The organism is Parapedobacter pyrenivorans (genome assembly GCF_014636865.1).
In the GTDB taxonomy this organism is placed as follows: domain Bacteria; phylum Bacteroidota; class Bacteroidia; order Sphingobacteriales; family Sphingobacteriaceae; genus Parapedobacter; species Parapedobacter pyrenivorans.
This window is the reverse complement of the sequence record NZ_BMER01000001.1, coordinates 356389-414059: the sequence shown is the minus strand read 5'-3', so window position 1 is coordinate 414059 and position 57671 is coordinate 356389. Positions and strand designations below refer to the sequence as shown.

General features: G+C 49.7%; 50 protein-coding genes and 1 pseudogene. 26 read left to right on the top strand and 25 right to left on the bottom strand.

Going from position 1 to position 57671, the window contains the following annotated elements; all coding sequences use genetic code 11:
• Window positions 1–52 precede the first annotated feature (52 nt).
• The 14 genes and pseudogenes from IEV98_RS01610 (at window position 53) to IEV98_RS01540 (ending at window position 14602) form a co-directional block, all read left to right on the top strand.
• Window positions 53–1231, top strand: a complete 1179-nt coding sequence (locus tag IEV98_RS01610) for a molybdopterin molybdotransferase MoeA (RefSeq protein WP_188504190.1) — start codon at window positions 53–55, stop codon at window positions 1229–1231.
• 47 nt (window positions 1232–1278) lie between these two features.
• Window positions 1279–1719: a molybdenum cofactor biosynthesis protein MoaE gene (locus IEV98_RS01605; protein WP_188504189.1), complete on the top strand. Its 441-nt coding sequence runs from the start codon at window positions 1279–1281 to the stop codon at window positions 1717–1719.
• A gap of 5 nt (window positions 1720–1724) precedes the next feature.
• Window positions 1725–2642 (top strand): bifunctional molybdenum cofactor biosynthesis protein MoaC/MoaB, encoded by a 918-nt coding sequence (gene moaCB / locus IEV98_RS01600; protein ID WP_188504188.1) that lies wholly within the window; start codon window positions 1725–1727, stop codon window positions 2640–2642.
• A complete protein-coding gene (locus IEV98_RS01595) occupies window positions 2635–3228 on the top strand; it encodes a molybdenum cofactor guanylyltransferase (protein WP_188504187.1) in 594 nt (197 codons plus the stop codon). The genes moaCB and IEV98_RS01595 overlap by 8 nt, the downstream gene beginning before the upstream one ends.
• A gap of 11 nt (window positions 3229–3239) precedes the next feature.
• Window positions 3240–5087 carry a sensor histidine kinase gene (locus IEV98_RS01590; RefSeq protein WP_188504186.1) on the top strand — a complete coding sequence of 616 codons (1848 nt, stop codon included), beginning with the start codon at window positions 3240–3242 and terminating at the stop codon, window positions 5085–5087.
• 1 nt (window position 5088) lies between these two features.
• Window positions 5089–5748 carry a response regulator transcription factor gene (locus IEV98_RS01585; protein ID WP_188504185.1) on the top strand — a complete coding sequence of 220 codons (660 nt, stop codon included), beginning with the start codon at window positions 5089–5091 and terminating at the stop codon, window positions 5746–5748.
• A gap of 36 nt (window positions 5749–5784) precedes the next feature.
• The gene (moaA, locus tag IEV98_RS01580; RefSeq protein ID WP_188504184.1) at window positions 5785–6774 is read left to right on the top strand and encodes a GTP 3',8-cyclase MoaA; all 990 of its coding nucleotides are present in this window, start codon (window positions 5785–5787) and stop codon (window positions 6772–6774) included.
• Between the two features lie 423 nt (window positions 6775–7197).
• Window positions 7198–9003 (top strand): annotated as a pseudogene (locus tag IEV98_RS01575) (TonB-dependent receptor plug domain-containing protein).
• 3 nt (window positions 9004–9006) lie between these two features.
• Entirely contained in the window at window positions 9007–9735 is a 729-nt protein-coding gene (locus IEV98_RS01565; RefSeq protein ID WP_188504181.1) for a sulfite exporter TauE/SafE family protein, read from the top strand.
• A 6-nt stretch (window positions 9736–9741) separates the two neighbouring features.
• Window positions 9742–10245 carry a molybdopterin-binding protein gene (locus IEV98_RS01560; protein WP_188504180.1) on the top strand — a complete coding sequence of 168 codons (504 nt, stop codon included), beginning with the start codon at window positions 9742–9744 and terminating at the stop codon, window positions 10243–10245.
• Window positions 10242–10469, top strand: coding sequence for a MoaD/ThiS family protein (locus IEV98_RS01555; RefSeq protein WP_188504179.1), 228 nt, complete (start codon window positions 10242–10244; stop codon window positions 10467–10469). The genes IEV98_RS01560 and IEV98_RS01555 overlap by 4 nt, the downstream gene beginning before the upstream one ends.
• A gap of 3 nt (window positions 10470–10472) precedes the next feature.
• Window positions 10473–11582: a HesA/MoeB/ThiF family protein gene (locus tag IEV98_RS01550; RefSeq protein WP_188504178.1), complete on the top strand. Its 1110-nt coding sequence runs from the start codon at window positions 10473–10475 to the stop codon at window positions 11580–11582.
• Window positions 11583–12034: 452 nt separating this feature from the next.
• Entirely contained in the window at window positions 12035–13291 is a 1257-nt protein-coding gene (locus IEV98_RS01545; RefSeq protein WP_188504177.1) for an alginate export family protein, read from the top strand.
• A 57-nt stretch (window positions 13292–13348) separates the two neighbouring features.
• Window positions 13349–14602: a ferredoxin-like domain-containing protein gene (locus IEV98_RS01540; RefSeq protein ID WP_188504176.1), complete on the top strand. Its 1254-nt coding sequence runs from the start codon at window positions 13349–13351 to the stop codon at window positions 14600–14602.
• Here the strand turns inward: IEV98_RS01540 and IEV98_RS01535 are convergent.
• From IEV98_RS01535 to panC, 6 genes are all read right to left on the bottom strand, one after another.
• Entirely contained in the window at window positions 14575–15147 is a 573-nt protein-coding gene (locus IEV98_RS01535) for a CAP domain-containing protein (RefSeq protein ID WP_188504175.1), read from the bottom strand. The genes IEV98_RS01540 and IEV98_RS01535 overlap by 28 nt on opposite strands.
• An 85-nt stretch (window positions 15148–15232) precedes the next feature.
• Window positions 15233–15727: a thioredoxin family protein gene (locus tag IEV98_RS01530; RefSeq protein WP_188504174.1), complete on the bottom strand. Its 495-nt coding sequence runs from the start codon at window positions 15725–15727 to the stop codon at window positions 15233–15235.
• Window positions 15728–15749: 22 nt separating this feature from the next.
• Window positions 15750–18053, bottom strand: a complete 2304-nt coding sequence (locus IEV98_RS01525) for a TonB-dependent receptor (RefSeq protein WP_229738512.1) — start codon at window positions 18051–18053, stop codon at window positions 15750–15752.
• A 152-nt stretch (window positions 18054–18205) separates the two neighbouring features.
• Window positions 18206–18571 (bottom strand): DUF8478 family putative metalloprotein, encoded by a 366-nt coding sequence (locus tag IEV98_RS01520; protein WP_188504173.1) that lies wholly within the window; start codon window positions 18569–18571, stop codon window positions 18206–18208.
• Window positions 18572–18687: 116 nt separating this feature from the next.
• Window positions 18688–19038, bottom strand: a complete 351-nt coding sequence (gene panD, locus IEV98_RS01515; protein ID WP_188504172.1) for an aspartate 1-decarboxylase — start codon at window positions 19036–19038, stop codon at window positions 18688–18690.
• 98 nt (window positions 19039–19136) lie between these two features.
• Window positions 19137–19979 (bottom strand): pantoate--beta-alanine ligase, encoded by an 843-nt coding sequence (panC, locus tag IEV98_RS01510; protein ID WP_188504171.1) that lies wholly within the window; start codon window positions 19977–19979, stop codon window positions 19137–19139.
• Between the two features lie 151 nt (window positions 19980–20130).
• Between panC and IEV98_RS01505 the strand changes: the two genes are divergently transcribed.
• From IEV98_RS01505 to glmS, 3 genes are all read left to right on the top strand, one after another.
• The gene (locus IEV98_RS01505; protein ID WP_188504170.1) at window positions 20131–20964 is read left to right on the top strand and encodes a glycogen/starch synthase; all 834 of its coding nucleotides are present in this window, start codon (window positions 20131–20133) and stop codon (window positions 20962–20964) included.
• Window positions 20965–20988: 24 nt separating this feature from the next.
• Window positions 20989–22449 (top strand): DUF4270 family protein, encoded by a 1461-nt coding sequence (locus tag IEV98_RS01500; RefSeq protein ID WP_188504169.1) that lies wholly within the window; start codon window positions 20989–20991, stop codon window positions 22447–22449.
• A gap of 113 nt (window positions 22450–22562) precedes the next feature.
• The gene (gene glmS / locus IEV98_RS01495) at window positions 22563–24398 is read left to right on the top strand and encodes a glutamine--fructose-6-phosphate transaminase (isomerizing) (RefSeq protein ID WP_188504168.1); all 1836 of its coding nucleotides are present in this window, start codon (window positions 22563–22565) and stop codon (window positions 24396–24398) included.
• 85 nt (window positions 24399–24483) lie between these two features.
• On the opposite strand, the gene IEV98_RS01490 is transcribed toward glmS, so the two are convergent.
• Entirely contained in the window at window positions 24484–26049 is a 1566-nt protein-coding gene (locus tag IEV98_RS01490; protein ID WP_188504167.1) for an SUMF1/EgtB/PvdO family nonheme iron enzyme, read from the bottom strand.
• A 211-nt stretch (window positions 26050–26260) separates the two neighbouring features.
• On the opposite strand from IEV98_RS01490, the gene ispF reads away from it, so the two are divergent.
• A complete protein-coding gene (gene ispF / locus IEV98_RS01485; RefSeq protein ID WP_188504166.1) occupies window positions 26261–26740 on the top strand; it encodes a 2-C-methyl-D-erythritol 2,4-cyclodiphosphate synthase in 480 nt (159 codons plus the stop codon).
• 6 nt (window positions 26741–26746) lie between these two features.
• Here the strand turns inward: ispF and IEV98_RS01480 are convergent, their stop codons facing one another.
• The 11 genes from IEV98_RS01480 to IEV98_RS01430 all read right to left on the bottom strand — a co-directional run bounded on the left by IEV98_RS01480 (window position 26747) and on the right by IEV98_RS01430 (window position 38906).
• A complete protein-coding gene (locus IEV98_RS01480) occupies window positions 26747–27031 on the bottom strand; it encodes a DUF2218 domain-containing protein (protein ID WP_188504165.1) in 285 nt (94 codons plus the stop codon).
• A gap of 4 nt (window positions 27032–27035) precedes the next feature.
• On the bottom strand, window positions 27036–27815 hold the full coding sequence (locus IEV98_RS01475; protein WP_188504164.1) for an ABC transporter ATP-binding protein: 780 nt from the start codon (window positions 27813–27815) through the stop codon (window positions 27036–27038).
• Window positions 27816–27821: 6 nt separating this feature from the next.
• On the bottom strand, window positions 27822–28868 hold the full coding sequence (locus tag IEV98_RS01470; RefSeq protein WP_229738511.1) for a FecCD family ABC transporter permease: 1047 nt from the start codon (window positions 28866–28868) through the stop codon (window positions 27822–27824).
• 10 nt (window positions 28869–28878) lie between these two features.
• The gene (locus tag IEV98_RS01465; RefSeq protein ID WP_188504163.1) at window positions 28879–29994 is read right to left on the bottom strand and encodes an ABC transporter substrate-binding protein; all 1116 of its coding nucleotides are present in this window, start codon (window positions 29992–29994) and stop codon (window positions 28879–28881) included.
• A gap of 4 nt (window positions 29995–29998) precedes the next feature.
• Window positions 29999–31048 carry a YncE family protein gene (locus IEV98_RS01460; RefSeq protein WP_188504162.1) on the bottom strand — a complete coding sequence of 350 codons (1050 nt, stop codon included), beginning with the start codon at window positions 31046–31048 and terminating at the stop codon, window positions 29999–30001.
• Between the two features lie 13 nt (window positions 31049–31061).
• Window positions 31062–32111, bottom strand: a complete 1050-nt coding sequence (locus IEV98_RS01455) for a YncE family protein (protein ID WP_188504161.1) — start codon at window positions 32109–32111, stop codon at window positions 31062–31064.
• A gap of 28 nt (window positions 32112–32139) precedes the next feature.
• Window positions 32140–33342 carry an alpha/beta hydrolase gene (locus tag IEV98_RS01450; protein ID WP_188504160.1) on the bottom strand — a complete coding sequence of 401 codons (1203 nt, stop codon included), beginning with the start codon at window positions 33340–33342 and terminating at the stop codon, window positions 32140–32142.
• On the bottom strand, window positions 33342–34625 hold the full coding sequence (locus IEV98_RS01445) for a DUF4374 domain-containing protein (protein WP_188504159.1): 1284 nt from the start codon (window positions 34623–34625) through the stop codon (window positions 33342–33344). The genes IEV98_RS01450 and IEV98_RS01445 overlap by 1 nt, the downstream gene beginning before the upstream one ends.
• Before the next feature lie 4 nt (window positions 34626–34629).
• Complete coding sequence (locus IEV98_RS01440) at window positions 34630–37044, bottom strand: TonB-dependent receptor (RefSeq protein ID WP_188504158.1); 2415 nt, start codon at window positions 37042–37044, stop codon at window positions 34630–34632.
• Between the two features lie 117 nt (window positions 37045–37161).
• Window positions 37162–38304 (bottom strand): putative outer membrane beta-barrel protein, encoded by a 1143-nt coding sequence (locus tag IEV98_RS01435; RefSeq protein WP_229738510.1) that lies wholly within the window; start codon window positions 38302–38304, stop codon window positions 37162–37164.
• Between the two features lie 2 nt (window positions 38305–38306).
• Window positions 38307–38906 (bottom strand): RNA polymerase sigma factor, encoded by a 600-nt coding sequence (locus IEV98_RS01430; RefSeq protein ID WP_229738509.1) that lies wholly within the window; start codon window positions 38904–38906, stop codon window positions 38307–38309.
• Window positions 38907–39062: 156 nt separating this feature from the next.
• On the opposite strand from IEV98_RS01430, the gene IEV98_RS01425 reads away from it, so the two are divergent.
• From IEV98_RS01425 to IEV98_RS01405, 5 genes are read left to right on the top strand one after another with little or no spacing between them, the layout of a single operon-like run.
• Window positions 39063–39905 (top strand): hypothetical protein, encoded by an 843-nt coding sequence (locus tag IEV98_RS01425; protein WP_188504156.1) that lies wholly within the window; start codon window positions 39063–39065, stop codon window positions 39903–39905.
• 53 nt (window positions 39906–39958) lie between these two features.
• Window positions 39959–40324, top strand: coding sequence for a hypothetical protein (locus tag IEV98_RS01420; protein ID WP_188504155.1), 366 nt, complete (start codon window positions 39959–39961; stop codon window positions 40322–40324).
• The gene (locus IEV98_RS01415; protein WP_188504154.1) at window positions 40321–40863 is read left to right on the top strand and encodes a YceI family protein; all 543 of its coding nucleotides are present in this window, start codon (window positions 40321–40323) and stop codon (window positions 40861–40863) included. The genes IEV98_RS01420 and IEV98_RS01415 overlap by 4 nt, the downstream gene beginning before the upstream one ends.
• A 12-nt stretch (window positions 40864–40875) precedes the next feature.
• A complete protein-coding gene (locus tag IEV98_RS01410) occupies window positions 40876–41847 on the top strand; it encodes a DUF5777 family beta-barrel protein (protein ID WP_188504153.1) in 972 nt (323 codons plus the stop codon).
• 38 nt (window positions 41848–41885) lie between these two features.
• Entirely contained in the window at window positions 41886–42329 is a 444-nt protein-coding gene (locus IEV98_RS01405) for a DUF2784 domain-containing protein (protein WP_188504152.1), read from the top strand.
• Here IEV98_RS01405 and IEV98_RS01400 read toward each other — a convergent pair.
• From IEV98_RS01400 to IEV98_RS01390, 3 genes are read right to left on the bottom strand one after another with little or no spacing between them, the layout of a single operon-like run.
• Window positions 42258–42413, bottom strand: a complete 156-nt coding sequence (locus IEV98_RS01400) for an AtpZ/AtpI family protein (protein WP_229738704.1) — start codon at window positions 42411–42413, stop codon at window positions 42258–42260. The two genes, IEV98_RS01405 and IEV98_RS01400, sit on opposite strands and share 72 nt — an antisense overlap.
• A gap of 43 nt (window positions 42414–42456) precedes the next feature.
• Complete coding sequence (locus tag IEV98_RS01395) at window positions 42457–42888, bottom strand: bactofilin family protein (RefSeq protein WP_188504150.1); 432 nt, start codon at window positions 42886–42888, stop codon at window positions 42457–42459.
• Between the two features lie 30 nt (window positions 42889–42918).
• Window positions 42919–43803, bottom strand: coding sequence for a M23 family metallopeptidase (locus IEV98_RS01390; protein WP_188504149.1), 885 nt, complete (start codon window positions 43801–43803; stop codon window positions 42919–42921).
• A gap of 97 nt (window positions 43804–43900) precedes the next feature.
• Between IEV98_RS01390 and porW the strand changes: the two genes are divergently transcribed.
• The 3 genes from porW to uvrC are packed head-to-tail and all read left to right on the top strand — an operon-like array spanning window position 43901 to window position 50869.
• Window positions 43901–46753, top strand: coding sequence for a type IX secretion system periplasmic lipoprotein PorW/SprE (porW, locus tag IEV98_RS01385; RefSeq protein ID WP_188504148.1), 2853 nt, complete (start codon window positions 43901–43903; stop codon window positions 46751–46753).
• 53 nt (window positions 46754–46806) lie between these two features.
• Window positions 46807–49053 (top strand): transglycosylase domain-containing protein, encoded by a 2247-nt coding sequence (locus tag IEV98_RS01380; RefSeq protein ID WP_188504147.1) that lies wholly within the window; start codon window positions 46807–46809, stop codon window positions 49051–49053.
• Between the two features lie 7 nt (window positions 49054–49060).
• Window positions 49061–50869 (top strand): excinuclease ABC subunit UvrC, encoded by a 1809-nt coding sequence (gene uvrC / locus IEV98_RS01375; protein WP_188504146.1) that lies wholly within the window; start codon window positions 49061–49063, stop codon window positions 50867–50869.
• A 5-nt stretch (window positions 50870–50874) separates the two neighbouring features.
• On the opposite strand, the gene IEV98_RS01370 is transcribed toward uvrC, so the two are convergent.
• The 4 genes from IEV98_RS01370 to IEV98_RS01355 all read right to left on the bottom strand — a co-directional run bounded on the left by IEV98_RS01370 (window position 50875) and on the right by IEV98_RS01355 (window position 57601).
• Window positions 50875–51237, bottom strand: a complete 363-nt coding sequence (locus tag IEV98_RS01370; protein ID WP_188504145.1) for a DUF4260 domain-containing protein — start codon at window positions 51235–51237, stop codon at window positions 50875–50877.
• 36 nt (window positions 51238–51273) lie between these two features.
• Window positions 51274–52959 carry a RagB/SusD family nutrient uptake outer membrane protein gene (locus tag IEV98_RS01365; protein WP_188504144.1) on the bottom strand — a complete coding sequence of 562 codons (1686 nt, stop codon included), beginning with the start codon at window positions 52957–52959 and terminating at the stop codon, window positions 51274–51276.
• A gap of 23 nt (window positions 52960–52982) precedes the next feature.
• The gene (locus IEV98_RS01360; protein WP_229738508.1) at window positions 52983–56159 is read right to left on the bottom strand and encodes a SusC/RagA family TonB-linked outer membrane protein; all 3177 of its coding nucleotides are present in this window, start codon (window positions 56157–56159) and stop codon (window positions 52983–52985) included.
• 293 nt (window positions 56160–56452) lie between these two features.
• Window positions 56453–57601 carry a FecR family protein gene (locus IEV98_RS01355; RefSeq protein WP_188504143.1) on the bottom strand — a complete coding sequence of 383 codons (1149 nt, stop codon included), beginning with the start codon at window positions 57599–57601 and terminating at the stop codon, window positions 56453–56455.
• Window positions 57602–57671: the final 70 nt, after the last annotated feature.

The window sequence follows — 57671 nt, the reverse complement described above, 5'->3', positions numbered from 1 at the left end:
ACCTCCTGCTACCCTGTCCATCGGAGAATGGAAGCAAGTGTTGTATTAGTGTATGATTGGCGTACAAGAAGCGAAGGAAATTATCCGAGCACGGATTGAGCCGTTGGCGGCCCGCGAGGTAAGGCTGGACGACGCCTGGGGCTGTATGCTGGCGGAAGACTGCGCGGCGGATGGCGATTTTCCGCCATTTGACCAAGCGGCGGTGGACGGCTATGCGTTCCGGTTTGCTGACATTGCATCAGGCGCATTGCGCCTTGCCGGAGCGGTTGCAGCGGGCAGCCGCTTACCGCGGGTTTTGGAAGCGCAGACGGCTGTCCGGATTTTTACGGGTGCACCAATGCCGGCACAAGCAGATACGGTGGTCATGCAGGAGTTGGCAAAGGTTGCCGATGGGCAATTGGTAATCGACGATCGGCAATTGCAGCAAAGAGGTAATGTGCGGCCACAGGGATCCGATATCCAGGAAGGAACAGTTGCGATGCAGCAGGGCACGGTACTTAGCCCGGCAGCGATCGGCTTTTTGGCCGGCATCGGCCGGTCAGCGGTTGTTGCGGTGCCCCGTCCGAGGGTATGTATCATCGTTACCGGCAACGAACTGGCTAAACCCGGGCAACCCCTGCAGCATGGCCAGGTATACGAGTCTAACTCCTATGCGCTGCGTGCTGCGCTGCAGCAGTTGCAGGTTGCCGAAGTGGTCGTGAGGTACGTGGGCGACGATCTTTCACAAACCACCGAGCAGCTCGACGAGGCACTGCAATCGGCGGATGTCGTGTTGGTTTCCGGTGGCATCAGCGTAGGTGATTACGATTACGTAAACCGCGCGCTCAAGCAATGCGAAGTGGAAAAGCAGTTCTACAAAGTGCGCCAAAAACCGGGCAAGCCGCTGTATTTTGGTACGAAAGGGCAGAAGCCCGTCTTTGGCCTGCCCGGCAACCCCGCCTCTGTACTGGTGTGCTTTTACGAGTATGTAGTACCCGCGTTGGAACTACTCACCCAGCGGCGACTGATGCCGGAGCCGCTCCAGTTGGCCATTGCAAGCCAAGGGCAGAAAAAGCCTGGGCTAACCCATTTTCTCAAGGGGTATTTCAACGAAAATGACGTACAGGTACTATCTGCCCAGGAGTCGTACCGATTGCGTTCGTTCGCAGTATCGAACTGCTTGGTTTGCTTGCCCGAAGCAATGGAATCGTTTAATCAGGGTATGGTGGTGCAAGTACAGCCATTACCCTAAAAAAACACTTGAAAGAATGATGTGGACAACGTTAATAGCTTTAAGGAATGGAACACAAAATTAAGAATATTTTTGTGCATGAGCCCATCTCCCCGGTATTCATCGCTGATGGCATCGCCGCGCACAGCAGCAAGGTAGGTATCGGTGCACACGGCATTTTCCTGGGCCAGGTGCGAGCCGATACGGTTGGCGAACAAACCGTAGCTGCAATCGAGTATACCGCATACGAACGCATGGCTTGTCAACAGATGCATCGTATCCGCGAGGAGACTTTTGCCAAGTATCCACTCACATGCATGCACGTTTACCATAGCCTGGGGCGGGTAGCGGTAGGCGAGATTTGCCTTTTCGTATTCACCTCGGCGCCGCATCGGCGAGCTGCATTGGATGCCTGTGACGAGTTGGTGGAGCGCATCAAGGCAGAATTTCCCATTTGGGGTAGGGAGGTGTTCGAAGACGAGACCCACCAGTGGAAAACAAATAGCTAGCTGCCATGGTAGATATCACCCATAAAGTAACCAGTTTGCGCCAAGCGGTGGCCACGGCCACGGTAAGCGTGTCGACGCCGGAGACCATCGACGCGGTCAAGGACAGGCGTGTACCAAAAGGAGATGTCTTCGAGTTTTCGCGTGCTGCGGGGCTGTTGGCCATCAAGAAAACTAGCGATGTGATTCCCGATTGCCATCCGCTGCCCATAGAATTCGCTTCCATTACCTATGAAATTGCCGACATGACCATCACTGTCCGCGTGGAAGTGCATACCATCTACAAAACCGGTGTCGAAGTGGAGGCCATGCACGGGGCTTCGATAACTGCCCTTACGATGTATGATATGCTGAAGCCGATTGATCCTAATGTGGAGATTTCCGCTATCAAGCTGGAGCGCAAGTCCGGTGGCAAGTCTACCTACGTCCAGCATGTGTCCCCCCAACTGCGCTGTGCCGTGGTTGTCTGTTCAGATAGCGTAGCTGATGGAAAGAAGCAGGATACTGCCGGGAAAGCGGTGATCGAACAATTGCGTAGGTATCACCTGGATACCGCTTCGTATGTGATTATCCCGGATGATGTTGTGCTTATCCAGGAACATGCCCGTCGGCTGAGTGGGGAAGGGTATGACTTGTTGGTATTTACCGGCGGTACAGGATTGTCGCCGAGGGATGTCACGCCGGATGCTATTGCGCCGCTGCTCGATCGCGAAATACCAGGCGTAATGGAAGCCGCGCGGAGTTATGGACAAGAACGTACGCCCTACGCCATGCTCTCGCGGGGGGTGGCAGGCTTCATGGGAAATACGCTGGTGCTTACCCTGCCGGGATCTACCAGGGGCGCTGTGGAAACGATGGGAGCCCTTTTTCCATACATTACCCATGTTTTCAGGGTGGCAGGCGGGATGAGGCACGATCATGGATGATACCGCGATGGAAATGGTTGGCGTAGTGCTTTGCGGTGGACGGAGTGTGCGGATGGGCACCGATAAGGGTTTATTGCCAATCGGTGATAAAACTTGGGCGCAACACGTATACGAACGGTTGGGCGTGGTGGTACCTTCGGTTGTGCTATCTGTAAATGCGCAGCAAGCGGACAGCTACCGGGCGGTTCTCCCTTATGCGGAGTGTGTGGTAGACAATGACCAGTTACCTATCGGCGGTCCGTTGCATGGTTTGTTGAGTGTGCATTTGCGACATCCTTCGGCAAACTTATTGGTACTTGCCTGTGATATGGTGGCCATGCAGGAAATATTGCTGCAATACCTGGTGAAGTGTTTTGTCGATAAGCCATGCCCCGCCCTTGTCTACGAGTATGACGGTTATCCGCAGCCCTTATGTGGCCTCTATTCCCGGCTGGCCCTGGCAACGGTGACCGGATGGGCTGTCACAGAAGGTTTGGCGAACCACAGCATGATGCATATGCTCGATCTAGTAGAAGCCACCAGACTACCCCACGGTACGGACTATGACGACTGTTTCAGCAATTACAACCACCCCGATAATTTGTAGCTTTGACTTGGATGAATACCGAACAGGAAATACCCTCCGTGCCGCAGAGACATCAGTTTAGCCGATTGCGCCTATATTACCTGTTGGCTCTGAGCGCTATTGCGCTGAGCATTGTGCTGGGGCAATTTTTGGTGCAGCACCACCTGCATGAGCAGGAAAGCGATGCGCGTCTGATCAATGTGGCCGGTAGACAGCGTATGCTGGGGCAGCAACTGGCGAAAGTGGCCCTTGAGTTGCGTATATACCCGGATAGCGTCGGGCGGTTGGACGCCCTGCACCGCTTAGCAGCGGCGCGAGGGGAATGGGTAATGGCACAGGAGGCCCTCCTGCATGGTAGCGATACGTTGCTGCTACCACCCAATACTGATGTGTTGGTCGAACACCTGTTGGCTGAATGCCGCCCGCATTTTGTGGCGATGGTGGAAGCTAGCGGAATGCTGAGCAGCATGCTGCAAGCGGATTTGATGGCGAGCTTTACGGCACTCGAACCTTGGGTGGTAACGATACTGGAACACGAACGCCTCTTCCTGGCTGGAATGGAGCGCACCGTGTACCGGCTGGAGTCTGTGGCCGCCGAGAAGGTAGCGCGGTTGAAGTATACCGAATTCGGGTTGTTGGCCGTGGCATTGACCGTAATTTTGCTGGAAATCCTGCTGATATTCATGCCCACGACGAGACATATTAGCCAAACCTTAACCAAATTAATCAAGTCCGAGCAGGATGCACAACAGATGAGCAATGAAATTGGGGCGCTATACAACTCACTGGAAGCTTCCTATGAAAAGATATCGGCCATTTCGATACCCGTTTCCTCCCCGCAGTTGGTCGCCAAAGCGGATCGTGGTGGAAACATCGTCGAGTTATTTCTGTCGTTTACGAAAATGTTGGAAAGAAGGCCGGTTGTACCTGGTGGCAGTATAGCTCAGTTGATTGGAATGGAGGGAGACGCGGCAGACAATTTCATGGATAACCTGGTTGACGTCGTTTCGGATGGCAGGAATTGGCACGAAGAGGTTGTGATCCGCGATCATAGCGGAGATACTACTTATTTGGATATCCACGTGGTGCCCATTTATACCGAAAACGGCCAGGTGGCACACCTGAATATCATGGCTGTGGACCTGACTGCCAAAAGACTAGCTGAGCAGGGGATATACCGGAAAGACAGGGCAGAGATCGAACGTAAGATCAATGAGCAGAAATTCCGCTCCATATTGGTGCTGGAGGGACAGGAAGAAGAGCGGAAACGGATAGCCATGAATATCCACGATGGCATCGGGCAACTGCTGACTTCGTTGAAATTCCAATTGGCATCCATTGATATAGGCAAGCACCAAGAGGCCCACAGCAAATTGGACGAGATAAACCAGTTGGTTGGGAATGTCATACAGGAAGTCAGGCGGGTCACCTTCAATCTCAATCCACCTGTGCTTAGTGACTATGGACTGGCTGCTGGATTGAAAACACTAGCCCAGGAAATAGACCGAACGAGCCAAGCAGAGGTGGCGTTCCGCAACGATACGGGTTTCAGCCAGCGCATGAACTCCAAAGTTGAAAACAATGTCTTCCGGATCGTACAGGAAGCATTGAACAACGCCATTAAATACGCCGCGTCGGAGCGGATAGACTTGATGCTGCAACACGACGATACCTACCTGGTGGTGACCGTACGGGACTTTGGCCGGGGATTCGAAAAGCAGGCCACCGATACCATTCACGCGGATTTTGGCCATGGGTTTCTCAATATGCGCGAGCGAGCCGCTTATATAAACGGCACACTCGATATCCAATCGGAGAAAGACAGGGGAACGATTGTAAAGCTTTTCGTACCTTTGGCAGAGAACCCGATAATTTTGTAACATGGATAAAATAAGTGTAGTTCTGATTGATGATCACGTATTGGTGCGCGATGGAATCAAAGCCATGTTGGAAGCCGACCGAGAGATTGACGTGGTAGGGGAAGCCAACAATGGCCGGCAGGCAGTGGACCTGATCAAAACACGACTACCCGATCTAGCCATCATGGATATCCGGATGCCCGAGATGAACGGTTTGGAAGCATGTGCGATCCTGACACAGGACCGGGTATCAACAAAAGTAGTGATGCTCTCCATGCATGACAATGAGGAATACGTATTGCAATCGCTCTCGGCCGGGGCGTGGGGATACCTACTCAAGGATACGGATAAAGGCGAGTTTATCCGGGCAATCAAACAAATCAATAACGGTGTACGCTATTACAGCGGATCGGTATCCAATATATTGGCTAACCAACTGCTAGGTTCGGCAAAGCAACCTGCATTAAGTACGGGTGAGAAAAGAGACGCGTACGGACTTTCCAAACGGGAGAGGCAAATATTGGCCCTGGTAGTCGATGGTAAACACAATAAGGACATCGCCGAGCTGCTGGGGAAAAGCGTAAGGACCATCGAGACCCACCGGTTCAATATCATGAAAAAGCTGGCAGTCAATAATGCCGTGGACATGATCAATAAAGCGATGAAAGAAAATATCCTGTAGGTGGCCTATGGCAACCTTGCACTAAACGGATCTGCCATGAAAAATAAGATTATAGACAATTTCGGGCGCGTCCACAATTACCTACGGATATCGCTTACAGATAATTGCAACCTACGTTGTTTTTACTGTATGCCGGAGGAGGAGTATGCCTTTACGCCTCATGCCAGGCTGATGCAGGTACGCGAAATCGATCAGCTGGCAAGGCTGTTTGTGGATCATGGTGTGACGAAAATCCGCCTGACCGGTGGGGAGCCGTTGGTGAGAAAGGATGCCCCTGAAATAATACAGGTGCTTTCTGCCTTACCGGTAGCGCTGACCATGACCACCAATGGCATAAGGATCAATGAAATGCTATCCCAGATTACGGATGCCGGTTTTGCAAGCATCAATATCAGTTTGGATACCCTGCAACGGGATAAATTTATCCAGATCACACAGCGGGATTACTTTGAGCGGGTACGACGTAATATCGACCTGCTCCTTGACAGGCGGGTACGGACAAAGCTAAACGTGGTGGTCATGAAAGGCGTGAACGATGATGAAATTTTGGATTTTGTAGCACTTACAAGGTTATACCCCGTTGAGGTGCGCTTCATCGAATTTATGCCGTTCAATGGAAACCGATGGTCTAGCAACCAGGTGCTTACCTTGAAGGAAATATTGGAGCGAATAGCAGCTGTCTATGAAATTGAGCCTATCGCGCCAAAACCCTATGACACAACAAAACCCTTTGCAATCAGGGGGCATCTCGGAACGATCGGCATCATCAGTACGATGACCGCCCCGTTTTGCGAAAGCTGCAATCGCATGCGTTTAACCGCGGATGGAAAGTTAAAGAACTGTCTTTTTTCGAGGGAGGAAACAGATTTACTGTCGGCATTGAGAAACGGTGAAGATGTGCTTCCATTGATGCAACAGGGTATGCGTGCCAAGGCAAAGGCATTGGGCGGGCAGATCGTTGAAAATTTTAAAGAAATCGAAGCCGATTCCTTAAAGAATCGGAGCATGATAACCATTGGGGGGTGAAAAAGCAGATAGGAATAGCTGCAACACTTCCTCCATACCACGGCATATCATAATCGCCGCTCCTCGGGGCAGATAATATCGCCTGTTTGGACTCGTTTACTTCCTCTGTTGTCATAATAGGCCAAATCCCCTGTGTTTTTGAGTAGTGAATACTCCATTGTTTTATTATTTAAGTGTAATTACGTAGTTATTTTTAATAATTTACTTGTTTTTATGAAAAATAAGTATTTTTTTGAACAAAAATAAGTTTATTTACGTAAAAATATGAAGATAATATGAAAATTCGTTAATGCCACTGCATGCGCATGAATCCATCGATTGCAATCCGATGCGCAAGCAAACTACCTAATCATTGTTCCAGGGGCGATGAAGTGATTTCAGCAGGTGATCATATTGAATCTTATTTATTTAACAATCCCATACATGAATTTAAAATTTCTTTTACCAGCATTTGTATGTTTTTCAATCCAGCACTCATGGGCGCAGTCTCCGGCCGAAACAGATGATATAAAGAACGTCTTCAAGCTGGGGGAAGTTTCCGTGATTGGTCAAAAGAACGTCAATACCGTCAGCGCGGAGCAGATCCAAAAATATGGCAAAAACGATGCGGCCACTGCGTTAAATCTGTTACCGGGCGTGACACTCACCTCTATCGGAGCAAGAAACGAAAGCGTGGTCAACGTTCGGGGTTTTGATCTTCGGCAGGTCCCCTTATTTATCGACGGCATCCCAGTATATGTTCCCTATGACGGCACGGTCGATCTGGGCAGGTTTACCACGTTTGATGTCTCGGAAGTTCAGGTTTCTAAAGGAAATGCTTCGGTATTGTATGGCCCGAACGCTTTAGGAGGGGCTATAAATGTCATTACAAGAAGACCCGAAAAAGAGTTGGAAATACAGGGGGCTACAGGCTACATATCAGGAGGCTACCGGACCAATTTCAATGTCGGTTCAAAATGGGATCGCTTTTACGTGCAGGCATCTTTTTCCCAATTGAACCGTGATTTTTTCCCGATGTCAAAAAAATTCACACCTGCCGAATTTGAAGACGGTGGACGACGGGAAAATTCATACCAGCATGATCGGAAATATCATATCAAGGTTGCATTCAAAACACGGATTTATTATGACGTGTTCAAAAACCTCCTGAACTCCTGGGATGACGCCACTTTCATAACAATGGAGCGTGGCTATGCCTTTTCCAGTATCTACAACGACTATACCATTGGCGGTATTGTTCAGCATGACTACCAAATAGGCATGCGTAACCTCCTTTCAACCTCCGTCCAATATAAGCAAGATGTTCGCCGTGAATACGATCTGGGAGAACCCGAACAAAATATGAACGACGGAAATTTTACCTTGGCTATAGAAGATCGCTTTAGGATAACAGAAGTATTGGACTTAACAGCTGGTGTAAGTTACAATAATAGAAAGAGTTTTAGCGCGGAAGATTATAATGCCGATACGGATGAGATCAGCAATTATCCATCCAACTCCAATAATGCCTTTAATATACAAGGGGCCTTACAGTATCGGTTAACGCCCAATCAACAACTAAACCTATCTGCTGGTAAAAAAACAAGATTTGCTACGCCGAAGGACCGTTATTCCTACCTGATGGGTACGACAATCCCCAATCCCGACCTTAAGGCAGAGCAGTCTGTTAACTATGATCTGACCTACAGCAACAGGTTGTTCAACCGCCTGTTTTTGGATGGTTCCTTATTTTACAGTAAAATCAGTTGAACCATGCTTATGGTAAACAACGTACAGTACGATGAAGATGCTGATATGTGGCTCAATCAATTGCAGAACGCCGGTGACCGTGAGTACATGGGGTTTGAAGTTGCTGCAAATTATCACATCATTCCGACCTTTATTATCGGATCAAACGATACCTTCATTAAAAGGAACAATATCAGCAATCCGGAAATCTACCTAGTGGATGTGCCTCGTCATAAACTGATGCTCATGGCAGGTTACGATCTGAATGACAGGTTTCGAGTGCAGACCAATATGGAACATAATGCTAACCGTTATAGTACTCCATACGGAACAGGGTCGCCCGGCTTTCCCCTTTTTAATGCAAGTGTCGGTATCAAGGTATGGAAATGGTTTTCTATTGAAGGTGGTGTAAACAATATCTTCGATAAAAATTTTACGCTTACAGAAGGATTTTATGAACCGGAACGTGTGTTTTATAGTAATCTTGTTTACAAACGTTAAACTATGGAATGGTTTTATATTATACTTTTTTTTGTCGCCTTCTTATACGCTTCCGTGGGACATGGCGGGGCCAGTGGTTACCTGGCTTTGATGGCCTTGTACGGGATAGCTCCACAGGAAATGAAGCCTACAGCGTTGGTATTGAACCTGTTTGTTTCCCTGACCTCCTTCGTTCAATATTATAGGGGACATTTTTTCAAAAGGAACCTCTTTCTCACGGTTGCTGCTGCTTCCATACCCATGGCGTTTATCGGGGGTACAATTACACTGGATGATAATCTTTATAAACGCGTACTCGGTGTTCTTTTACTTTTCCCCATTATTCGATTTTTCTTTTTCAGAAGTCCGGGTGAGGGCGAACTGAAACCTTATAATATTTTCGGAGCCGTGGCTATAGGTGCTGTTGTCGGATTGCTGTCCGGCCTGATCGGTATCGGTGGTGGGATCATTCTGTCTCCCTTGTTGATCCTGTTGAAATGGACAGATCAGAAACAGAGTGCCGCCGTTAGCGCTGCCTTTATTTTTGTAAACTCGCTGTCGGGCTTGGGCGGTATGTTTGCGCAGGGTATCACCTTTAATTCCGATATGTGGCTCTACATTGCCGCTGCGTTCGTAGGTGGTTTGTTAGGCGCTTATTTGGGATCAAAAAAATTGAATCAGAATGCTCTAAAACACGTTTTGGCTACCGTTCTTTTGATGGCTGCCTATAAATTATTGTTCACAACAGTATAAATAAATATGAAATCGACAATAACAACCTTTTTGATCTTGTCCTGCATGTGGCTTCGTGCCCAGAACGTAAAGAATATCGACATTGTAACGCCTGACAACAAAAAAACAACACTTACCTTTGAAAAGTTAACGGGTGTTACCCTTCAGTCGCTAGACCGTCTGCGTATATACAACCATGCGGGCGAGTACCGTTCGACATTGAAGGGCGTAAAAGGAGCCTTACTGAAAAATGTTTTAACGGACATGGCTTTAGGCGAAGAGTCGCCAAAGGTGCTGAGTGAATATTATATCGTATGTATAGCGACCGATGGGTATAAAGTGGTGTTCTCCTGGAACGAGTTGTTCAACACGCCAATCGGCGACAATGTACTGGTGGTCACTAATATCAAAGAGGCTACAAATGGTAAGCAGGGAGGTGAGCTTGCGTTACTTTCTCCAGAAGACATTGCCACCGGCCGGCGCTACGTAAAGCAGTTGCAAACAATTAGATTTTTTCGTGTAAATTTATGAAGGTAAAAATATTAACATTTGGTTCGCTGACCGAAGTACTGGAGAGAGAGTTTTATGCTGAAGCGCCGGATACAAGCAGATTGGTTGCCTTGCTTACGTCAAAGCACGCCGCATTAGATGGGCGTAAATTTTTGATTGCGATCAATGACACCATTGTAAAAGAAAACACGATGTTTAAAGCGAATGACGTGGTGGCGCTAATGCCGCCCTATTCGGGAGGATAGCCAGTGGAAACGAACGATCGTTATTCGAAACACTACAGGCTAAGTGGATTTGGCGAAGCTGGACAAACCAGATTACAACGGTCCAGTGTTCTGATCATCGGCGTAGGTGGTCTGGGCTGCCCGGCCCTGCAGTATCTTGTTGCTGCTGGAGTGGGAAAAATAGGGATCATCGACCATGACCGTATCGAACTGAGTAATCTGCAGCGTCAAGTATTATTCGGTACAGCCGAGATCGGTCTTTCGAAAACGGAAGTCGCGGCTGCAAAACTAAGGATGCTAAATCCGGAAATTGAAATCCAGGAGCATGTGCTATATCTTTCTACTGAAAATGCCATCGAACTCATCGAAGGGTATGACGTGGTACTGGATTGTACGGATAACTTTGCTACCCGTTATCTCCTCAGTGATTGCTGCATGCTGTTGGATAAGCCTTTGGTGTTTGGTGCAATCTATCGGTATGAAGGGCAACTGGCTGTTTTCAATGTTGCGGATGGCGGCGGCGTAAAAACAACGTACAGGCACCTATTCCCTTTACCCCCGGGCCCACTGGACGCACCTGATTGCAATGAGGTAGGAGTATTGGGGGTATTACCCGGAATCATTGGAACCATGCAGGCTACTGAGGCCATCAAGCTCCTCGTCGGGGTCGGCCAGCCGTTATGCAATAAATTGATGACCATCAGCCTGTTGGATAATCGTTCTATGGTGTTGGATATTCCGCCAACCTTACCGGAGGAAGCAAGCTTCCCGACCTCGCTGTCCGCCTTTGAAGCCTTCGATTATGGCTATCACTGTGGTATAAAGGGCCCGGTGGTCCGTGGCATCAGCCCAAGGGAATTTATGGAAATATATCGGGATGAGGATGTCTTGATCGTTGATGTGAGGAATGCGGATGAACTGCCGGAACTTTCCTTTAACCATGTGAATATTCCGGTAGCGGAACTGTCGGATAATTTGGGGAAAATGGACAGGAAGCAGCTGTTGCTGGTCTGCCAATCGGGAAAAAGAAGTCTTATAGCAGGGCAATTTCTCAAGGAAAAGATAGGATCGCACCAAAAGCTCAGTCATCTAGAAGGGGGAATAACAGCGCTAGCATTGATGGTTTCCCCATAGAATGCCGGGTTTGGGCCTTTTTGCTAAACTATATATAAACTATCATAGGGATACACAGGAGGAGATTATGACTCAGTAATTCCCTACGTAATGATCACCCATGGACTGCCCGGTTTTAACGGTCAATCCGTCTTGCTACCCCCTCGTTATTGATTTCTCCAAGTTTCCTGAATTAAACAATATGTAAATGAAATGTAGTTAATAGGTTACCCATGTATTATAGGTATTTTTCCCTATAAAGACCCTATTAAAACCCTATAATATTCCTATTATATACCTATAGCTTGAGAACACTTAGGACAATTGATAAGAAGCCGGTCGGAAAGCAAATAGCTTCAGGAAGCTTCATGCATCGCATACGGTGATCCAATTGGTTAAATGCGTAATTTTACTTGCTTATTAAATTTTATATACGTTTTTTTACGTTAAATATATAATACCGAAAAACACGTATGAAGTTCCATCTCGCTTTACTGGCGTTGCTCTTGCTTTTTTCTCACGGGGCAGCTGCGCAATTCAATCTTTCGGCTGAAATCAGGCCCAGGTCGGAGCTGAGAAATGGTTTCAAACGACCGCTCGCTCCTCAGGAATCGCCTGCCTTCTTCACCGAACAGCGTTCGCGGCTTTACTTAGCCTACAAGAAGGATCAATTCGAGTTGTTGTTGGTTCCCCAGTACATCCATATGTGGGGCAATAATGATCAAGCATCCAAAACGGATCGTGGGCTTGCCAACCTACAACAGGCTTGGATGGCTTATACCTTCAACGCGCAGCATCGCATTGCCGGTGGGCGGATGGAGCTCAATTACGACAATGCCCGGATATTGGGCAATCTGGACTGGGCACAGCGGGGGCGAAGCCATGATGTGCTGAAGTATGAGTATGCAGCCCAAGGTCTACGGATCCATGGCGCGGTCGCTTTTAACCAAGAGACCAATGTGCCCGAGCCGGGAAAGCTTGCTGAAACCACCTATGCCCCACAGTTGAACAATTATAAAGCCCTGCAGTTCCTCTGGTTCAACAAAGTCGTTCAAAAGACATCCCTATCTGCCTTGCTATTGAATGAGAGCAGGCAATATGCAACCGATACCGTTTATTACAAGCAAACCGGCGGCATCTCTGGGACGTTCAAACTCATGCCCGTGATCCTAACTGCGGAGTACTACCACCAACGGGGGCGCGACCGGCCGGGTAATGGCGTCCGCGCACACTTGGCCTCGTTAAATGCTTCGGCCGCGCTAGGCCCGGCATTTCGGTTGGAGCTGGGTGGCGACTACCTCACGGGCGATAACTCCCGTACGGCCGCCAACGAAGCCTTTGACCCGCTTTACGGCACCCATCACCAATTTTATGGTTTGATGGACTATTTTTATGTGGGAAACGGTCACGGTAACCTGGGATTGAATGACCTATACAGCAAAGCAAAATACGAGGAACGGCACCATCGGGTGCAGGTTGATGTCCATCGTTTTGCCTCGACGGCGGCGCTGGTTGATGGAGCGAATGATTTCACACGGGGCTCGCTTTTTGGATGGGAGTTTGATGTGGTTTACGCGTATCAGCTGGCCGCGGCCTGCCGCCTTCAGGTCGGGTATTCATACATGCGTTGCGCTGATGCATTGCGTGCCGCAAAAGGAATTGCCGATGGTAAAAACGCATCATGGGGGTGGCTGATGGTTGCGTATAAACCGATACTCTTCGAAAATTAATAAATGGCCAGATTAGCCGATGGCTTACGTACTTTTGCATAAGATATGAATAACGTGATGGAAACGCCAGCAACCCTACGCGATGATAAACATCACCTGGTTCGGGTGTTTATAAAAGGCGGTATGGTCACTCCCGAGGACCTGATGGCGATTTTGGAAGCCTCCGGAACATTGGGAAATGAATTTATTTTTTTTGGTTCCCGGCAGGACATCTTATTCCCGGCACGCAGCGGTAGCTTAACGAACCTCGCGGAACAATTGGCGACACGGCAGATCGATGTCAGGCAGGGACATCGGGATTTGTTTCAAAACCTGGTAAGCAGCACCGTTGCCATTGGCATTACCAACACAACCGAATGGTTGGATCTGGGTAGTTACAGATCGGTGTTGGACGCATTTGCACATCCGCCACAACTCAAAATAAATATTACCGACCCCCGTCAGGCGATGGTCCCGCTGTTTACCGGCGACCTTAATTTCGTGGCATCAGCCAAGCCGCAGTACTGGTATCTTTATCTTCGCAACGCGCATGCGGGGGACCGGCTTGAAAAATGGCCCACGTTGGTCCATAGTACCGACATTGCCAAACTGAGCGTATTTCTGGAACAACGGTTGTTGAAAGACCGTATGGCGATGCTGCCCGATTTGATTGCCGGATTGGCGGAGCATATCAAATTAAACACCATCGTAACCAGGGAGGACCTGCGGCTTCCCACTCCTTATTTTCCTTGTTATGAGGGGATGGAAAGCCTCGGGGATGGAAAGTCGTGGCTTGGTTTGTACTGGCGCAACAACCGCTTCCACATCCCCTTTCTGGTACGGGCCTGCCAACTGTGTATCGATGGGCGTATTCCCTATTTTTATATTACACCATGGAAGTCATTTGTGATCAAAGATATACGTGATGACGATCGCCTGGAATGGGAAAGGCTGATGGGCGGCATGGGAATCAATATGCGCCATTCCAGTCTTGAACTCAATTGGCACATCCCCGTATTGGATGAAGAAGCACTTCAGTTAAAACAATTTCTGGTCGGCGAGCTCGATCAACAGGATATATGTACGCATGGACTTACCTTTAGCATCATCACGGAAGATAGCCCGCGATGGTTTACCAGTATCGTCATCAAAAGAAAGGGTGCGCGCGGCAATCGTTCCACGGAATCGTTTGACCTGTACTATGCGGAAAGGTTCGATCCCAATACGTTACGGTATTTCGAATATGCCAAGGGCGTAGCCATGGACGTCATTCCGGCGTTGCTTGTGGAGTTAAGTAAGTCGTATTATTCGCGTGTGGCCCCAAAAACCTGAACCCAATAGTTGCCGTCATGCGCGATGGCCATTTCACGGTAGGAGCCGCGCATCATGTTTGCGCAGTGGCTCGGGCTAGCCAACCATTTTTTTACAGCTGCCACCAAATCGAAGTCGCCGAAGGCGATGTTTTCGCCGTAGGTAAGCACGCCTGTGGCGTCGGATATGTAGCCTGAGGCGATGAGCCGATGGTATACGTTTTCGCCGGAGGGGCTGGTATGGCTGAAATAATTGCGGGTATGCATATCCTTAGCATGGGCCAATGCTGCGGCATAGAGTTCGGCATTCCAGGCTACCATGGAGGTGGGGGGCATGGTCTCCTCTCCACAGTCACAGCCTTGTTGCCGCCAGGTATTCACTTCGGCTAGTGCTTGGATCGCACTGGAGTCCATGACTACGGGGTTTCCGGGGTTCTTTTCCTCATTATCTGATGAAATAGGGGACTCTTCCTTGGGCACAGGTTCCATTGATTCACTGCCATTCGGCTCGCATGCAGACAGCAACGCAAGCAAGCAGAGAACCGCTGGGACCAAAGACTTTAACATAGGTAGTTGTTAAATTTCTTGCAATTAAAGTAATTTTTCTGATTGCTGCAAATATTCCCGCAGGTATTTGGCGTTTCATTTAAAATTATTTCTTAAGAGTTTGGTCGCGGCGCAATGCGCCAATCAGTGCTTCCAAATCACTGGGTTTCAGTATGCCCGGATATTTAAAGATAATTTCAAGGTTTTCATTGACGAGCACCCACGTGGGGAAAGCGAGCCGGTTGTGCTGGTTCCCCAGCATATATGCCAGATCGTGGCGTCCGGTAGACACACCGGTGTTTTTGAAATGATACGTGGTGTCGGCAAAAACAATGGGATCTCTGGTTTCGGCATCGAATTCCGAAAAATGGAAATCGGCAGATGCGGATTGGAAATCCGCGTTCTTTCGGAGCTGTGCTTTTTGCATCTGGCAATAGGTGCACCATTCCGTAGTGATAAGGATGAGCGCAGGTTTGGATTGGGAGCGCATGGAATCCGCCAGTTCGCCGATCGGTATGGACTTGACCTGTCCCTGTGCTTCGGGAAAAAGCAAAATAGTGATGGCAAAAACAAGTCCGATGTAATGAAATGACCTTTTCATGCGCTCCCTTACTGAATACGTGTTAATAAAAGCTATACCGGATACCCAAGAATCCCCGGGCGCCCTGGTTAGGGCCAAACACATAAGAGGGGTCGAATGTCAAGCCGTAGGGGTTCTCCGGCGTGACCAAAGCTTGCCCATTTCCGTCAAATTCGACCAATTTATTGAACGGATCGTGGGCACGGGCAATGATGAAGGGGTTGCCTTTGTTTGGCGTCCAGTTCAATAGATTTTTGATCCCACCGTAAAGCTCAATACCGTTGCGGAATGCCTTCGTGATTTGGATGTTCTGGATGCTCCACCAGGGCGATTTCGGATCCCGGGGGTCTTCGTCGCTCAGCAAAGGTAGGCGCATCGGGCCGTACAGGTTTCCCGTATAGTCGATGGATAGGCCGATGCCTTTAATGGCGTAGCTAGCACTCCATACGCCGGTAAATTTTTCGGTAAACAGCTGCTGTACTTTTTCCCCGTTTTCCATGCTGTATACATCCATCGCCGTGGCACCGGCATTCAGCCTAAGACCATTCATCAGGGCCAGGTCAATATTCAGCGAGATGCCCTGCGACACCGCGTGGCCATCGAGGTTACCATAATGTATTTTGGTGGCGTCGGTATCATAGTCGGCAATGATCTTGTTGTTGAAATACGTGTAGAATACTGTGGCATCAAAGCCGATGATGCCACCGTTGTTTAATGGTACTTTCTTGACGAAATTCACATTGCCATTCCAAGACGTTTCCGGATCCAGCTCATTATCGAAAACCACTTCCCGTGCACCTGAGAGGGCGTAGTGATCTTCGGTGAATATGTTCGCTACCCGGTAGCCGTTGCCAAAACTCAATCGCAGCACATTATTTTTATCGGTTGAATTCCACTTGTAATTTGCTCTTGGGGTAAGGATACTGCCATGGATGGAATTATAATCATAACGTGCGCCCAAAAGCAGTTTGTGATTGGTATGGAGGGTGATTTCATCTTGTAGAAATAATCCGGGCAAACTGGTGTTTGTGGGTCGGTTGATGTCCACATTGTAGGCCGCGGCGGTAGCGGGGGTGTTGTCATCATAGTAGGTGTAGCGGTAAGTAAGCCCCGCCAATAGGTCGTGGCTGCCTGCAGGTTTGTTCCAGGTGAGCTGGCCGAAGCCGATGTATTGATCAGCCAAAAACGACATATCCCCATATACACTGTTCTGGTCATGGCCATTGGCACTAAACATGAATGTAACATGCTCCTTTATAGGCAATTGGTAGGTGCCGAATAACTCCCACCGGCTGGTGTAGATGCTTTCGCCATATACCTCGTCGGTGCCCCTGTATGATGGCTCCCAGTTCATTTCGCCGCCCCATCGGCCCTCGTAGACATAGCGTGCCGCAAACGAAAAGACCCGGTTATCTTTTCGCTCGAAATTCCATTTGTTGAATAGGGAGATGCGGTGTTGCAACGTCACATCCGTGAAGTAATCGTTGTTGTTGTCTATGGGGTTTTGGTAGTTGAAATAGGAGGCTCCAAGCAGGGATTGTACCTTTTTGCTGACGTTTATTTTTGCAGCTACGTCGGCGCTGATTTCTCCCCAGCTGGTACCGAATGCATCGACGGCCAGGAGGGGTGTTGTCCGCGGGTTCTTCGTGATGATGTTGATCAGCCCGCCTACAGCTTCACTGCCGTAAAGGGTCGATGCGGGGCCCTTCACAATTTCCACACGTTCGATCAACGATTGCGGTATGCCGCTTAGGCCGTATACGGTAGAGAGTCCACTCACGATGGGCATGCCATCAATTAATACCATCGTATAAGGCCCTTCAAGTCCATTGATGTGGATATCTCCGGTGTTGCATATGTTACAATTGAGTTGCGGCCGTACACCATTTATATTTTGCAGGGCATCAAACACCGACGGTGCGGGGTTTGCTTTGAAAAACTTGGCGGTGTATACTTCCACGGGCACGGGACTATCCAATTTGGATACTTCCTTCATGGTTCCGGATACCACCACCTCGTCCAATGAGGTGCCTTCGTCCATCAAGACGATATCTTGTTGTACCGGTGTGCCGGTTGAGCGTATTTTCATGCTATAGGGTCGGTAACCCACGTATTTTACTTGCAATTCCCAGTTTCCCGCGGGAACACCGGTTAATACGTAGCTTCCTGTACTGTCTGCGGTGGTACCGATATGCAACGATGGAATAGAAACCGTTGCCCAAGACACGGTGTTCCCATTGCTGTCGGTAATCGTGCCTTTGATGGACGATGTGGTTTGGCCATTAGCCATGGCCGAAAGGCATATGAGGATAGCGGCAAGCGATACCGCGTAGTAAGGGTTGTTCATCAGATTAAAAAATGCTTGGTGACGGATTATCATCCCAGCGACTCCGTTGATGGGTATGAGACCACCAAGGGAAACCGTTGCGACGAACTGAATTTTTAGAAATACGGGTGTTTTGGCTAGCGAATCCCGTCAAACGGAAGGATAATAGCTAGTTAGCAGCTTCGGGGAGGCCCTCTTAAATAAATGGTGCGGAAGGAATGGGGCTGTCGACCGGGCGAACAGAACGTTTGGTAAGCAATACTTACCGGCGTGATGATCGGTTGGTCATACCGGAGAAACAAGGGTTGAACAAAGCTTCCCTGGAAAATCACATCCAAAAGGTGGATCTGGCTATCCGACTCATGGTGACTTGGATTATCCGGACCGGTTTTTAGGTTGTAGGGGTGTGTGTGGATGACAATCCGACCGTCACGTGTCTTATGTTTGTGCATGAAGACCGTGCCGCTCGCTACGATCAAGCAGAAGAGAATCGCTTGAAACCAAGCGAGGTTAGCGCGTATGGAATCATTCCTTTTCACGGCAGACCAAAGTACGAATTAGCTATCGAATATCATGCAGCAAAGGTAATTAATAAAAGTTAGATTAATCTAACAAACTATTAATAAATCATGAACTTATTGTTGTTTGCTGGGTGTTAATCTATTAGCTTGTTGGATTCGTTCGGAAATACCAGTGTGGGTTCATAGTTCTTCGCCTCTTCGAAGTCCATAAGGGCATATGAAATGATGATGATGATGTCACCGACCTGTACCAAGCGGGCAGCTGCACCATTCAGGCACACCACACCGGATCCGCGTTCGCCTTTGATGACATAGGTTTCGAAACGTGCACCGTTATTGTTGTTTACGATCTGCACTTTTTCATTGGCGATAATATTCGCCGCGTCCATCAGATCTTCGTCAATCGTGATGCTCCCCACGTAGTTCAACTCCGCTTGTGTGACGCGTACCCGATGAATTTTAGATTTCAGTACCTCAATAACCATGATGCAAAGATACGGAAATTAAAAATAATGTTTTTTTCAGCTTTTTGTCAGGTTTTTATAACCGGCAGCCTAATGGCGTGGATCGAAGGAGCGTTAAGTTATTGCAATAAAAGGTTGTCGATTAACCGTACACCATCCACCCAGGCGGCTACCAATGCGATCAATGGTCGATCGGGTGCGGAGTTATCCGCTTCCGTAAAGGTATCTGCGTCATAGATGGCGAAATATTCCATTCGGACCCCGGGACTATTTTCCAGGGATTTGATAGCTTCCTCCTGAAGGGTAACGAGATTTTGGCGACGTACATCGGCTTTAACCTGCTGTAACGTGCGGTACAGGGCCAACGCTTGTTGCCGCCCAAGTTCCGTTAGTCGCACATTGCGCGAGCTCATGGCCAGGCCCTCCGGCTCTCGGACAGTTGGGCACATTTCCAGGGTGAGGGGAAGCTGCAGTTGATTGACCATGTGTTCCACCACCTTATACTGTTGGAAATCCTTTTGGCCGAAACAGGCCACATCCGGCCGTACGGCGTCAAACAGCTTCTTCACGATCTGTGTAACGCCCTGGAAGTGCCCCGGGCGATGCAGTCCTTCGAGCACATTGTCCAATCCGCCCAAGTCCAAATGCCATTGCTCGTTCTGTCCGTACATTTCATCCACATTGGGGTAAAAAAGGATATCGCAATCGGCTTCCCTTAGCATCACGGTGTCCCGTTCGATGGGGCGAGGGTATTTTTCAAGGTCTTTCGGATCGTTGAATTGTGTGGGATTGACGAAGATGCTGCATACCACCACGTCGGCCAGTTGCTTTGCGTGGCCGACGAGTGCGATATGCCCGTTGTGCAACGCGCCCATCGTAGGGACGAGTGCAATGCGCAGCTTGCTGCCGCGATGAGGTTGCAGAAGCGCTTGCAACGAAATTTTGGTCTTAACGATTTCCAACAGGTTAACTTATTTTGTGTTTGGCAAAAATGATGATTTTTTGTGGCATCTCCTTATTGCATCGGTTAACTAATTGGTATATTGATAAAAAATGATTATCTTTGCAAACCGATTTTACTTTTCTAATAAAATAAAAAACAAATAATTGGAGATGGCAAAAACGAAGATTCTGTTTGTTACCCACGAGATGTCGCCTTTCCTCGAACTAAGTAAAATTTCTGAAATTACCCGCCAACTGCCTCAGGCGATGCAGGAGAAGGGCTATGAAATCCGCATATTGATGCCGCGTTTCGGGAACATCAATGAGCGCCGGAACCGCTTGCACGAAGTGATCAGGTTATCCGGAATGAACATCGTTGTTGACAACAACGACAACCCGTTGATCATCAAGGTGGCCTCCATCCCTGCGGCCCGTATGCAGGTGTATTTCTTGGATAACGAGGAATATTTCCAACGTAAGCATGTGTTCTGTGATGACTGCGGAAAATTTTTCGAAGACAACAACGAACGTACGGTGTTTTTCTGTAAAGGCGCCCTGGAAACGGTGAAGAAGTTGGGATGGGCTCCGGATGTTGTGCATTGCCACGGATGGATGAGCGCATTGGTACCGGCTTACTTAAAGACCGCGTATAAAGATGATCCTACATTTAAGGATGCCAAGGTAATTTACTCGCTTTACAAGGAAGAAGTTGATGATTTTTCCCTGGGAGAGAACTTTGCAGATATTGCGCTCACCGGTGATATGACCGAGGATGACGTAGCGCACTATGGCAGTGGTGATTACGCAGGCTTGTACCAAGGGGCGTTGGCCTATTCTGATGCCGTGGTTTTGTCTGGCGACGACCTGGACCAACAACTGTTAAATATTGTTAAAAAGAGCGATATTCCAGTATTCGAAGTGGAAAACAGCGAAGAATTCGAAAATTATTGTAACCTTTACGAACAATTTGCGAGTGTTGAGCTTGAGGCAGCAGTGGAAGCATAATTTTGAATTTAATTTTCTTTGCGAATGAATTATCATACCAAAGACTTATTGACCATGTTGATAAGTCTTTTTGTTTTGGGAAGTTGTACTAATCCATCGGGTATCGGGCTGGATGTGGATCCGGAAGATGAACTGACAGGTGTACTGACGGACACCCTTACCCTGCATGCCACCACCCTATTGGATGACAGCGCCAGGTCAGCTTCATTTGCACAGACTACATTCGGCTGGTTTGACGATCCGGTAATCGGCCAAACCGTTGCGGACCTCGCCCTGGCTATCGGAAGACCGACAACCGTACCCCGTATACGACCTGATGCGGAGATTGACTCGGTGATTCTCGTGTTGCCTTATGGCACGGAGTATTTCGGGGATACACTCCGTCCAAACTTCTCGCTGCAGGTACGCCAATTGGACGAGGCATATACCGACGGCGAATATGCAACCAAGCAATGGCCGGTAAAAGACGAAATCATCGGTGCAAAGACGGTTGCTCGATTTGCCTATAAGCTGACCGACAGTGTAAGTATCAGGAAGCATATCGATGATAAAGACTCCGTTGTGAAAGTCATTCCGCAATTGCGGGTTGCGCTCTCGGCTGATTTTTTTAAAGACTTATTCAGCGAAACGGTTGATTCAGCATCACTTTCTACCGAGGCTGGATTTAATAATCATGTAAAAGGGCTTTACTTAAGTGTAAACGGAAGTGAGATGACTGGCATTGGCGGGCTGGTGACTTTCCGGGGTGTTTCTAGTCTGACCGGTATTGAACTTACTTACCGGCAACCTAATGGCAAGGACGGCGATGACGCTGATATCGATACGATCCGTACGTTCCTTCCAACGACGGTACAGGATAATAGCGGATCTACCTACCGGAGACTGACCTCCAGCATCAGCCGGACTTATGCTGAGGATGTGCAGGCACAGTTGGATAGCCCTGAAGGTAATCATGAGGTGTTGTATTTGCAAGCCCCGGCAGGGCTCCGGACTCGACTACGGATACCCTACATCGATGCACTGAAAGATCGGAATATCGCCGTGAATAAAGCCGAATTGGTACTCTATGTGGATGATGCACCTGGAGACGAGTTGGGTATCCACGCGCCGCGCCTTACCTTGTACCGCGAAGACATTGCTGGCCAACGGCAACCCGTACCAGATGGAGACTCGCGTACCAGCGGCAACAGTTTTGCTGGCGACGGGCGCAGTCTTTGGTATCGTTATGGCAATTGGCGGGCTTTTGGGGGGAATATAGATGAAGGCAAAAACCGTTATGTATTTCACCTGACATCCTATGTGCAGGATTTAATCCAAGGAAAAATAAACAGCAGCGAATTTTTTATCGCACCGGCGGCAGCTTCCGACGAAACAGTGCCTTATTTCCCGGTATTGAATACCGGTAGCCGGGCGATCATCAGTAACGTCGCGGGTACGGATTTGAGGATAAAACTGAATATATACTACACGCAATCCGAAAACTAGCACGTCCGTTGAGCGGGCCTGTATTGGTCGCTGAGAAGAAAGCACCCGTTCCATCAAACGGGTGCTTTTTTTTTGATAAAATGTTGTAAGTTTGGCGGGAAAACAATTCATCTATGTGCGGAATAGTAGGATACATTGGTCAAAAGGAAGCTTGGCCTATCATTGTCAAGGGATTGAAGCGCCTTGAATACCGGGGTTATGACAGTTCGGGGATTGCATTGGTAGCTGATGGGATCAAAAGCTATAAGAAGACCGGAAAAGTAACCGATCTGGAAGCTTTTGCGGAAGGCAAGGCGCTCGGAGGCAAGGTCGGCATCGGCCATACACGGTGGGCTACGCATGGCGAACCATCGGACCGGAATGCACATCCGCACTTGTCGGAAGATGGGCGTTTGGCGATTGTGCATAATGGCATTATTGAAAATTATGGTCCGCTGAAAGAGGAGTTGGCGAGTAGGGGACATGTTTTCCAAAGTGATACGGATACCGAGGTACTCATCCACCTCATTGCCGATATCCTGAAAGAAGAGAAAACGGATTTGCTGGAAGCAGTCCGCCTTGCGCTTAGCCAGGTGGTCGGCGCATATGCCATTGTGGTGGCCGACCGGGAAAGTCCCAATCAATTGGTGGCCGCACGGAAGGGCAGCCCCATGGTCATCGGTATAGGCGAGCAGGAATATTTTATCGCTTCGGATGCGTCGCCAATCATTGAATACACGCGAAACGTCGTTTATCTCAAAGATCAGGAAATTGCGTTTATCAACGCAGATGAACTGCTGATCAAGACGATCGACAACGAAGTACACACGCCTTATGTGCAGCAATTGGAAATGCAGCTGGAAATGCTCGAAAAGGCCGGGTATGATCATTTCATGCTCAAAGAAATCCATGAACAGCCACGCTCCATCCGGGATTGCATGCGCGGACGGATTTATCCGCAGGAGGGAATGGTGCAGTTGGGCGGTATTAAGGAATATGCGGAGAAACTCCGGAATGCCGATCGTATTATCATCGTGGCATGTGGTACGTCGTGGCATGCCGGCTTGGTAGGCGAATACCTCATTGAGGAATATGCACGTGTACCCGTGGGCGTGGAGTACGCTTCGGAATTCAGGTACCGCAACCCGATCATCACGGAGCGTGATATCGTTATTGCCATATCCCAATCCGGCGAAACTGCAGACACCATGGCTGCAGTGGAGCTTGCAAAAGAACGTGGAGCCACCATACTGGGTATATGCAATGTTGTGGGGTCTTCGATTCCGAGGCTCACGCATGGTGGAGTGTACACCCATGCCGGACCGGAGATCGGGGTAGCTTCCACCAAGGCTTTTACTGCTCAGGTAACGGTGTTGACACAGATTGCCTTGTACGTGGCTCAATTACGCGGTACGTTGCCGCAAAGTAAGCTTGTCGAGTTGCTTACCACACTCCAGGACATCCCGTTGCTGGTTGAAAAAGCGTTAAATTGCGATGAGGCCACGAGGTATATCGCTTCCGAAATAAAGGATGCGACCAATGCGATCTTCTTGGGCAGGGGTATCGGATTCCCGGTAGCGTTGGAGGGTGCACTCAAGCTTAAGGAAATATCATATATCCACGCCGAAGGATACCCGGCGGCGGAAATGAAGCATGGCCCTATCGCGTTGATCGATGAAGAAATGCCTGTGGTGGTAATCGCCACCCAAAACTCGTCTTATGAAAAGGTCATCAGTAATATACAGGAAGTAAAAGCCCGCAAAGGGCGTATTATCGCTATCGTAACCGAAGGGGATACAGCCGTAAAGGGGCTGGCAGACTACGTGATCGAAATTCCCCATGCGGACGAGGCATTCCTTCCATTGCTGGCTACGATCCCGCTTCAACTGCTGTCTTATCACACGGCGCTCTTGCGGGGGTGCAACGTAGACCAGCCGCGGAATCTGGCTAAATCCGTGACGGTGGAGTAAAGAGTCTGTCTGTTTGAAATTAAAAAACGGCGGTTTCCTGAGATGGAAGCCGCCGTTTTTATTTGTTGGGGTGGGGTATCGTCCTTCAGAAGATTCCCAATACTTTTTTGTTGCCCTGGCCCCGCGACCGGTTTGCGGGGAAACTCGGTTTCAATTTGGTATTGACCTCTGGGGAACCCACCAATGTCATCGCACAGCGGAATCCCGTCATCGCGGTCGATGCATCCTGCTGCATATAACGACGGGTAGCGGGGTTAAGCCAGTATGCACGATCGTTCCATGAACCACCCTTGTATACCCTGGATTTGTCGTTTATCAACGAAGTAACGCCATAGAGTTCATTGTTTGTTTCATCGTCATATCCGCGCACATCGTGGTCGAAGCCGACTTGTGCGGAATCGGTAGAAGCTGCCGCAGCCTGTAGCTCTTCCCACGTCTGTTTTCTCGGCGCAGTGGCGGGCACGCGTATGGGACGGCCATATTTATCTTTGGCAATAATACCTTTTTCGGCATCTTCGTATTGCTTATCCATATACACATTGCCTCTGAACGGATTGAAATCCTCGAAATCTTCATAGGAAAGCTGCCGGTATACATCCCGTACCCATTCGTTGACGTTACCAGCCATATTGTACAGCCCATAGTCGTTGGGAAGGTAGCTGGTTACGGATACCGTGATATCCCCGCCATCGTTGAGGTAGCCGGCCACACCCATGTTATCCCCGCCAGAGGGCTTGAAATTTGCCATCATCAACCCTTGCGTACGTCGTTTCGCCGATCGGACACCCAGGCCATTCCAAGGATATATCTTGCTGCTTTCAATGTTGCCATACTCCGTATTGCCGACCAATCCTAAGGCTGCATACTCCCATTCCGCTTCGGTTGGCAACCGGTAGGATTGCTTAAGTACGCCGTCTTCCATGCGAACCGGCCGGCGTGCACCGTCTTCAGTCCCGGGCCTGTTGTCCGCAGGCATACGTTCGCCGTCGATGCCTTCGCCGCGATATTGCCCATTGAGGTAGATGTCGGTATTGAAGGGTTCGGCAGGGGTCGACTGCGATTCCGCCAATGTCCGGTAGTCTACAAGCGCGCCTTTTTGCCGGAGAATGTGTTCATTCACCCTGTCGGTCCGCCAAATGCAATAGTCATTGGCTTGCTCCCAGGTAACGCCCACCACCGGGTAGTCTTGATATGCCGGATGGCGCAGATAAAGATCCACGTAAGGCTCATTATAAGACAGCGGCTGGCGCCATACCAACGTGTCTGGTAGGGCATTGTAGTAAAGTTCCTTATCTTCAGGGAAATTCTGGTTGAGCCAGTGGAGGTATTCCAGCCAATCAGCATTGGACACTTCCGTTTCATCCATGTAGAATGAAGCTACCGTTACGCGACGCTTAAGGTTGTCATGAGCGTAGGTGATGTCTTCATTGAGACTGCCCCCCATCACGAAAGTACCTCCCTCGATAACGATCAAGCCCGGTCCCGGTCCTTCCTTTACTTTCCTGTTGATCTGGAGACCCCCATTATAGGGGTCATTATAGGCAACTCCGGTTTTCGGAGACACGCCACTCCGATTTTTACAGGAGCTGAATATAGCCCCACAAAAGAGCAACAAAAGGATAGGAATAAAATAAGTATTCGCTGTTTTCATTCGGTATGTTCAGAAAAACAAATTTCTTTTCAAAGAATCAAAATTAAGTAAATTATTGAAGTTATTGCCAACTAAAATAACTTTTAACGTTTGGATGTACAAGGAGAATCACGCAAATAGCATACCATTTGAGATTATGCGTGCATTTGCCTATGTTTGGCGGGTCGAAGACAGCAGGTCAAGTCTCGTGTTTTGTGTATCATGTCTAAAGATGAAAATAAAAGTAGGATTTGGGTTTGATGTACATCAGCTTAAGGATGGGCATCCTTTTGTGATGGGCGGGGTACAATTGGAACACCATGCGGGTGCTTTTGGGCATTCCGACGCGGATGTATTGGTACATGCCATATGTGATGCCCTGCTGGGAGCCGCTAACCTGGAAGATATCGGTTACCATTTTCCCAATACGGACGACCGCTGGCGGGGTATCAGTAGCTTGGTGTTATTGGCGGAGTGCGTAAAACTGTTGGATGAACGGGGTTGGACACTGGGCAATATCGATGCCATGCTGTGCTTAGAGGCGCCGAAGATCAAGCCTTACATTCCCGCCATGAAGCGACATATTGCGGCGGCGGCAGGTGTCACCGAAGACGATATCTCCATCAAAGCCACCACCAATGAAACCATGGGGTTTATTGGCCGGGAAGAGGGCGTGGTCGCCTATGCGGTCTGTTTGATTGAACGGAAATGAATAAGGTTACTCATCCTGCCATTGGATGTTCAACACTTCTTTATAGGCGAATTTGACTAGGTGTCTTTCCAAGACACCTTTTATTTTTTCGACCCCCTCAGGGGTGGAAGCGGAGATGTTAAAAAGCAGGTGCTCGGGCGTGGCTGACATCTCGCAAATCCCAAATGGAAACGTGGCAAGTCCTGAGGTCGCCGTGTACTCGGTTTCAATTTTGTGCCGGAAGTGGCGGCACAGTTTGCCGATGTAACTGCTTGCTGCCTTGGTACTGATGGTGCTTTTCGATATTTTCATGATGCTAAATTTCTCGGTCCACAATAAGGTTAGGCAGTCCGCGGCTGCAGTTTTCTACACGTATACGCACGCCATAAACCTGCTCAATGACAGTGGGCGTAATGGCTTCTGTGGGGTGCCCCTGGCTGGCAACGGCTCCCTGATCCATGACAATCACCCGATCGGCCCACCGCAAAGCGAGATTCAGATCGTGTAAGACCATGATGACGATCCGGCCGTCGGCGGCAAACGAACGTGCAAGGCGCATTACCTTGAGTTGATGCCTGAGGTCCAAAGCACTGGTCGGTTCATCCAGTAATAATATTTTGGGTTCCCGCACCACGGTACGGGCTAAGCTGGCCAGCTGTCGTTGACCGCCCGAGAGCTGGTTGAGGGGTTCCAGTGCCAGGTGAGCGATCCCGATGCGTTCGAGCACCGCGATGGCACGATGGTGCAGCGTGAGGTTATCGTCACTTACGGCATCCAGTGGGGAAGCTTTTAACGCACTGATGATGGCCTCGATGACCGAAAGGTTAATATCGGTAGGTACGGCCTGCGGCATGAAACTGACATACCCGGCCCGCTTCTGGATGGAAAATGACGAGAGCTCCTGTTCGTCAAATCGGATGGATCCCGTCATGCGGAGCAGACCCGCGATTGCACGGAGCAGGGTAGATTTGCCCGCGCCGTTAGGACCGGCAAGTACGGTAACCTCCCCGATTGCTAATGGCGGCAGGGTGAGCCCGTGGATCACCTTTTTACCGGGATATCCGACCTGTATATCGTTGATATGGAGGTTAGCCATGCTGTACTATCGTTTCCGTTTGTGAAGGATTAGTGCAACAAATACGGGTACGCCGATGAGCGAGGTAACGATGCCTACCGGTACAATTGTACCCGTTACCACCGACTTGCTGAGGATGGAAGCCAGCGACATGATGAGTGCGCCGGATAAGATGCTGGCAGGCAGGGAAAAACGATGGTCTTCGCCGATCAATAATTTGGCGATGTGTGGCCCTACCAAACCGATAAAGCCGATAATGCCAGCGAACGCGACAGCTCCGGCCGTAAGTAAGCTGATCCGGAGTAGGGAGAAGAAGCGGAGCCTCCGTACATTCACTCCGAAGCTCCGTGCGCTCTCTTCGCCCAGTCTTAACGCGGTAAGCTGCCAGGCTGACCCCATTGAAAGGGGAACGATGACCAGGAACAAAGCAAAGAGGAGTGGGATGTTATCCCAGTTCGCTTTCGAAAGCGACCCCAATGTCCAGAAAACGAATTGCTGCAAAGCCTCCACTGTTGCGATGTACTGCATGATTCCGGTGAAGGCGTTAAAGAGAAACACGAGTGCAATGCCAAATAAAACCAACCCCTCGGGTCCGGAGCCCCGGAGCGACGACAACAATTGAAGAAGAAGCGTCGCACCGAATGCAAAGATAAACGCGTTGACCACCACCATCCAGTCGCCTCCCACTCCCGGGAGACTCAGCCCGATCACCATGGCTAGGGCAGCGCCGAACGATGCTGCCGCGGAGACCCCCAGTGTAAAGGGGCTGGCCATGGCGTTGTTCATGACGGTCTGCATTTCGCATCCTGCCAGCGATAAGCATGCGCCGACGAGCAGCGCCATGATGGCATAGGGCATACGCACCTCCCAGACGATGACCCGCTCAGAAAGCTCCACGGCGTCTGGCGAAAACACAGCCTTGATGACCTGGCTAAAGTCGAGCATGGAAGGCCCTACGGCCATATCAACAAAAAAGGATACCAACATCGCTATCCCCAGGATGCAGAGCAATACAATGCGCCTGGTAAATTGCTGTCGGTATCCTTTTGCTATTGTTGCGGTGTCTGGTGTCAATTCGTATTTCCTATTTTTCTAGTTCCGCAAAGTAAACACCTTTTAATGGGACAGCCAAAAACCGGTCGTTTATTTCTTTGAGTACACCGTGCGGCTGTAGCTTACCGAATAGTTCGGGGTGTGTCCATTTGGCAATGGCTTCCACGGCGGCGATGTTCAGCGGCGAGTCATAAAAGAGGTGCCACATGCCATAAACCCGTCCCTGCTTGATCGCGTTCAGCGGGCTGACCACCGGGCGGGCAGCCAGTGCAGCCAAACTCTGTTGTGTTTGGTACGTGTAGATATCTTGGCCGATTACCAACCCCTCTTCGCCCGGTTTGGCGATGCCGGTGGCGATGTACACATCGGGCTGTTCGCTGATCACATATTCCATGTTGAGTGTACCCACTTCGCCGGGTAGCACTGTACCGATGTTATTGCCTCCTACAAACTCGATGAATTCGCCGAGGTTACCTTTGCCCGGTGATCCGGGCGGCACTGCACCACGGATCATCTCCATGTAGACTTTGGGTCGTTTGAGGGTTGGTTGTCTAGCCAAGGTACTCCGGATGTGGTTGATGCGGCGATTATAAAACGCGATAAAATCAGCCGCTCGTTTTTCCTTGCCCAGCACCTTGCCCAGCACTTCCATACTCGGCACGGTATTTTTGAATGGATGCAGACGGAAGTCTATAAACACGATGGGTATGCCGGCAGCTTCCAGCGCACGGATGACATCGGCAGACTTTGCGTCAGGACCATGCGAACCGGCGCCGAAGATGGCGAGATCTGGCTTTAAGGCGATGATCTGTTCCGTCGATACGGTTTCCTTTCCGGATGTTCCGATGAGGGGCAGTTTGTCGAGCGCCGGGAACCGGTTGCGGTATTCTTCAAAAAGCAACCCGCCGGACCTGGCAAAATCGCCGGTCCAACCGGCAATGATCGCCGTGGGGTCCTCCACCAATAGACTCAGTGTGATCAGCTGCCTTCCTTCGCCCAGTATAACGCGTTTGGCAGGTTTGGGGATCGTCACTTCGCGACCCACCACGTCCGTAACGGTTATCGGTTGGGCTTGTAGTTGAAAAAAGCAGGCGACCGCCACGAGGACGGCCACTGCTTTAGAGATAATGATCTGCTGGGTTTTCATATCGTTAAGGCTTTATCAAGCTGATGGAGTCTGCATAGGGTGCTGGCACCGGTTCGGGGGCGTTTTCGCCCCGTTCGCTTACCGCCTGCTTGTTGGTCACGAATACGTCGCCGGTTGCGTGGTCAATCGCTACGGTATTCGGCAATGCGCCCATGTCAAACGTTTTGATGACTTCCAGCGACTGATCGTCGATTATCGAAACGGTCCGGCCATGGCGATTCGCTACGTAGATCCGGCCACGCTTCGGATCGTGGTTTACGCCCAGCGCGCCTTTCCCCGTGGGAATTGCCTTGATGAGCTGGCCGGTTTCCGCATCCAGCACGGTGATGTTTTCCGTAGTTTGGTTGGCTACGAAAAGGCGGTTACCCGCGGCATCGTGGTGAACATTGGTGGGACGCTCGCCGTGTGCGGCGAATTTTTTTAGGACGTTGCCCGTGGCACCGTCGACAACCACCACTTCGTTATCGCGCATGGCGGTTGCGTAGATGATGTTGTTTTGCTCATCGACGTAGTGGCCGGTGATGGCTCCGCCGAGGTCGCCATAGAATTTCAGGAACGTATTCGTTTTGGCATCGATGACCCATAGGCCACCACCGCGCACGCTGCTGGCATACACCAAATCACGGCTTTCGTCCACACGAATTTCGCGGGGAGCGCGGCCATCGGCATCGGCCTTGATATGCGTCTGCTTACCCGTTGCCAGATCGATGGCCGTCACGATACCCGAGCGGCTGTTGGTTGTATACAGCGTCTGCGTATTGATGCTGATGCCAAGCCCCATTGGTGCCGATTCGGGTACGGCGATGCTATCGACGGTTTTAAGCGTCTTGGAGTCGACCTTGTAGACCTTGCCCGTGTTACCCTGTTCGGCAGCACCGGAAACATAGACGAATCCATCTTTCGGGTTGTACACCGGCTGGTAGACATTGGAGTTGACGCCGATTTTTTCGGTTTTCACCAGCGTTTGGGCCATTCCGTCGATGGGGGTCAGGCTATTGAGGGCGATACTTACCAAGGCAAGCGCCCCGAAACTGAAATTGATCTGTGTATTCATGGATGATTGCTAACTAAGGAGTGATTAAACTTACGGTATCGCCATTCGGTAGGGGAGTTGGGGGCGTTTGCCCTTCGCGTACGCGTGTTCCCACTTGTTTGTTGGTGACATAGGCACCGCCTGTCTTCGGATTCACGGCTACGGTATTGGACAAGCCATCGGTAGGGATATGTTTGATGACCTGATACGTATCGCCATCAATAACGGAAAGTGACTTGCCTTGCCGGTTGGCCGTATATATGCGATTCCGTTTGCCATCGAAGTTTACGCCAATCGGGTTTTCTCCCACGTCGATTTTTTTCAGTAGCTCACCTGATGAGGCGTTCAATACGGTCAGCACGCTGTTTTTCGAGTCGGTGACGAATAGCCGATCACCCTTTTTGTCAAACGCGATGTTAATGGGGCTTTCCGAGCCCGAGGGGAATGATTTCACCTTTTCGCGGGTCGCCGTGTTGTAGACCAGCACTTCATCGTCGCCCATGGCCGTTACATAGAGCAACCCTTTGTCGCTGTCGATCGCTAACCCAGTTGCTGTTTTACCGGCACCTTCCAATGAATACAGGTACTGGTTGGTTTTTCCATCGATGACCCATACGGTGCTGGGATCGCCCACGTCCGATACATAAACCGTATTGGTTTTTTCATCCACCACGATTTCGCGGGTATGGCTGCTTGCTGCACCGTTGCTGATGGTAGCCAGTACTTTCCCCGTTTTGATGTCAACGGCGTGCACGGAATTTCCACGGGTGTTGGAAGTGTATAATGTCCGCGTCTTCTGGTTGATACCCAATCCGAAACCGGCGATTTCGCCTAAAGCGATGCTGTCGGTAGCGGCGAGCGTCTTCGGATCCAACTTATAGATGTAAGGGCCGGGATTGCCCTGCTGACCAACGGAGGCTACGTAAACCGCGCCATCCTTATGATCTACTACAATCTCGTACAGACCTTGGCCTACCTTGGCCGACGTAGCAAGTGTTTGGCCATGTGTTAATCCAGCGGCCGAAGCGAGGAGAACTGCCAACGTTCCTGCTTTGATGAGCGAATTATTAGATTTAATGTACATACAAATTGATTTAAAGTTAAACATCTGATTAATAAATAGCCTTTTTGGTACCTGCTATGAACCATTGGTAAAAAGCCGGGAATGCCTCGCGCCAATAGAGGGCGCCGTGCCTGCCGTCCTCGCGTGCCGATAATTTGATTTCGGGGTCGGCAGCCTTTTTGAGCAGACCGATGGCGCGTTGTACGTCGTCGTACATGTGTACGAACGTACTGTCGGGTTTGAGGCGGTTCTCGTTCATGCCAGCATAGAAGTAGTACCGTTGCCTATGGATGTTTGTTCTATTTGTTCGTGTAGTTAATTCGTGTTCGATGTTGCCATGGTCCAGCCAAATAGAAGGAGAAAAGACGCCAATCGTACCAAAGACATCGGGATAAGCCAATCCACCGTAGAATGTGATGAGCCCACCCATTGAACTGCCTGCCAAGCCGGTATGGGTTTGGTCTGGTAGCGTGCGGTATTGGCTGTCGATATGGGGTTTGAGCGTCTTTACGATAAAGTCTATGTATTGGGGACCTTCCACCGTCTTGTAGTCTTCGTTGGTTCGGAAATAATATTCCGGCAAACGGTCTTTGTAGTCCGTTTGGTGATTGATGGCTACTACGATGCATTTTTCGCTAGCGGTATCGATGACTTCATCCACCCCCCACTCAATGGGGCCGATTCGCCCCTGTGAGGTTGCTTCGTCAAACAGGTGCTGTCCGTCTTGCATATATAACACGGGGTACCTTTCGTTCGATGTCTGGTAGTTTTCCGGCAGATAGATCCAGATTTTCCGGTACCTATCCAATTGCGGGATGTAGAAAGCGGAATCGAGCAGGTGTACGTTGGATGAAGCGGTGGAGGCGGGAAAGTCATCGCGCCAGCCTTCGATTTGGCAGGTGATGGTCGTGTCCCGGTCGAGTGTAGCCAACCGTGGCCCGACCAGCCGACCTTGGGCCGTACATTCGGAAGACTGCCAATTGCCACGGGTAAACTTGAACTCCAAGCGATCGCTGGGCACATCCTTCAGTAATACGCTGATGCCATATGAACCATCCGCTTGTTTTACGAGCATCATTTGCTCCTGTGCTGGATTCCAGCGATTGAAATTGCCGGTGATGTAGATGGTTTCGCCGGCGTGCGCGGTTGGCAGCTCCGTTACCCGCACGGAGAGTGTGTGCTGGGCCGTACTGAAGTAAGGCCCGGCACATCCCATGAGTAAACCAAACAGCTGTAACCTGCCTATCCGCATTATTGGACAGTTATTTTATGGAATCCGGATACGGCACCGCCGACGTTGACATTGAAAAGTAACGTTGCCGCATGATTGGCCGGATTATATTCGTAATACCCGTTATCGCCACTGACAGTCGATCCACGTAATAGGGTTTTCCCATCTACTTCGACGACGGCCATGGCCGCACCGGGGTTGGTACCAACGGGAACACCTGTGATTTCAGTGAAGTCTTTGGTGGCGATATCCACGGAGTAGAATTTCCAGATATCTGCGGAATTGATGTTGCCAGTCGGGCCGCCGGTCAATGGCTCTGTGTTTACCGTCAAAATCAGTTTACCGCCTTTCGCGAATACGCCCACAAATTTGCCGTTGTAGTCAGTGGTAAAGTCATCGGCAAAGTCCAACTCCCAGGTCGCATCGATGTCGGTTTCATTCGCTTTGATCCGTGCAATTTTCGATTGCCCACCGATGGCCGTCCGACCTTGGCAGACGATATAGAGGTCGTCATTGTCGTCGAAATCATACATGTGGTTTTCGTTGATGTAGGCAATGCTGCCGGTATTCTTGATGGAAATGGTTTTTTCGTATGTTTCACTGGATAGGTCGATGACCGCGATGTACACATCCGGAAAGAAATCGTCAAAGAATCCAATCTGGCTGGCATCTTGCTTGGCGTAGGTCAGGTTGGCGTAAAGCTTATTGCCTTTGATGGCGAGGAACTTCTGGCCTGCGGAACGGAATTTGATGCCATCTTCGTCAGCACCGCGCTCGTTTATTGCATTTGTGAGGTCGATTGACCCAAGGTTTGCGGTCATCGACGCGGGGTTGAATTTCTGTATTTTCGTAGGTTCCGCGGCATCCCAGTAATACCCCGTATTCTCGTCTTTGATGACAAAGTTACCGGTACCGAAATACTTCGCCGCCGCCGCTTGGTCCTTGGAGCTAATGAATTGCCCTGCGGTTACCGTACCGTCCGCCGTGACGTTGATTTTCTCGATGCCCGTAGCGTAATCCGAAGTACGGAACATCTTGTAGATATGGTTGCCGTACGTGCGCCAACCGCCCATACCCTGGCCTTCCAGTGACCCTGCCGAAGCATTGGAAACCGTTCCGGTCGGCATCTCGTCAAAGGCGCTTATGAAGCCGGCTTTGTTGCCGCTTACGCGGTCGGCTAATGTGATCAGCACATATTTGGTCTCACTGTCTTGGCTCGGGCTGGGGTCGTCCTTTGTACAGGCTGTAAATAGGGTGCCTGCGGCAATCAATGCTATTACAGCATAAGAAAATTGCTTTTTCATTTCGTCAACGTTTTTTTGTTAAATGGTAATTAATTTTTACATGGAAACTGCGGCCGGGCCGCTGGATTTTATAATAATCGTATAATTTGCTATCGGCTATGTTTTTCACCTCAGCTCCGATGGAAACCTGCTGTCCGGCCAAGAAGTAGGTGAAGCCGGCACTGAGCAGGTGCTGGTTGGGCACAACATTCGTGACAGGCACCTTGGCCTTGCCGAACAGTCCGAGGAACCCGTCGGGTTCGGCATCCCTAGGAATATGATTGAGGTAGAATTCGCGGATGAAATTCCAATGCACATAGGGTTTAAAGCGGTCTTTGGATGATAAGATGTTTTCAAAATCGCCCAATATGCCCGCATTCGCAAAAAAATACGGTGTATTCCGCAACCGCGTGCCTTCAATCCATTGATGCAAGCCATCGCCGATGTCAACCATTCGGTTGTCTTGCCACGTTGCGTTGGCGGTCAGTTGGAAGAACTGCCCAAACCGGTAATGGAGGTCGATATCCAATCCATATCCTTGTACACTGTCGAGGTTTTGATACTGCGCGAATGGTGGCTGAATAGGTACAAGCAGGATCATGCCTTTGGTTTTCCGGTAAAAGCCGCCGATCTCAGCGGACCATGCGGGCGATTGGTAGCGGTAGCCTACATTGACATTGAGGCTGCGTTCCGGTTCCAAGGCAAAGTTGGGCGCACGGGTATCGTTATCGCCAAAGAGCTCGTTTTCACGTGGTAGCCGGTTGGTCAGCTCGAAGGACGCCCGCAGCAGGTGGCGGTCGCTGAGTGCGTACTTCAGGGCATTGCCAACCCCCCAATTGCTATGCGTAGAGGTGGTATAGTCGTCCACGTCTGTGCCGTTAGCCAAAAAGCCATCGATACCCCGCGTTTTGAAATGGAAAAATTTTGCCGTCAGCTGATTAACCAGCCGCTCATTCAGCCATTTTGATTCCCAGGAGACGCCAGCGATGGTCTTGGCGTAAATGGCCGTTTTACTTAGGATGTCGGTGTCCGTCCCGGCAAAGCGCAAGCCATAAGGGTCGGCACCGACCCGGCTGTTGTAGTTGAATACCACGTTGGCATCGAGCTTGTTCGACTCATTAATCTTATAAACGAGATTCGTACGGCTGATGATGTTGTCAAAATCAATGTTAGACAAGGAAGGCCGGGGGCTCTCGCCGATGCCGGTGCGCGGGGTAAACGCACCGTACCAATCGTATGTACCGCGCACGGTATCCACGCGCGACCGGTTGATGGCGCTGTAGGAGACAAATTGATCCAGCGCTATTTTGCCAACTGCTTTGCGGTAGCGCATACTGGGCACCCACCCTTGGTTGTGGACGGTCAATGCACCGTACGGATTCGTCATCAATGCCGGATGCTGCGACTGGCGATCGATAGCGTATCGCGCGATGGAAAAGCGCAATTCATCCACCCATACCCGGTTTCGGATACCCCCGTAGGCTTCGATAAAATAGTGCTTATAGCCGTTGTGGAACAACGGAACGGTAACCGGAACCAAATTGGAATTCTCATTGACCACCTCCACGTCAGCTTTGTAATCATTGTCTGAATAGTTGTAAAAACCATCCATGCCTACAAACCAACGATCGGTTTCATTGCTGTGATAGGTGGAGACGTTGGCGATGTGCGTGTTGAAGGAAGCCACTTCATAGGAAACGTCGAGCATCGTACCATGGTGCTGCTGCGTGACGAGGTTTACAGCGCCTCCTAGTGCATCGCCTCCCAATGTGACCGGAACGACTCCTTTATACACTTCGACACGTTCCAGTAAATTAATCGGAACATTATTGATGCCGTAGCCACCGCCCAAGTATTCAAGCGGAATGCCGTCCCGGAAATATTGTACGGAATTGCCCTGGAACCCGTTGATGGAGACGTCGACCATATTTCCCAATCCGCCACTTTGCCGCATCCGGATGCCGGGCGACCTGTTCATCAGCTCGGCCAGGGTGGCCGGTTGTTCGGCAACTGCGCGGGTGTCTACCACCACGGCGCGGATGGCCTGCTCACGTACCTGTTGCGTTTCGGTTTTACCCGTAACAGTGACATCGGCCAATAGCGTAGATTGCGGTACTAATCGGATCACTACATCGGTCGGTTGCTGCCCCAAACGGACTGTTTCGTGGTATGTTGCGTACCCGACATGGGTTACGCTCAGGGTATACTGGCCTAATCGAAGGCCCGAGAATGAAAATTTTCCAGCTTGGTCGGTGATCTGTGATGGAGCAGTCTCACCAATACCTACCGAAGCTCCGATGATTGCTTGTCCCTGTTCGCTTAACACGGTTCCGGACAACCTGCCGGTTTGACCATTGGCTACCCCGATCAAAAGCACGATTGCCAATGTAGCGAATAGCACCTTTTCAAATAAAACCAAACCAGATACGTGTCTTCTCACAGCTGCAAATAGAAAATGCCGCTAATTTAGACTAATTATAGATTGTAACCAAACGAATGATGGAAAATTAGGGATTTACGACAAATTGGTTACAAAGGGCAGTGAAGTGGGCCAACGTCACCGGCGGGAAAGATCGATATCGGCTGATATCGCTACGCCGGATGAGTAGAGTTTGAGGTTGCCGTTTCCGATACCCGTAAGCGGTACCTTGACGAAAGGTTGGACCGCAATGCCGAGCTTAGGATTGATTTGCCGCCGATAGCCGACTCCTAGGTTGCCCACCCCCAGGATATGCTGGTTTTCATTGCGCAAGGTGAATTGTTTTGGATAGCCGTATTCGTGCGGTGGATAAATATAGTCATAGGTCTCGCTAAGCATGAAATAGCTGGAAACTCCAGCAGATACAAACCACGTGGAGCGGCGGTATTGCTTAATGTCCACGTTGATATTCAGTGGGATATCCAGCACGATGCAGTTGGCCGCCACGAAACTTGGCGTACCCTGCCGATCGCCCCATTTGAAGCGGGGTTTATAATCGGCAAAGTCCGCTTCGTATAATTTTTTTGCGTAGCCGGCACCAGCACTGACGCTTAGCCAATCATTGATGCGGTACGTGGCCATTAGACCGATGTTGCCGCTAAGCTTCCCGCTCAACGGTTGGGTGCCTGATAAATCGGGAGCAGCCATGATACTGAATGCCCATCCCTGTCGGGCGTCATCGGCTTTTAGCGGTTGCGGGTTGGCAAGTACGGGAGGCGCGATGTCGGATGGCGGCACAACGCGTGCAACCGTGCTATGCTGCGGGATGGTAGGTTTGTTGCTGGGAAGAACGCCCATTGGTTTGAGGCTATGGACCGTGACAAGCGAACGGCTCTTTTCGGCCGCTGGTTGCGGCTGTGTAGTGGGGGAGGGCGTTTGGATGTGACGGCCTTCGGTGATTTCAACGACGGGAGCCGGGCTTTGCTCGGCGCTAGCTGGTGCGGTCGAATCGTTGCGGGACGTATCCACCGCGGTACGATGCGGTACCGTTGATGCTACCGCATCGTCCCTTAGGTCCTCACGCCTCCCGAACAATACCACGGCTGCGATGATGACGGCGGCAGCGATGCCCCCGCCTATCCAAACGAATAAGGGTATTACCCGGTTTTTCCGCGCACGTAATTTCCGCGACAGCGCTTTCCAGTCTCCCTCATTGAACGGGATGTCTGGATCGCTTAGTCCCTCCTTAAAAAGTTCATCAACTTGATGTCGTTTTCGCATGCTCATGTTATCCCCTTCGAAAAGCCCTCCGATCCTTCATTATTGCTCATTTGCTTATTCATCGCATAGTCTTTCAATCGTTCCTGCAGCTTTTTCCGTGCCTTATGGAGATTCGCCTTGGATGTGCTTACCGTTATCCCGAGTAAGTCAGCAATCTCATGATGAGTGTATCCATCGATGGCATAGAGGTTAAATACGGTCCGGTATGCCGGACTCAGTTCCCGGATTAGCAGCAGCAGATCATCATAGGCCAACTTCGTATACACCTCGGCGTCGTTGCCCAAATCTTCATGCACTTCTGTTAGCTCTTGCGACTGAAACCGAAGGCTTGTGCGGTAATAGTCAATGGCGGTGTTGGTTATGATTTTGTTCATCCATGATTTAAAAGGTCTTGCGGCATCGTATGTTTTGATGTGGTTGAATATTTTCAGGAATCCCTCATTCAAGATATCCGATGCTTCGTCGGCATCGCGCGCGTAACGCCTGCATATCCCCATAGCATGGCTATAGAAATGCTTATATAAAGCATATTGACTTTCCTTGTGATGTTTCTGGCAACCGGCAATATACTTTTCAACAACCCCTTCGTTTACAGTCGGCAAGCTTTTATCCTTTATCACGGATACGATAAAGATAGGCAAAAGGTTGCCTGCAAAAAAAAATATTTTTTCAGGGGATCACGGTGGCAACCTTTTACCGATTGCCTCCGTATCCCGAATTGTAAGGAATCAAAAAAATGAATCATCAAACGTATTGTTATGGAAACTAACTATTCCAATCGGTGGGTGATGCTTGCCATCGTGGTAACCGCATTGTCCATTCAGGGGTGTAAAAATGACCCCGATGCTCCTGAACCCCGCAAAGGTATCCAGGTACAGAACCATGCCACATTCGGTCAGGTGCTGACCGATAGCGTAGGCATGACGCTTTACGTTTTCGCCCGTGACGCGAACGGTACGTCGGCGTGTGCTGGCAACTGTGTTTCGCTGTGGCCCAGCTATTATAGCAGCAATGCCGCCGCCAGTATGGGTATCGATGCCGAAGATATCGGCACCATTACGCTGGCCAATGGCTCGAAACAGACTACCTATAAGGGGTGGCCGCTGTATTACTATTCCAACGATCAAGCTTCGGGAGCTGTGGAGGGTGATGGCGTGGGTGGGAATTGGTTTGTGGCCAAACCCGACTATTCCGTGCTATTGGTAAGCAACCAATTGGTTGGCGGGGATGGCACACACTATACGGCTGATCTGATGCCCGGTGAAGGGCAGACGCAGTACCTGGTGGATGCCTATGGCCGAACATTGTACGGCTTTGTTAATGATCGGTACGATACCAACAAATTCACGAACCCCGATTTCAGCAACAACGGCGTATGGCCGATCTATGAATCGGCTATTCAAGCGGTGCCATCGACGCTATCTGCTGAAGATTTTGCTGAGATAACCGTGCATGGGAGAATGCAGCTGACTTATAAAGGATGGCCACTCTATTACTTCGGTCAGGACGCCGCGCGGGGCGAAACCAAGGGGATAGATTTTCCAGCGCTTGGTATTTGGCCGGTGCTGAATGCCGACTCACCGGAAGCGGTTGCCCCATAAGGTAACGGGGTATTGCTCAAACACAACTAATCACAACAACTGGTTAAGCGACTATGAAACAACAACTTGGTAAAGTGTCATTGCTGTTGCTGATGATGCTTGTTATTGCAGGATGCGGAAAGGATGACAACGGCCCTACGCCGGATCCACCTACCCCCGGCGGAGATGTAACGGCGGAAAACGTGACTTACGCCAATTTCATCGGCGCATTGCTGCAGTCCAAATGCAGCAGTTGCCATGCGGGTACAGGCCCGGGTACGACGAAATGGGTTTTCTCGGGATACTCCTCCGTAAAGGATAACTTGGAGCGGGTCAATGATATGGTTATCGTACGTAAGCTCATGCCACAAAACGGCAGTTTATCCACGCGTGAACGGGAATTGCTGAAAGCATGGATTGATAAAGGTGGACCACAATGAAGACGGTTTTTGTCTGGTTTTTCGTGATGTTCCTGTGCTTTCCTACGAAAGCACAGGACATCTTGATCGACAGGGCCAGCCGGATTTCTTTTTTTTCGGAAGCGCCTCTGGAAGATATCTCGGCGGTCACGCAAAAAGCAACCTCCGCATTGGATACAAACACGCGTGAAATCGCTTTCAAAGTGCCGATAAAATCATTCGAATTCAGAAAGCAACTCATGCAGGAGCACTTCAACGAAAACTATATGGAAAGTGCCAAATTTCCGTATGCGACGTTCGGCGGCAGGATAAAAGAGCCATTGGACTGGAGTCAGGATGGTACTTATCGGGTGACCGTGTCGGGAAACCTGGAAATACATGGCGTGAAGAAGTTCTATACTACCGATGCTACCATTGAAGTGAAAGGGGGGCTCATTGCCGCCCATGCCAAGTTCAACGTGAAGGTAGCCGATCACGGCATCAAAATACCGCGAATCGTCGTCAAGAACATCGCGGAAATCGTGGACGTTGAAATTACATCGACCTATCAAAAGCAATAATCTCTCCCCATTATGAAAATCTTAGTAATTGCGAAACGTCATCTCCTTATTGCGCTAATCCTATTGATTGCATGCGCTTCGCTATCGGCACAGACCGATTTGGAAAAGGCCCTCGCCAGTGACAGCACCCGCGACGCACGAGAAGCGGTCGAAGCAACCTTTAAAACGACACGGATCATCAATAGCCAGTCCATCGAAACTATTCACAAGCACGAACTGGATTTCAAGGTCGACCATCGCTTCGGAGACATTGCCGGCAGCAACGGCGGTGCCAAGAACTTCTTCGGACTGGACAATTCTACCGATATCAAGATCGGCTTCGAATATGGAATTTCGGACGACCTGAATGTAGGGATTGCACGGGCAAAGGGTGCAACGCGTGTGTCACAATTGTATGAGGCGAATTTGAAGTACAGGCTGTTGCGACAAACGGTTGATGATAAGATGCCGCTCTCGGTAACGGGTTATCTGAGTTTGACCATCCCGGGTGTGCAGGCAGATCAGGAAAGTGATGACGAGGCCACATCGTACCGGCAATTTTCCGATCGACTTAACCTGGTGGGTCAGCTGATCATCGCGCGGAAATTCGGATCGAATTTTTCACTGGCGCTGCATCCCACCTATATCCGGCGGAACACGACGGCCAGTTACGACGGCGAAGATAACCTGTTTGCCCTGGGGATAGGCGGAAGATTGAAGGTAAGCAGGCGTATGGCGCTGGTGATGGACTATTTTCTGCCTTTCCGATCAACGGCAAGCAAAGAAAGGTATGCGAATGCCATCACCGCGTTATACAATCCACTAGGTGTGGGACTGGAAATTGAGACAGGTGGCCACGTATTCAACCTCAATTTCACCAACGCCACGGCCATCCAGGAAATGCAATACATTCCTGAAACCACATCGTCATGGACGAAAGGACAGTTCAGGTGGGGCTTCACCATTTCGAGGCGATTTTCACTTGGAGGCAAGGCAAAAGATTAAACGAAAGCTAGTACGCGCAAATTCCGTAACTTTGGGGTATGGCTTGGTTAAAGTTGCTGGATGTTTTCTTTACCATCCTCCATCTGTTGATGATCGGCTTCAACTTACTGGGGTGGATATGGAAACCAACCCGTAGGCTGCATCTGTATGGTGTAATACTTACCGCGAGCTCTTGGTTAGTGCTGGGGATATGGTACGGAATCGGTTATTGCCCCATCACGGACTGGCAATGGCAGGTGAAAACCAAATTAGGTGAACAGCACCTTCCCAATTCGTTTGTCAAATACCAATTGGATAAACTCACTGGGATGGAAGTCGATGCAGGCGTGGTTGATACCGTTACCGCCATTAGTTTCGCGATGGTCACCCTGCTGGCTATATACTTGAATTACTTCAGGCCAAATTCAACTTCACTTCCCCCTGCGCAGCACAGATCGAATAACCGTATAGATGCTGATGCAGACACCCGTAAGCGCAAATAACGCCGTCCAAAGTGGCGTATCCGCATCTCGCGATAGATCGATGCGGTGCCCGATGTAGGTAAATACACCGATGATGGCAAGCATTTGAAAGCCAACTCCCGTGAAATAGGCGTATTTGCCTAATGGTTTACTCGATAATCGCTTGGGGTGTTTCATACGAAATCAGTTTCACCTCCGGTAAGTGACCGGGCAAACTCAAGCTTTTGCTGGTTGTGCACCTACCGTTGATGGAGGCTCCATCTTCGACGATGAAGCGTGTTGCCTCGATATCGCCTTGTATCGACGCCGATTGATTGAGCTGAAGCACTTCCTTGGCAATGATCTGTCCGCGGACAGTACCCGAAATTTCACCGGAATAGCAATTGACATTGCCCGTGATGTCTCCGCCCTCTCCGATGACCAGCTTTGCGGTGCAAGATACGTTGCCGGTAATTTGACCATCGATGCGTAGATCTCCGGAGGTCGTGATGTCTCCGGTGATTGCTGTGCCATTGGCAACGAGGTTGAAATTGCTTCCTCGCTGCTCTTGTAGTTTTTCGATTTTTCTGTTTGCAAACATGATGAAACTGCTTAGGGTAACTATGGTTTTTCAAAAAGCGATGTAGTCGGTGGGGTTTACCGGATTGCCATTGTACCACAGTTCGAAATGAAGGTGTGGACCGGTACTCAGCTCTCCTGTATCGCCCGCAAAGGCAATAACCTCCCCACCGCGAACAAAACTACCAACTTTTTTGATAATTGACGCACAATGTTTATAAAGTGATAGTAAATTATTGCCGTGCTGGAGGATGACGACATATCCGGTTTCGGGGGTATAGGAAGCAAACACCACGTGCCCGCTCAACGTTGCCCGTACCGGTTCATTTTGCTTCACGGCGATATCGACGGCATAGTGTTGTTCTTTGGCACTGAAACTGGAGCTTATAATGCCTTTGATCGGACTGTAAAATGTATAGGATGAGATGCCGGTGCGGGCACTGCCTGGATTTTCGGGTAGATCATATGGCGCTCCTGACTCCACCAATTCACGTAGGGCCAGCTCATCTTCGGATAAGCCAACGTCAAGATTGCCCGAAGGCGTAGCCGCTGCCCCGTTGCCCGTTGCCTGTTCATCGCTGGCTTCTTCCGGTGTTTCTCCTGCTTGGCCACTAATGACCTGTCTGATGTTATTGAGGTAACGATCATGGGCCTGTGCGACCTGCTCCATGGAGTCAATGCGCGCATAGGCCTCCAATAATGCACTCCGTTCGTATCCACTTAGTGATGAGCCAATAACGTACTCGCGTAAGGAGGTAGCCCGGATGAGTACGACCGTGAGCGCCACCAACACAATGGCTGCTGAAACCGCGCCAGTGATCCAATACCATAATTTACCTCGAAAAGCTGCTTTCTCCTCAAAGGTTTCCTCGTGGAGCACAACCACTTTGTATCGCGAGTTGAGTATCTTCGAAAGTTTATTTTTATGCTTAGCCAATGTAGCTCCGTTCTAAGGGTGTGTATGATTAAAAGGGGGAAAATTGAAAATAAATGATATTTTTGCAAGTGTATTCCCAGCAAAGATATTCATTTTTATGGCACATCCACCGTCCCTTTCATTCCTGCGTATCGCTATCGGGATCCTCATGTGTTTTGGGGTCGCATCATGCGCTGTAAATAAGCAAAAGGAGGAAGGTACAACGTATGATATGATGGAAAATATTACCGCAAGGTACAATATCGTCTATCATGGCCGAAAGATCATTGCGGATGTAACACGCGAGAATTTCGCAGCGCACCAAGATAATTACCAGCAATTGCTCCCGGTATTGATTGAACCGACGGATGCCACGGAGTCGTCAAATACGGCGTTGATGGACTCGGTCATCGGAAAGGCTTTGGATATCATCAATAGGAAGAGCAACAGTAAATACATTAATGAGGCGTATTTACTTACTGGTAGAGCCAATTACCTGAAAGGGAACTATTACAATGCGGTTGAATTTTTCACTTATGTGGCCAATACCTTCGCGGAAATGCCGGAATACCGGCAGGCTGCGATGATTTGGAAGGCGCGTGCGCTGATGCAACTCGATAACCTTACGGAGGCCGGCCTGGCATTGGATACTGCTTTTCTGGGGCTGGAGTCCGAAAAAAAATCGGTAGGGTTGGCCTTTGCTACCCAAGCGAAATATTACCTCCTTACGCACGATGAGGAATCGGCCATTACGATGTTGGAGCAGGCCATCGAACATACTGCGCATAAGCCCACCAAATTACGCTGGCATTTCCTGCTGGGCCAGCTACTCCAACGGCATGACCGTGCGGAAGAAGCGTATGCGCATTACAGCAAGGTAATCCGCAGCAATGTACCTTACGCGATGTCATTCCACGCGGGGCTAAACCGCGTGTTTCTGGCAACGGCAGAAAATGCTGACGGCGAGAGCCGTGTAAGACTGCTAAGCCGCATGCTCCGCGATGGAAAAAACAAGGAATTTAAAGACCAGATCCATTACCAGATCGGTGAGGTCTATTATGCCGATGAACACGTTCCCGAGGCGTTGGCCAACTACGAGCTGGCCCTGCGTCAGCAAAGCAATAATCCCTATCAGACATCACTGACTTATTTGAAGTTGGCCGATCATTATTTCGCTGCGGCTGAATACCAGACTGCGAAACTGTATTATGATAGCGTGGGGATGTCGCTGCCTGCTGATTTTCCTGACGCGGGGGTGGTGCAACGTAAAATTGCCAACCTGGATGAGCTCATCGCCCAACTACGCGTAGTGGCGCACCAGGATACGCTGCAATACCTGGCTGGGCTTAGCGAGGCGCAGCGCGGAGCTGAAATCGATAGTATCATTGCGCGCGCCTATGCAGAGGTACAGGCGAGCAAGGATGAGGTGGCGAAGAAGACGAGCCAGCAATCGGCACGACGGTCGCCATTTGATGATATAGCCAGCCCAGCGGCGACCTATACCGACAACCGGTTCTACTTTAACAATCCCGATGCGATGGGGATGGGTGAAGCCGAGTTCAGACGGCGGTGGGGCAACCGGCAACTGCGAGACAACTGGCGGTTTAGTGATATGGTGGGTGCGGCCTCCGGCGCTGACACCGGAAACACGGCGATTGCCCTGGAAGAGGCTGCTGTACTGCCCGACACGGCCAAAGTAGACAGCGCAACGTGGGCCGCTAACCTACGCGACACCTACCTGAACGCTTTGCCCGATACCGAAGAGAAATTAGCGGCATCACATACCCGTATACACGATGCGTTGACGCATATTGGAAATAGCTACCGCGATGAATTGCTTGACAACCCAGCGGCGGCCAGCACCTACGAAGAACTGCTAAAACGGTACCCAGGCACCAAGGATGCCGCGTTGATGTACTATAACCTCTACCGGCTATACACGGGGGTGGATGAGCCGAAAGCGGCGTATTACCGCGAAAAGCTGTTGGATGAATTCCCTGACGCCCTCTACAGCCACATCATCCGCGACCCGTCCTATCTGACTAAACTGGAACAGCAAAAGCAGGTATTGGATCGGGCATATGAACATGTATACACCTTATATACAGAACGGCAATATCCTGAGGTGGTTGCAGCTGTTACGGACGTGATGGGAAAGCAGCAGGGCAGGCAGCAGACCTTGAGCCAGCTCGCTTACCTAAGGGCATTGGCGTGGGGCAGGACTTCCACACTTGATACGTTCGAAAACGCTTTGCGACAACTTGTCTCGGATTTCCCGGACGACAGTCTGATTACACCGCTGGCCAGCCAGCATCTGGCATTTATCGAAGCGAACAGGGATACCTTGACCACCCGGATATACGCCTTGCAGGGTATTGATGAAAACCGGGATCGGTTTGTGGATGAGCCTACCATGACGCTCTGGCCGCAGTTGGTCATCAACCGCGGACCGGAGCGACCGAGACCGCGTCGCGAGCTCGCGGTTTCCACCGCCGGGCAAACCGGTATCCGTGGAAATAATAACCTTGGCCGTGTACAGGGCGTGGCGCAACAGCAGTTGGCCGGGGTTGCGGAGGTCGGTGAACTGGGCCCCAATGTATACCGCGATTTGGAATTACTGCCAGACTCGGCTACCTATTATTTTGTAATCAACGTGATGAACGACCGGGTCAACCTGGCACCTTCACGCTTTGGCATTGGCCAATTCAACCGTACACGATATCCGGGGAATACCATCAGCCACCAGCTAAAAGGGGTGGATGGGGAAAGCCAATTGGTTTACATCGGTCCGTTCAATACCTACGAGGAAGCCAAAGGTTACGAGACACGTATTTTACCACTATTGCCTGACATCATGAAGATCCCCGGTGACATCTATAATACATTTGTGATTACGGAAAGCAACTTTGGCACGTTATCTGACTTTGATAAGATCGACGACTATCAAACCATTTATCTGGAGCAGCGATAGTGGAGTAGGGATAAGAAAGCAAAAAACAACATACGCATTACGGATTATTGAAAATGGCGCAACAGAAAAAGAAGAAAAATACATTAAGCCAAGAAGAAATCAACCGGTATACCCGCAATTTCTGGAAATTGCTGATCGGCCTTATCTTATTGGGGTTTTTATTTATTTTCAGTGTGGGAATGGGGCTTTTTGGTAAGTTGCCGACATTTCGCGATCTGGAAAACCCGAAGAGCAACTTAGCTTCGGAAGTCATCTCAGATGATGGCGTGGTCTTGGGTACCTACTTTGTACAAAACCGTTCCAATGTACGGTATGACCAACTGTCGCCCCATTTGGTGCAGGCACTCATCGCTACCGAAGATAAGCGTTTTTACCGGCACTCGGGTATTGACTACCGGCGTACGTTCACGATTATTTTCCATAACCTGATCGGCAATCGGCAGGGTGCGAGCACGATTACCCAGCAGCTAGCCCTCAACCTGTTTTCGGAAGGTCGCGCGCGGAGTACGGGCAAACGCATTATCCAGAAATTCCAGGAATGGATCACAGCCGTACGCTTAGAACGCAATTATACCAAGGAGGAGATTATTACGATGTACTTCAATACGGTGGATTTCGGTGCTTACAACACCTATGGCATCAAATCGGCCGCTCGAACGTATTTCAACACCACGCCCGACAAGTTGGACGTGAAGCAAGCGGCCTTGTTGGTCGGCATGCTCAAGGGCCCGGGGATTTATTCGCCTGTTCGGTATCCGCAAAATGCCATCGTACGCCGCAACGTGGTTATCGAAAGCATGCGTAAGGCTGATTTCTTGACCCGCGAGGAGTCATTACGCCTCCAAAAGGAACCGATCGTGCTAGACATGCGCATATCGAATTACGGCGAGGGGCTTGCGCCTTATTTCAGGGCTGTCATGAAACGCGAAATCCAGCGTGAATTCAGTGAAATGTCCATTACAAAAGCCGATGGCACCCCCTGGGATCTGGATAGGGACGGTCTAAGAATCTATACAACCATCAACTCCAAGATGCAGCTTTATGCCGAAGAGGCCCAGCAGGAATGGATGAAGACAGTGCAGGCGTCTTTTGACAAGCAATGGAAAAGCCGTGATCCGTTCCGTGGTGAGAAGGCCAAACTGCTGGAAACGGGGATGAAGCGCTCAGACCGCTACCGGGTGCTCAAGCAGGCCGGCAAATCCGACGCCGAAATCAAAAAGGAATTCGATACCCCCGTAGCGATGACCATCTTCACTTGGGAAGGCAATAAAGATACGCTCATGACCCCCATGGACTCTATCCGTTATAATAAACTGATTCTTCGGAATTCGTTTATGTCCATGGAGCCACATACAGGCTATGTACGTGCTTGGGTTGGGGGCATCAATTTCGAACATTATAAATATGATCAGGTAAAGACCGGTACACGGCAGGTGGGATCTACGGCCAAACCGTTTACCTATGCCGTAGCTATCGACAATGGGTATTCTCCATGTTTTCAGGTGCCGAATGTGCCGTTGACCGTAGGCAGCGGCGCTTATGCGTGGACACCACGCGGTGAAAACAAAGCTGGTAGTCCCATTACCTTGCGCAAGGCATTGGCCAATTCCCAGAATTTCGCGACAGCTTATATGATTAATGAGGTAGGGGCGACGCCTGTAGCCGCACTCACCAAGCGGATGGGCATTACATCCGATGTGCCCGAATACCCATCGATTGCATTGGGTGCCTATGAGGCCTCGGTATATGATATGGTGGGAGCATATTCTGCATTTGTAAACCACGGCGTATGGATCGAACCGACCTACATCCTCCGTATCGAGGATAAAAATGGGATGCCCATCTATGAAAAGGCACCGCGGGTCACCAAGGTGCTGAATGGCGAGAGTGCGTACGTGATGGTAGATATGCTCAAACGGGTGGTAAGTGAGGGGTCTGGTGGGCGGATACGGTGGCGTTACAATCTGACCAATCCCATCGGTGGCAAAACCGGTACAACCAATGACAACGCGGATGCGTGGTTCATTGGCATCACGCCCGAATTGGTAAGCGGTGTATGGACCGGAGCCGAAGACCGGGGCATTAGTTTCGCTTCCATGGCTGAAGGACAGGGTGCCCAAGCTGCCTTGCCCGTGTTTGCATTATATATGCAGAAGGTTTATGCGGATACGTCCCTGCATTATTCAAAAGAAGATTTCCCATTGCCGCCAGGGGGGCTCACCCGCGAATTGGATTGCAGTCAATATGATCCGTTTCCCGGCGTAGAAACGGAAAAGCTGGATGATCGGCTAGGATTTTGATTTGGAAATGACCAAATTCGATTACCGAAAGACACTTGAAGAGATACCGCACCGGCCGGGTGTGTACCAGTATTGGGATGCTGATGGCGAACTGATCTATATCGGAAAGGCTAAGGACCTCAAAAACCGGGTAAGTTCCTATTTTGTCAAGACCAACCAGCTCAATGGCAAGACCCGTGTGCTGGTGCGCAAAATCAACCGCGTTACATTTACCATCGTTGATACGGAAATCGACGCGTGGTTACTGGAAAACAGCCTGATCAAAAAACACCAGCCGCGGTACAACGTCATGCTAAAGGATGACAAGACCTATCCCTGGATTGTCATCAAGAACGAGCGTTTTCCACGCGTATTCCCCACACGGAAATACATCAAGGATGGATCTAAGTATTTCGGGCCTTACGCCTCCGTAGGCATGATGCACGCGATCATGGATACCATCCGCGAACTGTACCCCTTGCGTACCTGCAACCTTGCCCTGACACCGGAAAACATCGCCAAAGGCAAATTTAAAGTGTGTTTGGAATATCAGATCGGCAATTGCAAAGGGCCTTGCGAAGGGTACCAAAGCGAGGAAGATTACGAACAAAGCTTGAAGGATATCCGCGATATCCTCAATGGCAAGATCGGGGTGGTGATCCGGCGGTTGAAAGACCAATTGGATAAGGCCGTGGCCGAACTGAACTTCGAGTATGCGCATCACCTGAAAGGTAAACTTGACCTGTTGGATCGCTACCAAAGCAAATCGACGGTGGTAAATTCCTCCATTACCAACGTCGATGTATTCAGTATCGCATCCGACCAAAGCCATGCGTTCGTCAATTACCTCAAGGTTATGAACGGGGTGATTATCCAAACACAGACCGTGGAACTTAAGAAGCGGCTCGACGAGAGCGATGCGGAGTTGCTAAGCTTGGCTATCCCCGAAATCCGAAATCGTTTCAATAGTACTTCCAAAGAACTCATCGTTCCCTTTGCCATCGATATCGAGGCCGGAAACCTGAAATTTACCATACCTAAACAAGGCGAGAAAAAAAACCTGCTCGACTTGTCGCTCAAGAATGCGCTGTATTTCAAGAAAGAGCGGCTTAATCAATACGAGAAGCTCAATCCGGAGCTAAAAACCGAGCGTATCCTCGCCCAGATGCAAAAAGACCTGCGGATGAACGTACTGCCCCGCCATATCGAGTGCTTTGACAATTCCAACTTCCAAGGCAAATATCCGGTATCGGCCATCGTAGTATTCAAAGATGCCAGGCCATCCAAGAAAGACTACAGGCACTTTAATGTAAAGACCGTTGAGGGGCCCAACGACTTTGCCACGATGGAGGAGGCTGTGCACAGGAGATACCGGCGATTGCTGGATGAGGGGCAGACACTCCCACAGCTCATCATCATTGATGGCGGCAAAGGCCAGCTTTCTTCGGCATTGAAGAGCCTGAAGCTGCTCGGCATCGATAAGCAGGTCACCGTGATCGGTATTGCCAAGCGACTGGAAGAATTATATTATCCGGGCGATCAGTATCCGATGTATCTGGATAAGAAATCCGAAACGCTAAAGATTATCCAGCACCTGCGTGATGAAGCCCACCGGTTTGGCATCACCTTCCACCGTAAGCAACGGAGCTTAAAGACGTTCCGTACGGAACTGGAAAACATACCCGGAATCGGTCGCACTACAGCAGAAAAGTTGCTTAAACTATTTAAGTCTGTGAAAAAGATAAGGGACGCACAGCCGGACGAGCTTCGGCAGGTATTGAATGAAAGACAGATCAATGCCCTGAAGGCCTATTTTGCGTCCACACCGATTAATTGAGTTTCTTATTCATGGAGTTTCTTGCCGATCTTGCCAAGATGGGTGTCCTGGAAGCCGGAATTATATTTCAACCCGTAGCCGAATAGGCGGTCCATAGCGCTATGCCCCAATAAAATAATGCCAGCAAGTAACACATACTCCTGATTGACAAACCAGCCGATGCCGATTACGGCTATTGCAACGCCTTGATGGTGAAACAGATTGTAAAGTGCTGCACCCCACTTATTATCGATCGCATAGCCCACCATACTGATGTCCGGCAGTAGCAACAGCACGAAAAATAGCCACCATGCGTACCCCAAATGGAGGGAGACAAAGTAACAGGCGACCATTAGGGCCGCCTGTTCCAATTGAAGTAATCGTTTCATGGTTGTTTGACCATGGGAATAACTGATTGTTACGCGTTATTCGTATCCTGGGTTTTGTTCCAAGCTGTTATTTCCAGATATAGCCTGTGTCGGAATAGGGAATCGCTTGAGGTGATCAGACGTTGGGGTATGATCCCACCACGTTTCGGTGGTAAACTTATTCCAACGTATCAAATCAGTCCTTCGTCGACCTTCGCCCAAGAACTCGATACCCCATTCGTCAAGCATGCGGTATTCATCCAGGTTGGCTGCGGTCACAGGATTAGGATCCGTCTCTTCGAAGTTGCGTTCCCGTACGGCATTGATCAGGCTTGCAGCGCCCGCACCGTCTCCAGCTCTGAATTTGCATTCGGCGAGCATATAGTAGATTTCTGCAAGGCGAATAACGGGATTATCTGCCGCCCAGCGCCTGCTTCGGTCTGCATTATTCGGTATTGGAACTTTGACCAGTCGTATTCCCGTGTTTTCTTCGCCTTCAGACATTGTAGAAGGTAATTCACTGATGGATGCGTACTCCTTGCCTGGACCGACTTCTGTAAATCTTGCTACCTGATCAATGAAAGTCAACGGCAGGTCTTTGTATTCTTCGCCACCGAGGATTGGTTCGCCCGAAGGTGTTAGGTGTTCCCCCACGATAAACATTCCCTCGTATCGATCACCACCGAGGTATTTGTACTGTCGCTTTCTTAAATCAGCGTCTTCAAATTTCTCGAATGGTGAGCCGAGTTTAAAATCTGAGCGATAGCTCGATCCATCCGGCTTTTTAGATGGAGTGAGGTGTGTGCCGTTCCAGGGGCTGCCTTCGGTGTCGAAATTCTTAACCGTATTGTAATGGTAGAAGAAATTAAAAAACCAATCGTACTGGAGGTAGTTGAGTTCAGACGGGATGGACCATATGATTTCTGGTGACGTGTCATTGTTAAATGAATGGGGTCCATACCATGTCGCATCCAAGCTATATGGTCCATATTTTTGATCAATGATTTCTTGACAAAGGATTGCCGCATCACCAAAGCGCGCTTGGCCCGTATAGGCCTCAGCGTTAAAATACAGCCGAGCTAAAAGTGCAGCTACAGCAGCCTTGGAGATCGCACCCTCTTCTTTCTGACCAGCGGTTTTTGCTGGTATTTTGTCTAGCGCATCCTTGAGTAGTTTTTCAACGTGGTCAAATGTTTCCTGATCGGTATTTCGGGGTGGAGCCTCAATGTCCAACGATTCGAAGAGGGGCATACCCCCAAAGTAATCCAGTCCGCGCATGAAGAAAAATGCGATGAGTGTATTGAGCTGGTTGATGTGTGCTTCTTTGTCAGCCGGAGTAAGCGCCAACGCTTCGTAGTCTACTTTTTCGAGATCTTGCTTCGTATCAAGTGCTAAAGCAACGCCCATCAACGTGCCTCGCCACGTTCCCCAAATCCATCCATCGTCGGGTGTCCACCGGTGATAATGGAAGCGTTCGTTTTCACCGCCATTGTACCAGTGTCTGCCCTTGGTCGAAATCGCAAATTGATCTGCGGGGTATTCCTGAAGGGCCCAGCGATCTTCGCCCATGTACCATCGCGCGTGTGTAAATGGCCGGAATAGTGCAGCTTCGACGTCTTTTTTACTTTTGAAGAAGGTCTCCGGTACTACCTTGTCGTGCCAATCTTGTTCGAGTTTTGTGCAACCCGTAGCGCAAACTAACGCAAATACGAGCAATGTCGCTTGAATCTTTATATTTTTCATCACGTAATTTTTTGAGACTAACCTTAGAAACTTACTTGTACACCCAACATGAATGTTCGTGTTTTGGGGTACGCGTGCCGCTCTTCGAATCCCGGTTCCAATCCGTTGATATTCACCTCCGGATCAAGGCCAGAATATTTAGTAAATACAAAAAGATCCCTCCCCGTCGCATAGAGCCTCAGGTTTTTGAGCGGCCTGATAAAGTGATTCGGGAATGTGTATCCCACACTCAGCGCATCAATTTTGAGGAAATTTCCTTTTTCCAGCCAATAATCGCTGAGTTCTTTTTCTCCTGTGATATGCTTATGGTCCTCGTAAGCGCTCTTAAGTACGTTCTGGCCGGCGACAATGGGAACACTATAGTACATATTGATCATGTTGAACACGTCGTAGCCAAGCCAGCTGCGCATGTACAAGCTAGCATCAAAATTTTTGTAGCGTAGCGAATGATTCCACGACAGGATGATGCGGGGAATGGCGTTGCCTACAAAGGATTTATCGGCTAGTGTTTTGCTTTGCTTTGAGGAGTCAAAGGCATTTCCATCTTTATCGTATAGCATCCACTTACCGTCTTCCGTGAAACCTGCATGTCGCCAGATAAAGAACCGACCGATTTCTTCGCCGGGATAAAGCCGTACCGCATTGCCGGGAGATCCAGGGGCAGGAAAGCCTTTACGGTCTTGGAACGTAGTACTGCCCCACAACGATGTCAACACACTTTTATTGTGTGAATAGGCTAGGGTGGTCGAGTATTCCCAGTTTTCATTGGTCACGATTACGCCTGTCAAGTCTCCTTCGAAACCTCGGTTTTCCATGTTGCCCACATTCATGGTCGTTTTGTCGTGAATGGCAGGTGGTTGTGAAACACTGATATCATAGAGCATGTCGTCTACCTTTCTGTTATAGATATCGAAGCGACCGGTGAGTCTATTATCAAAGAAGCCAAAATCAAGTCCCACGTTCAGTTCCTTTTTCACTTCCCACTTGATATTTGCATTTTGGTTGTGGCCAACACCAAATGTCTGTATCCACTTACCTCCAGAGCGGTACCAGGTGTCGGGGCTGTACATCCGGAACGCAACTTTGGAGTCGAACCCTTCGTTGCCGGTTTCGCCGTAGCCTGCCCGTAGTTTCAGGTCGCTGAGGATATTGCTGTTTTGCAGAAATCCTTCTTCTGATACCCGCCATCCAACGGATATTCCCGGAAATGTACCCCAGCGGTTTTCCCTAGCAAATTTCGAGGATCCCTCTCGCCTCAGCGTGGCCGTAACAATATAACGATCTAAAAAGGTGTAGTTTACCCGTCCAAAGAAAGCAGCAAGTTTTACGGATGGGTTTCGCCAGGAGCCCATGCCCGCACTCCCTTCTTTCAGGAACGTGCCATTGCCGAGCCCATTTTCTTCCAACCCATCTACAGGGAAATTGGAGTTGCTGGCGTCAAATCCGCGGCTGTTGAAATCCTGGTAGCTGTATCCAGCCACAGCGTTGATATTGTGGTCATTGATTCTTTTGTTGAAGTTGACCGTCCATTCAAATGTGCGGTCATTTCCGCGGCCGTACGCCTGCCGCGCAAATCCATCGATGCCGTTCTCTCGCGAAACACGGTGTTGTGCAGAGCGGTAAAACACCGGGTGGTCGGAACGGTTGTTAATCCCGACCATGACCGACGTGTTTAAGTAGTCGGTAATGTTGAGTTTCAACGTGGAGTTGGCCAAGAGATTCTTATATTCCGTTTGGTTCTTCAGTAACATCACTTCAGCGACTGGGTTCCAGTATTCATACCCACCGGTCCATACGTTATACCCAGTGGGGTCACTTGCATCGTAGGGGGTTTCGGTCGGATTCAAAACAAGCGCCATATTGAAGATGCCATTATCGTTTCGATCAGTATTCAGTTGAGAATAATTGGCGTTGCTGTGGTTATAGGCAATATTGCTTGAAATTTCCGCTAATCCGTTGAGTAGTTTAAATGTACTGTTTATCCGCCCGCCATATTCTTTTCGACTAGACCCAATGGCGATACCTTTGGCATCGCGGTAGTTGAAGGTAGCATATAGTTGAGCATTTTCGGTGCCGCCGCTTAGGTTGACGACATGCCGATGACTAAACGGGTTGTCGTTGGTCACTTCGTCATACCAGTCTGTTCGATGGCCGAGATCCTCACCGCGCTCATTGGCTAAAAATTCCTCAGCGGAAAGAACTTCGGGGCGCCTACGTATGGATTCGGCAAATCCTTCTGTGGTATATGTAATGCTGGCTGTGCCGGCCTTCGCACGTTTTGTGGTAATCAGAATAACGCCGCCGGACGCCCTTGTGCCGTAAATCGCCGCAGCGGAAGCGTCCCGGAGAACGTTAATGGACTCGATGTCTTCGCGTACCACCGTACTCATACTACCGCCTGGTACCCCATCAATGACGATTAGTGGTCCCTGTGATGCGTTGATGGAATTAATTCCGCGCAATTGGATACTCAGGTTCGCATTGGGGTCTGTCCCATTTGTTGAAGCAATGGTAAGGCCAGGAACCTTTCCCTGTATGGCCATCAATGGCGACACGGCACCTTGAATCAAATCCTTGGGCCGCATGGTGGTGACGGCCGTGGTTAGGTCACGCTTATCGACTGTACCGTAGCCGACCACGACCACCTCGTCTAAGCTGGCTAAGTCTTCATGCATCGTTACTAATGCTGGTGTAGTAGTCGTGGCAGTGACTTCTTGACTGACAAAACCGATATATGTAAATACTAGTACTGCCGGGGTTTTCGTTACCGACAATGAGAACTGCCCGTTGTCATTCGTCAGCGTTGCGTTGTTTGTACCCTTTTCTACGACACTCACACCTGGCAAAGGCTCACTATTGGAGGTAATGACCCGCCCTGTTAGGGTCTGTTGTAGCCGTAATGAGGAGTTGCTGGATAGCACCGATGGCTTAAATGAGGTTTCGTTCCTATCCAGTATAATGATGGTTTTATTGTCTACCACATAGTCAATGGGCTGATGGGCAAAAATCATTTTCAGCACTTCTTCCAATGGTTTATCCTTCACGTCAATGGTCACTGGATGTGACTTTCTGATTTGGTTCGTTTTGATAATGAAATCTACTTCGCTTTGCCGACGGATTTCACGGAGTACCTGTTGAAGAGTTGCTTGTTGTTCGTGAAGTGTTACCTGTTGGGCAAGTGCCGAGGCTGAGACTTGCATACAGGCGGATATCATAATTAGGATAATAAGCTTCATGCGTAGGATAAGCTTCAATGTGTGTGATGGAAGTGGGGTGCATGCACGACCATTTCCGCAAAGATTAAAATGCATATCTTTGTGAACTTTGGGTGAATAATTAATTTAATATCAAGTACGTATTGAATGTTTCCCAATGGATACCGGGATGCTGGCGGGCACTCCCGGTTTTTCCATTTGTGTCTGGCTAAGTATGGTCGTGATTTTTCATAATTGTGTGTTTTGCTTGTTAATAATCGGTTATTTTGTCCTGTATCCTATTTCGACGAGAGAAATAGGGTATCGTCTTCTATCCGGGACGTCAATCCACCTGACAGTTCTAATATGCGTAATATCTCGGACAGGTTTTTATTACGCGAAATCTGGGCATTGTATAATTCGTCAGGTAAATCCCGTTCGTAAACAATCTTGACGTCATACCAACGGGCTATTTTGCGCATGATACTTGCCAGATTTTCGTCGACGAAAATAAAATCCCCATTTTTCCAATCCACTGCGGTTTCCACATCTACCTCATCGATGGCGATACCCTGAGACCCCACTTTACATTGCTGTCCGGGTTTCAACGAGGCGGATGAATGCGGGGTAACGACACGAACCGCTCCTTCTAACAATGTGGTGGTGGTGGTGTTTTCATCGTCATAGGCATTGATATTGAGTTGCGTTCCAAGAACTTCTGCAGTCTGCGATTTTGTTTTTACGCGGAATGGGATACGTTGTCCATCTTCCAGCCAGGTACTGACCTCAAAATAGGCTTCACCTTCCAACTCGACGATACGCTCGCCCTTGGCAAATTGCTTGGGATACGTCAGCGTACTCAGGGCGTTTAGCCACACCTTTGTACCGTCATGCAGTGTGATTTGGTATTGGCCACCCTTTGGCGTAACCAATTTATGGATAACAGCGGACGATGTCGCCAATTTCGTCCCATCGTTGTATGAGATTTCTTCGTCTGTAACGACGATACCAGACTGGTTACCGCTTAATTCGATGTGCTGACCGCCTTCAAGCATCAGTGTCGCGCGATTGCCGCCCGGTGTAATGTCGTGGGCGACTATTGTCTTGTCGGTTTTCTGATCTTTATGTTGAACGTGGTAATAGGCCCCGATGCCGGCGACCATGCAGATCACCGCAGCTGCAGCTATCTTCAGGTAGAAGGTCAGTGATTTAATAGGTTTCTTTCTCTTGTCGTCCCCTAAGTTTAGCCTTGCAAAAACCCTGGAGAGCACGGCGTCGTCTACGGTGGACTCCTCCTCGTTATGGAGGTGTTTGTTGATGAGTTGCACAAAGAGCGCCTTATCCTTACCCGACTGGAGCAGGTGGATTAATTGGGCTGCTTCTTCCGGGGTACAGGAATCGCTGAGGAATTTTTTAAATAGCGCATGAATATCCTGACTGTCGCCCATTTACTCGTTACTTTATATATAATACGGGAAATGGGTATACTCCCTCTGCTTGTTAATGATTTTTTTTGCC

Coding starts and splice junctions, on each gene's coding strand:
- IEV98_RS01610 (WP_188504190.1), top strand. CDS start 53: ATGATTGGCGTACAAGAAGCGAAGGAAATTATCCGAGCACGGATTGAG.
- IEV98_RS01585 (WP_188504185.1), top strand. CDS start 5,089: ATGGATAAAATAAGTGTAGTTCTGATTGATGATCACGTATTGGTGCGC.
- IEV98_RS01395 (WP_188504150.1), bottom strand. CDS start 42,888: ATGTTTGCAAACAGAAAAATCGAAAAACTACAAGAGCAGCGAGGAAGC.
- IEV98_RS01450 (WP_188504160.1), bottom strand. CDS start 33,342: ATGCGGATAGGCAGGTTACAGCTGTTTGGTTTACTCATGGGATGTGCC.
- moaCB (WP_188504188.1), top strand. CDS start 1,725: ATGGTAGATATCACCCATAAAGTAACCAGTTTGCGCCAAGCGGTGGCC.
- panD (WP_188504172.1), bottom strand. CDS start 19,038: ATGGTTATTGAGGTACTGAAATCTAAAATTCATCGGGTACGCGTCACA.
- IEV98_RS01460 (WP_188504162.1), bottom strand. CDS start 31,048: ATGAATACACAGATCAATTTCAGTTTCGGGGCGCTTGCCTTGGTAAGT.
- IEV98_RS01380 (WP_188504147.1), top strand. CDS start 46,807: ATGGCGCAACAGAAAAAGAAGAAAAATACATTAAGCCAAGAAGAAATC.
- IEV98_RS01365 (WP_188504144.1), bottom strand. CDS start 52,959: ATGAAAAATATAAAGATTCAAGCGACATTGCTCGTATTTGCGTTAGTT.
- IEV98_RS01410 (WP_188504153.1), top strand. CDS start 40,876: ATGAAAATCTTAGTAATTGCGAAACGTCATCTCCTTATTGCGCTAATC.
- IEV98_RS01525 (WP_229738512.1), bottom strand. CDS start 18,053: ATGAACAACCCTTACTACGCGGTATCGCTTGCCGCTATCCTCATATGC.
- IEV98_RS01420 (WP_188504155.1), top strand. CDS start 39,959: ATGAAACAACAACTTGGTAAAGTGTCATTGCTGTTGCTGATGATGCTT.
- IEV98_RS01490 (WP_188504167.1), bottom strand. CDS start 26,049: ATGAAAACAGCGAATACTTATTTTATTCCTATCCTTTTGTTGCTCTTT.
- IEV98_RS01530 (WP_188504174.1), bottom strand. CDS start 15,727: ATGAAAAGGTCATTTCATTACATCGGACTTGTTTTTGCCATCACTATT.
- moaA (WP_188504184.1), top strand. CDS start 5,785: ATGAAAAATAAGATTATAGACAATTTCGGGCGCGTCCACAATTACCTA.
- IEV98_RS01405 (WP_188504152.1), top strand. CDS start 41,886: ATGGCTTGGTTAAAGTTGCTGGATGTTTTCTTTACCATCCTCCATCTG.
- IEV98_RS01445 (WP_188504159.1), bottom strand. CDS start 34,625: ATGAAAAAGCAATTTTCTTATGCTGTAATAGCATTGATTGCCGCAGGC.
- IEV98_RS01435 (WP_229738510.1), bottom strand. CDS start 38,304: ATGCGAAAACGACATCAAGTTGATGAACTTTTTAAGGAGGGACTAAGC.
- IEV98_RS01355 (WP_188504143.1), bottom strand. CDS start 57,601: ATGGGCGACAGTCAGGATATTCATGCGCTATTTAAAAAATTCCTCAGC.
- IEV98_RS01545 (WP_188504177.1), top strand. CDS start 12,035: ATGAAGTTCCATCTCGCTTTACTGGCGTTGCTCTTGCTTTTTTCTCAC.
- IEV98_RS01540 (WP_188504176.1), top strand. CDS start 13,349: ATGGAAACGCCAGCAACCCTACGCGATGATAAACATCACCTGGTTCGG.
- IEV98_RS01425 (WP_188504156.1), top strand. CDS start 39,063: ATGGAAACTAACTATTCCAATCGGTGGGTGATGCTTGCCATCGTGGTA.
- IEV98_RS01400 (WP_229738704.1), bottom strand. CDS start 42,413: ATGCTTGCCATCATCGGTGTATTTACCTACATCGGGCACCGCATCGAT.
- IEV98_RS01480 (WP_188504165.1), bottom strand. CDS start 27,031: ATGAAAATATCGAAAAGCACCATCAGTACCAAGGCAGCAAGCAGTTAC.
- ispF (WP_188504166.1), top strand. CDS start 26,261: ATGAAAATAAAAGTAGGATTTGGGTTTGATGTACATCAGCTTAAGGAT.
- IEV98_RS01475 (WP_188504164.1), bottom strand. CDS start 27,815: ATGGCTAACCTCCATATCAACGATATACAGGTCGGATATCCCGGTAAA.
- IEV98_RS01500 (WP_188504169.1), top strand. CDS start 20,989: ATGAATTATCATACCAAAGACTTATTGACCATGTTGATAAGTCTTTTT.
- IEV98_RS01565 (WP_188504181.1), top strand. CDS start 9,007: ATGGAATGGTTTTATATTATACTTTTTTTTGTCGCCTTCTTATACGCT.
- IEV98_RS01595 (WP_188504187.1), top strand. CDS start 2,635: ATGGATGATACCGCGATGGAAATGGTTGGCGTAGTGCTTTGCGGTGGA.
- IEV98_RS01465 (WP_188504163.1), bottom strand. CDS start 29,994: ATGAAAACCCAGCAGATCATTATCTCTAAAGCAGTGGCCGTCCTCGTG.
- IEV98_RS01590 (WP_188504186.1), top strand. CDS start 3,240: ATGAATACCGAACAGGAAATACCCTCCGTGCCGCAGAGACATCAGTTT.
- IEV98_RS01605 (WP_188504189.1), top strand. CDS start 1,279: ATGGAACACAAAATTAAGAATATTTTTGTGCATGAGCCCATCTCCCCG.
- IEV98_RS01360 (WP_229738508.1), bottom strand. CDS start 56,159: ATGCAAGTCTCAGCCTCGGCACTTGCCCAACAGGTAACACTTCACGAA.
- glmS (WP_188504168.1), top strand. CDS start 22,563: ATGTGCGGAATAGTAGGATACATTGGTCAAAAGGAAGCTTGGCCTATC.
- uvrC (WP_188504146.1), top strand. CDS start 49,061: ATGACCAAATTCGATTACCGAAAGACACTTGAAGAGATACCGCACCGG.
- IEV98_RS01560 (WP_188504180.1), top strand. CDS start 9,742: ATGAAATCGACAATAACAACCTTTTTGATCTTGTCCTGCATGTGGCTT.
- IEV98_RS01555 (WP_188504179.1), top strand. CDS start 10,242: ATGAAGGTAAAAATATTAACATTTGGTTCGCTGACCGAAGTACTGGAG.
- IEV98_RS01415 (WP_188504154.1), top strand. CDS start 40,321: ATGAAGACGGTTTTTGTCTGGTTTTTCGTGATGTTCCTGTGCTTTCCT.
- IEV98_RS01370 (WP_188504145.1), bottom strand. CDS start 51,237: ATGAAACGATTACTTCAATTGGAACAGGCGGCCCTAATGGTCGCCTGT.
- IEV98_RS01455 (WP_188504161.1), bottom strand. CDS start 32,111: ATGTACATTAAATCTAATAATTCGCTCATCAAAGCAGGAACGTTGGCA.
- IEV98_RS01535 (WP_188504175.1), bottom strand. CDS start 15,147: ATGTTAAAGTCTTTGGTCCCAGCGGTTCTCTGCTTGCTTGCGTTGCTG.
- IEV98_RS01505 (WP_188504170.1), top strand. CDS start 20,131: ATGGCAAAAACGAAGATTCTGTTTGTTACCCACGAGATGTCGCCTTTC.
- porW (WP_188504148.1), top strand. CDS start 43,901: ATGGCACATCCACCGTCCCTTTCATTCCTGCGTATCGCTATCGGGATC.